General features: G+C 63.8%; 50 protein-coding genes, 2 tRNA genes and 2 pseudogenes (2 of these 54 only partly in view). 39 read left to right on the forward strand and 15 right to left on the reverse strand.

The genetic code is table 11. The features are described 5' to 3' along the window. Positions 1-99 carry the start of an Mpo1-like protein gene (locus tag ACWMMN_RS07445; RefSeq protein WP_059234740.1) on the reverse strand. It extends 219 nt beyond the left edge of the window, so 99 of the gene's 318 nt are visible here — the first part of the coding sequence; it begins with the start codon at positions 97-99; its stop codon lies off the left edge, out of view. A 157-nt stretch (positions 100-256) separates the two neighbouring features. Here ACWMMN_RS07445 and ACWMMN_RS07450 point away from each other — a divergent pair, with 157 nt between their 5' ends. The 3 genes from ACWMMN_RS07450 to aroC all read left to right on the forward strand — a co-directional run bounded on the left by ACWMMN_RS07450 (position 257) and on the right by aroC (position 4,135). Next, on the forward strand, positions 257-718 hold the full coding sequence (locus tag ACWMMN_RS07450) for a CBS domain-containing protein (protein WP_059234738.1): 462 nt from the start codon (positions 257-259) through the stop codon (positions 716-718). Positions 719-857: 139 nt separating this feature from the next. Continuing rightward, positions 858-2,792, forward strand: a complete 1,935-nt coding sequence (locus ACWMMN_RS07455; protein ID WP_059234736.1) for an MFS transporter — start codon at positions 858-860, stop codon at positions 2,790-2,792. 242 nt (positions 2,793-3,034) lie between these two features. Continuing rightward, positions 3,035-4,135 carry a chorismate synthase gene (aroC, locus tag ACWMMN_RS07460; protein WP_059234733.1) on the forward strand — a complete coding sequence of 367 codons (1,101 nt, stop codon included), beginning with the start codon at positions 3,035-3,037 and terminating at the stop codon, positions 4,133-4,135. A 147-nt stretch (positions 4,136-4,282) separates the two neighbouring features. Here aroC and ACWMMN_RS07465 read toward each other — a convergent pair whose 3' ends face one another. Beyond that, a complete protein-coding gene (locus ACWMMN_RS07465) occupies positions 4,283-5,956 on the reverse strand; it encodes an electron transfer flavoprotein-ubiquinone oxidoreductase (RefSeq protein ID WP_059234730.1) in 1,674 nt (557 codons plus the stop codon). Positions 5,957-6,134: 178 nt separating this feature from the next. On the opposite strand from ACWMMN_RS07465, the gene ACWMMN_RS07470 reads away from it, so the two are divergent. Both ACWMMN_RS07470 and ACWMMN_RS07475 read left to right on the forward strand, forming a co-directional pair. Continuing rightward, positions 6,135-6,917, forward strand: a complete 783-nt coding sequence (locus ACWMMN_RS07470) for an SDR family oxidoreductase (protein WP_059234728.1) — start codon at positions 6,135-6,137, stop codon at positions 6,915-6,917. A 32-nt stretch (positions 6,918-6,949) separates the two neighbouring features. Beyond that, entirely contained in the window at positions 6,950-7,390 is a 441-nt protein-coding gene (locus ACWMMN_RS07475) for an acyl-CoA thioesterase (protein WP_174991401.1), read from the forward strand. Between the two features lie 114 nt (positions 7,391-7,504). Here the strand turns inward: ACWMMN_RS07475 and ACWMMN_RS07480 are convergent, their stop codons facing one another. Further along, positions 7,505-8,050: a PAS and helix-turn-helix domain-containing protein gene (locus tag ACWMMN_RS07480; RefSeq protein WP_174991402.1), complete on the reverse strand. Its 546-nt coding sequence runs from the start codon at positions 8,048-8,050 to the stop codon at positions 7,505-7,507. 223 nt (positions 8,051-8,273) lie between these two features. On the opposite strand from ACWMMN_RS07480, the gene ACWMMN_RS07485 reads away from it, so the two are divergent. The 14 genes from ACWMMN_RS07485 (at position 8,274) to ACWMMN_RS07550 (ending at position 21,752) form a co-directional block, all read left to right on the forward strand. Further along, positions 8,274-8,978: a CoA transferase subunit A gene (locus ACWMMN_RS07485; protein WP_486423167.1), complete on the forward strand. Its 705-nt coding sequence runs from the start codon at positions 8,274-8,276 to the stop codon at positions 8,976-8,978. Position 8,979: 1 nt separating this feature from the next. Next, complete coding sequence (locus tag ACWMMN_RS07490; RefSeq protein ID WP_006476194.1) at positions 8,980-9,621, forward strand: CoA transferase subunit B; 642 nt, start codon at positions 8,980-8,982, stop codon at positions 9,619-9,621. A gap of 201 nt (positions 9,622-9,822) precedes the next feature. Further along, a complete protein-coding gene (locus ACWMMN_RS07495) occupies positions 9,823-10,719 on the forward strand; it encodes an alpha/beta fold hydrolase (protein WP_486423168.1) in 897 nt (298 codons plus the stop codon). 81 nt (positions 10,720-10,800) lie between these two features. After that, positions 10,801-11,154, forward strand: coding sequence for a RidA family protein (locus ACWMMN_RS07500; RefSeq protein ID WP_021162422.1), 354 nt, complete (start codon positions 10,801-10,803; stop codon positions 11,152-11,154). 44 nt (positions 11,155-11,198) lie between these two features. Then, entirely contained in the window at positions 11,199-13,433 is a 2,235-nt protein-coding gene (locus ACWMMN_RS07505; protein WP_174991403.1) for a RelA/SpoT family protein, read from the forward strand. Between the two features lie 85 nt (positions 13,434-13,518). Then, positions 13,519-13,595 (forward strand) — tRNA-Val (locus ACWMMN_RS07510). A gap of 271 nt (positions 13,596-13,866) precedes the next feature. Next, complete coding sequence (gene thrS, locus ACWMMN_RS07515) at positions 13,867-15,774, forward strand: threonine--tRNA ligase (RefSeq protein WP_059234718.1); 1,908 nt, start codon at positions 13,867-13,869, stop codon at positions 15,772-15,774. A 49-nt stretch (positions 15,775-15,823) separates the two neighbouring features. Continuing rightward, the gene (gene infC, locus ACWMMN_RS07520; RefSeq protein WP_071734130.1) at positions 15,824-16,348 is read left to right on the forward strand and encodes a translation initiation factor IF-3; all 525 of its coding nucleotides are present in this window, start codon (positions 15,824-15,826) and stop codon (positions 16,346-16,348) included. A gap of 190 nt (positions 16,349-16,538) precedes the next feature. After that, on the forward strand, positions 16,539-16,736 hold the full coding sequence (gene rpmI / locus ACWMMN_RS07525; protein WP_004191477.1) for a 50S ribosomal protein L35: 198 nt from the start codon (positions 16,539-16,541) through the stop codon (positions 16,734-16,736). Between the two features lie 30 nt (positions 16,737-16,766). Next, a complete protein-coding gene (gene rplT / locus ACWMMN_RS07530; RefSeq protein WP_004192938.1) occupies positions 16,767-17,126 on the forward strand; it encodes a 50S ribosomal protein L20 in 360 nt (119 codons plus the stop codon). 149 nt (positions 17,127-17,275) lie between these two features. Further along, positions 17,276-18,289 (forward strand): phenylalanine--tRNA ligase subunit alpha, encoded by a 1,014-nt coding sequence (pheS, locus tag ACWMMN_RS07535; protein ID WP_059234715.1) that lies wholly within the window; start codon positions 17,276-17,278, stop codon positions 18,287-18,289. Between the two features lie 96 nt (positions 18,290-18,385). Then, entirely contained in the window at positions 18,386-20,815 is a 2,430-nt protein-coding gene (gene pheT, locus ACWMMN_RS07540; protein WP_486423169.1) for a phenylalanine--tRNA ligase subunit beta, read from the forward strand. A gap of 72 nt (positions 20,816-20,887) precedes the next feature. Then, entirely contained in the window at positions 20,888-21,274 is a 387-nt protein-coding gene (locus ACWMMN_RS07545; protein ID WP_046545481.1) for an integration host factor subunit alpha, read from the forward strand. Positions 21,275-21,335: 61 nt separating this feature from the next. After that, positions 21,336-21,752 carry a MerR family transcriptional regulator gene (locus tag ACWMMN_RS07550; protein WP_059234711.1) on the forward strand — a complete coding sequence of 139 codons (417 nt, stop codon included), beginning with the start codon at positions 21,336-21,338 and terminating at the stop codon, positions 21,750-21,752. 84 nt (positions 21,753-21,836) lie between these two features. On the opposite strand, the gene ACWMMN_RS07555 is transcribed toward ACWMMN_RS07550, so the two are convergent. Further along, a complete protein-coding gene (locus ACWMMN_RS07555; RefSeq protein ID WP_486423170.1) occupies positions 21,837-24,047 on the reverse strand; it encodes a hypothetical protein in 2,211 nt (736 codons plus the stop codon). A 339-nt stretch (positions 24,048-24,386) separates the two neighbouring features. Further along, positions 24,387-25,457, reverse strand: a complete 1,071-nt coding sequence (locus ACWMMN_RS07560; RefSeq protein ID WP_486423171.1) for a tyrosine-protein phosphatase — start codon at positions 25,455-25,457, stop codon at positions 24,387-24,389. Positions 25,458-25,598: 141 nt separating this feature from the next. Between ACWMMN_RS07560 and ACWMMN_RS07565 the strand changes: the two genes are divergently transcribed. The 3 genes from ACWMMN_RS07565 (at position 25,599) to ACWMMN_RS07575 (ending at position 26,863) form a co-directional block, all read left to right on the forward strand. After that, the gene (locus tag ACWMMN_RS07565) at positions 25,599-26,312 is read left to right on the forward strand and encodes a class I SAM-dependent methyltransferase (RefSeq protein WP_174991406.1); all 714 of its coding nucleotides are present in this window, start codon (positions 25,599-25,601) and stop codon (positions 26,310-26,312) included. A 134-nt stretch (positions 26,313-26,446) separates the two neighbouring features. Continuing rightward, positions 26,447-26,523 (forward strand) — tRNA-Pro (locus ACWMMN_RS07570). 118 nt (positions 26,524-26,641) lie between these two features. Next, the gene (locus ACWMMN_RS07575) at positions 26,642-26,863 is read left to right on the forward strand and encodes a DUF6538 domain-containing protein (RefSeq protein ID WP_174991407.1); all 222 of its coding nucleotides are present in this window, start codon (positions 26,642-26,644) and stop codon (positions 26,861-26,863) included. A gap of 228 nt (positions 26,864-27,091) precedes the next feature. Here ACWMMN_RS07575 and ACWMMN_RS07580 read toward each other — a convergent pair whose 3' ends face one another. Next, a complete protein-coding gene (locus ACWMMN_RS07580; RefSeq protein ID WP_174991408.1) occupies positions 27,092-27,256 on the reverse strand; it encodes a hypothetical protein in 165 nt (54 codons plus the stop codon). Between the two features lie 398 nt (positions 27,257-27,654). Between ACWMMN_RS07580 and ACWMMN_RS07585 the strand changes: the two genes are divergently transcribed. The 6 genes from ACWMMN_RS07585 (at position 27,655) to ACWMMN_RS07610 (ending at position 35,203) form a co-directional block, all read left to right on the forward strand. Further along, positions 27,655-30,327, forward strand: a complete 2,673-nt coding sequence (locus tag ACWMMN_RS07585) for a type VI secretion system Vgr family protein (RefSeq protein ID WP_486423172.1) — start codon at positions 27,655-27,657, stop codon at positions 30,325-30,327. A 10-nt stretch (positions 30,328-30,337) separates the two neighbouring features. After that, positions 30,338-31,492, forward strand: coding sequence for a DUF2515 family protein (locus ACWMMN_RS07590; RefSeq protein WP_486423173.1), 1,155 nt, complete (start codon positions 30,338-30,340; stop codon positions 31,490-31,492). Positions 31,493-31,529: 37 nt separating this feature from the next. Beyond that, positions 31,530-32,441 carry a hypothetical protein gene (locus tag ACWMMN_RS07595; protein ID WP_486423174.1) on the forward strand — a complete coding sequence of 304 codons (912 nt, stop codon included), beginning with the start codon at positions 31,530-31,532 and terminating at the stop codon, positions 32,439-32,441. A 16-nt stretch (positions 32,442-32,457) separates the two neighbouring features. Then, entirely contained in the window at positions 32,458-32,742 is a 285-nt protein-coding gene (locus ACWMMN_RS07600; RefSeq protein ID WP_174991412.1) for a PAAR domain-containing protein, read from the forward strand. A gap of 418 nt (positions 32,743-33,160) precedes the next feature. Further along, entirely contained in the window at positions 33,161-34,369 is a 1,209-nt protein-coding gene (gene bamC / locus ACWMMN_RS07605; protein ID WP_486423175.1) for an NlpB/DapX family lipoprotein, read from the forward strand. Between the two features lie 543 nt (positions 34,370-34,912). Further along, positions 34,913-35,203 (forward strand): putative quinol monooxygenase, encoded by a 291-nt coding sequence (locus tag ACWMMN_RS07610; RefSeq protein ID WP_486423219.1) that lies wholly within the window; start codon positions 34,913-34,915, stop codon positions 35,201-35,203. Between the two features lie 42 nt (positions 35,204-35,245). On the opposite strand, the gene ACWMMN_RS07615 is transcribed toward ACWMMN_RS07610, so the two are convergent. From ACWMMN_RS07615 to ACWMMN_RS07625, 3 genes are all read right to left on the reverse strand, one after another. Further along, the gene (locus ACWMMN_RS07615) at positions 35,246-35,503 is read right to left on the reverse strand and encodes a hypothetical protein (protein WP_059234702.1); all 258 of its coding nucleotides are present in this window, start codon (positions 35,501-35,503) and stop codon (positions 35,246-35,248) included. Between the two features lie 136 nt (positions 35,504-35,639). Next, positions 35,640-35,918, reverse strand: coding sequence for a hypothetical protein (locus ACWMMN_RS07620; RefSeq protein WP_059234700.1), 279 nt, complete (start codon positions 35,916-35,918; stop codon positions 35,640-35,642). Between the two features lie 221 nt (positions 35,919-36,139). After that, on the reverse strand, positions 36,140-36,856 hold the full coding sequence (locus ACWMMN_RS07625; RefSeq protein WP_059234698.1) for a YdcF family protein: 717 nt from the start codon (positions 36,854-36,856) through the stop codon (positions 36,140-36,142). Positions 36,857-37,016: 160 nt separating this feature from the next. Here ACWMMN_RS07625 and ACWMMN_RS07630 point away from each other — a divergent pair, with 160 nt between their 5' ends. Then, entirely contained in the window at positions 37,017-37,334 is a 318-nt protein-coding gene (locus tag ACWMMN_RS07630; protein ID WP_059234696.1) for a hypothetical protein, read from the forward strand. A 195-nt stretch (positions 37,335-37,529) separates the two neighbouring features. On the opposite strand, the gene ACWMMN_RS07635 is transcribed toward ACWMMN_RS07630, so the two are convergent. Together ACWMMN_RS07635 and ACWMMN_RS07640 are read right to left on the reverse strand one after the other, a co-directional pair. Further along, positions 37,530-37,781 carry a hypothetical protein gene (locus ACWMMN_RS07635; protein ID WP_059234694.1) on the reverse strand — a complete coding sequence of 84 codons (252 nt, stop codon included), beginning with the start codon at positions 37,779-37,781 and terminating at the stop codon, positions 37,530-37,532. A gap of 201 nt (positions 37,782-37,982) precedes the next feature. After that, positions 37,983-38,378: pseudogene (locus ACWMMN_RS07640) on the reverse strand (transposase); the annotation flags it as partial. Positions 38,379-38,809: 431 nt separating this feature from the next. Here ACWMMN_RS07640 and ACWMMN_RS07645 point away from each other — a divergent pair. From ACWMMN_RS07645 to truB, 9 genes and pseudogenes are all read left to right on the forward strand, one after another. Further along, the gene (locus ACWMMN_RS07645; protein WP_059234692.1) at positions 38,810-39,712 is read left to right on the forward strand and encodes a LysR family transcriptional regulator; all 903 of its coding nucleotides are present in this window, start codon (positions 38,810-38,812) and stop codon (positions 39,710-39,712) included. Positions 39,713-39,787: 75 nt separating this feature from the next. Then, positions 39,788-40,923, forward strand: a pseudogene (locus tag ACWMMN_RS07650) (pyridoxal phosphate-dependent aminotransferase). Positions 40,924-41,195: 272 nt separating this feature from the next. Further along, a complete protein-coding gene (gene scpB / locus ACWMMN_RS07655; protein WP_486423176.1) occupies positions 41,196-42,236 on the forward strand; it encodes an SMC-Scp complex subunit ScpB in 1,041 nt (346 codons plus the stop codon). A gap of 60 nt (positions 42,237-42,296) precedes the next feature. Further along, positions 42,297-44,051, forward strand: coding sequence for a 23S rRNA pseudouridine(2605) synthase RluB (gene rluB / locus ACWMMN_RS07660; protein ID WP_059234687.1), 1,755 nt, complete (start codon positions 42,297-42,299; stop codon positions 44,049-44,051). Between the two features lie 458 nt (positions 44,052-44,509). Continuing rightward, on the forward strand, positions 44,510-44,968 hold the full coding sequence (gene rimP, locus ACWMMN_RS07665; protein WP_011351796.1) for a ribosome maturation factor RimP: 459 nt from the start codon (positions 44,510-44,512) through the stop codon (positions 44,966-44,968). After that, complete coding sequence (gene nusA, locus ACWMMN_RS07670; RefSeq protein WP_059234685.1) at positions 44,968-46,443, forward strand: transcription termination factor NusA; 1,476 nt, start codon at positions 44,968-44,970, stop codon at positions 46,441-46,443. The genes rimP and nusA overlap by 1 nt, the downstream gene beginning before the upstream one ends. A gap of 91 nt (positions 46,444-46,534) precedes the next feature. Next, positions 46,535-49,474 (forward strand): translation initiation factor IF-2, encoded by a 2,940-nt coding sequence (infB, locus tag ACWMMN_RS07675; protein WP_486423177.1) that lies wholly within the window; start codon positions 46,535-46,537, stop codon positions 49,472-49,474. A 114-nt stretch (positions 49,475-49,588) separates the two neighbouring features. Next, entirely contained in the window at positions 49,589-49,987 is a 399-nt protein-coding gene (rbfA, locus tag ACWMMN_RS07680) for a 30S ribosome-binding factor RbfA (protein ID WP_034190142.1), read from the forward strand. Between the two features lie 13 nt (positions 49,988-50,000). Further along, positions 50,001-50,933 (forward strand): tRNA pseudouridine(55) synthase TruB, encoded by a 933-nt coding sequence (gene truB / locus ACWMMN_RS07685; protein WP_486423178.1) that lies wholly within the window; start codon positions 50,001-50,003, stop codon positions 50,931-50,933. Positions 50,934-51,035: 102 nt separating this feature from the next. Here truB and ACWMMN_RS07690 read toward each other — a convergent pair whose 3' ends face one another. From ACWMMN_RS07690 to ACWMMN_RS07705, 4 genes are all read right to left on the reverse strand, one after another. Beyond that, positions 51,036-52,595: a DHA2 family efflux MFS transporter permease subunit gene (locus tag ACWMMN_RS07690; protein ID WP_059234678.1), complete on the reverse strand. Its 1,560-nt coding sequence runs from the start codon at positions 52,593-52,595 to the stop codon at positions 51,036-51,038. Positions 52,596-52,623: 28 nt separating this feature from the next. Further along, positions 52,624-53,838: an HlyD/EmrA/EmrK family protein gene (locus tag ACWMMN_RS07695; RefSeq protein WP_059234676.1), complete on the reverse strand. Its 1,215-nt coding sequence runs from the start codon at positions 53,836-53,838 to the stop codon at positions 52,624-52,626. A gap of 52 nt (positions 53,839-53,890) precedes the next feature. Continuing rightward, entirely contained in the window at positions 53,891-55,387 is a 1,497-nt protein-coding gene (locus tag ACWMMN_RS07700) for an efflux transporter outer membrane subunit (RefSeq protein WP_486423179.1), read from the reverse strand. 87 nt (positions 55,388-55,474) lie between these two features. Further along, positions 55,475-55,966: a MarR family winged helix-turn-helix transcriptional regulator gene (locus ACWMMN_RS07705; protein ID WP_174991418.1), complete on the reverse strand. Its 492-nt coding sequence runs from the start codon at positions 55,964-55,966 to the stop codon at positions 55,475-55,477. A 327-nt stretch (positions 55,967-56,293) separates the two neighbouring features. Here ACWMMN_RS07705 and typA point away from each other — a divergent pair, with 327 nt between their 5' ends. Continuing rightward, positions 56,294-56,651 carry the beginning of a translational GTPase TypA gene (typA, locus tag ACWMMN_RS07710; RefSeq protein ID WP_059234670.1) on the forward strand. It continues 1,469 nt past the right edge of the window, so the window shows 358 of its 1,827 coding nt (coding positions 1-358); it begins with the start codon at positions 56,294-56,296; the stop codon falls past the right edge of the window.

Raw genomic sequence — 56,651 nt, forward strand, 5'->3', positions numbered from 1 at the left:
GAAATGCAGCCGCCGCGACGTCAGGTTCTGGTGTTCGTTCAGGTAATACGGGTAGAAATCAGCGAAGCTGGCGAATTGCTCGGAATGCGTATGCGCCATGGCCGTCTCCTCGGGCCGCCGTCGATAGGGCCATTGTGCGGCGGCCGGCCCGTGTCCGCAAGCGGGGGCGGGCCGCCGCGCGGGGCCGCGCTTTCCTTTTGACAGGCTTTCCGATAGGATCGAAAGAGATTTTGCATTCAAGCATGAGGGGACTACGATGCGCGTCAGCGATATTCTGAAAGTGAAGGGCAACACGCTGTTTACGGTGACGCCCGATAAGCCGCTGCGCGAAGCGGTCGATACGATGGCCGAACACGATATCGGTTCGCTCGTCGTGATGGAGTACGGCGATCTCGTCGGGATGCTGACGTTTCGCGAGATCATCCTGCGCCTGCACGTGAACGGCGGCGCGATCGGCGACGTCCAGGTGCGCAAGGTGATGGACGAGCCGCTCACGTGTACGCCGGAAACCGACGTCAACGAAGTGCGCCGGATGATGCTCGAGCGTCACGCACGCTACATGCCGGTGCTCGACAAGAAGGTGCTGATGGGCGTCATTTCGTTCTACGACGTCGCGAAGACGGTCGTCGAGGCGCAGAGCTTCGAGAACCGCATGCTGAAGGCGTACATCCGCGACTGGCCGGAGTCGGAATCGGAAGCCGAAGCGCACAAGCCGTGAACCACGCCGCGCCCGGCACCTGGATGCATGGGCGCCGCCATCCGGCACACGGCGGCGCAGGCTTGTCCTGCGCCGCCTTTTTTTCAACGACAACACAAGGCCCGCGCAGCTTCGCCAAGACGATGCGCGCGTATTCCGCATGAGCGATCAAACGCAAGCTTCTTCGGAGCGGCGCGACGAACGTCGTGCCCACGCGTCGCAGTTCGACCTGCTGCGCGAGCGCCGTTTCGCACCGTTCTTCACGACCCAGTTCCTCGGTGCGCTGAACGACAACGTCTTCAAGATCGGCTTTACGTCGCTCGTCACCTATCACACCGCGCGGTTCTCCGGCGTCGACGCGAAGACGGCCGCGTTCCTGATCTCCGCGATCTTCATTCTGCCGTTCGTGCTGTTCTCGGCGACGTCCGGCCAGATCGCCGACAAATACGACAAGGCGACCCTCACGCGCTTCGTGAAGAGCTTCGAGATCGTGCTGATGCTGGTCGGCGCGGCCGGCTTCGTCACGCACAGCGCGACGCTGCTGTATCTGTGCACGTTCATGATGGGGATGCACTCGACGCTGTTCGGGCCCGTCAAGTATTCGTACCTGCCGCAACATCTCGGCGAGCATGAGCTGGTCGGCGGCAACGGCCTCGTCGAAATGGGCACGTTCATCGCGATCCTGATCGGCACGATCATCGGCGGCGCGGCCGCGGGCATCGAAGGCGCCGGCGAGCGCGTGCTCGCGGTGAGCGTCGTCGTGATCGCGCTGGCGGGGCGGCTCGTCGCGCAGCGCGTGCCGTCGACGCCGGCGCCGCAGCCCGATCTCGTGATCAACTGGAATCCGGTCAGCGAGACCTGGCGCAATCTCGCGCTCGCGCGCCAGAACCGCACCGTGTTCCTGAGCCTGCTCGGCATCTCGTGGCTGTGGTTCGTCGGCGCGACGTTCCTCACGTCGTTCTTCAATTTCGCGAAGGACGTGCTGTCCGCGAGCCCCGACGTCGTCACGATCCTGCTCGCGACGTTCTCGGTCGGCATCGGCCTCGGCTCGCTGCTGTGCGAGCGGCTGTCGCAGCGGCGCGTCGAGATCGGCCTCGTGCCGCTCGGCTCGATCGGCATCAGCGTGTTCGCGATCGAGCTGTATTTCGCGAGCCACGCGCTGCCGTCGCCCGGCCACCTGCTGTCGGTCGGCGAATTCCTGGCCGGCGCGCGCCACTGGCGCATCCTGGCCGACCTGTTCCTGCTCGCGATGTTCGGCGGCTTCTACAGCGTGCCGCTGTACGCGCTGATCCAGAGCCGCAGTGCGCCGACGCACCGCGCGCGGATCATCGCCGCGAACAACATCCTGAACGCGCTGTTCATGATCCTGTCGGCCGTGATGGCGATGGGGCTGACCAAGGCCGGCGTCGACATCCCGGGGCTGTTCCTCGTCACCGCGCTGCTGAACGTGATCGTCGCGACGTATATCTACCTGCTCGTGCCCGAGTTCCTGCTGCGCTTCGTCGCGTGGGTGCTCGTGCACACCTTCTACCGGATCCGTCTCGTCCACGGGGAGCGGATTCCCGCGGAAGGGGCGGCCGTGCTCGTGTGCAACCACGTCAGCTACGTCGACGCACTCGTGCTGGCTGCCGCGAGCCCGCGCCCGATCCGTTTCGTGATGGATCACCGGATCTTCAAGACGCGCTTCGCGAGCTGGGTGTTCCGGCACGCGAAGGCGATCCCGATCGCGCCGCGCCACGAGGATCCCGCGATGCTCGCGCGCGCCTACGACCTGTGCGAAGCCGCGCTGAAGGAAGGCGAACTCGTGTGCATCTTCCCCGAGGGCAAGCTGACGAAGACGGGCGACATCAACACGTTCCACCACGGCATCACCGAGATCCTCGGCCGCACGCCGGCGCCGGTGATCCCGATGGCGCTGCGCGGGCTGTGGGGCAGCTATTTCTCGCGGCATTCCGACGCACGGATGCCGCGCCCCATCAAGCGCGGCGTGATGAGCCGTCTGACGCTGGCGGTCGGCGAGCCGGTCCCGGCGTCGGTCGCGACGCCCGAGTCGCTGCAGGCGGCGGTGACCGAGCTGCGCGGCGCGCGGAAGTAGGCGGGCGCCGGCCGGTTCCGTGCCGGCATCCGCTGGCCGCCGGGCCGGAACGGCCGTCGGGCGGCACTGGCCGGGCTGCCCGTGTACGTGTCGTGCGCCCGGCCGGCATGTCATGCGGCCCGCGGGCCCGGGACGGCTGGCATAATAGCGGCTTACCTCTTTTTCTCGACCGGCAAACGATCGACCTGCCCGCGGCCCGGGTAGCGCATCGGTTTGCCCATTTCACTTTGGGCGGTTCCATCATGTCCGGCAATACCCTCGGCACGCTTTTCACTGTCACGACCTTCGGCGAGTCGCACGGTCCCGCGATCGGCTGCGTGATCGACGGCTGCCCGCCGGGGATGGGGCTGACCGAAGCCGACATCCAGGTCGAGCTCGATCGCCGCAAGCCCGGCACGTCGCGGCACGTGACGCAGCGGCAGGAGGCCGACGAGGTCGAGATCCTGTCGGGCGTGTTCGAAGGCGTGACGACCGGCACGCCGATCGCGCTGCTGATCCGCAACACCGACCAGCGCAGCAAGGACTACGGCAACATCGTCGAGACGTTCCGTCCCGGTCACGCCGATTACACGTACTGGCAGAAATACGGCATCCGCGACTATCGCGGCGGCGGCCGTTCGTCCGCACGCCTGACCGCGCCGATCGTCGGTGCGGGTGCCGTTGCGAAGAAGTGGCTGCGCGAGCGCTTCGGCGTCGAGGTGCGCGGTTACATGAGCGGCCTCGGCGAGATCGACGTGCCGTTCGTCGACTGGTCGCACGTGCACGAGAACCCGTTCTTCTCGCCGAATGAGGCGGTCGTACCGGAACTCGAGGCGTACATGGATGCGCTGCGCAAGGATGGCGATTCGATCGGCGCGCGCATCGACGTCGTCGCGTCGGGCGTGCCGGTCGGCTGGGGCGAGCCGGTGTTCGACCGTCTCGATGCCGATATCGCGAAGGCGATGATGAGCATCAACGCGGTGAAGGGCGTCGAGATCGGCGCGGGCTTCGACAGTGTCGCGCAACGCGGCTCGGTGCACGGCGACGAACTGACGCCGGGTGGTTTCGTCGGCAATCACGCGGGCGGCGTGCTCGGCGGGATTTCGACGGGGCAGGACATCACCGTGTCGATCGCGATCAAGCCGACGTCGAGCATCCGTACGCCGCGCCGTTCGATCACGAAGGCCGGCGACGAAGCGACGGTGGAAACGTTCGGCCGTCACGATCCGTGCGTCGGTATTCGTGCGACGCCGATCGCCGAGTCGATGCTCGCGCTGGTGCTGATCGACCATGCGCTGCGCCATCGCGCGCAGTGCGGCGACGTCGAGACGCCGACGCCGAAGATTGCCGGCAGCGCGACCTGACGCAAACGGGCGGGGCGCGTCGCCTGGCGGACGTGCCGGGAATGCAAAACGGGGCGCTGCTTCAGGCAGCGCCCCGTTTCGTTTTCAGCGACCCCAAAAAACGCGCCGCTCGTGGCGGCGCGTTCCGGCGGATCGGCGGTGGTCCGATTACATGTTCGGGTAATTCGGCCCGCCGCCGCCTTCCGGCGTGACCCACACGATGTTCTGCGTCGGGTCCTTGATGTCGCAGGTCTTGCAGTGCACGCAATTCTGCGCGTTGATCACCAGGCGATCGCTGCCGTCGTCGTTCTTCACGAACTCGTACACCGCCGCCGGGCAGAAACGCCCCTCCGGCCCCGCGTACGTGCGCAGGTTCACGTTCACCGGCACGTTCGCATCCTTCAGCGTCAGGTGCGCCGGCTGGTTCTCTTCGTGGTTCGTGTTCGAGATGAACACCGACGACAGCCGGTCGAACGTCAGCTTGCCGTCCGGCTTCGGATATTCGATCGGCTCGCACTGCGACGCCGGCTTCAGCATCTCGTGGTCCGCATGCTTGTGGTGCAGCGTCCACGGCACGTTGCCGCCCATCACCTTCTGCTCGAGCCCGACCATCAGCGTGCCCAGGTACAGGCCCTTGGCCATCCACTGCTTGAAGTTGCGCGCGCGATACAGCTCCGTGTACAGCCACGACTGCTTGAACGCGTCCGGGTACGCGTTGAGTTCATCGCTCTGGCGGCCGGCCTGCACCGCGTCGAACGCGGCGTCGGCCGCCAGCATGCCGGTCTTGATCGCCGCATGGCTGCCCTTGATCCGCGATGCGTTCAGGAAGCCCGCGTCGTCGCCGATCAGCGCGCCGCCCGGGAACACCGTCTTCGGCAGCGACAGCAGGCCGCCTGCCGTGATCGCGCGCGCGCCGTACGACACGCGCTTGCCGCCTTCGAGGAACGCGCGGATCGACGGATGCGTCTTGTAGCGCTGGAATTCCTCGAACGGCGACAGGTACGGGTTCGTGTAGCCGAGGCCGACCACGAAGCCGACCACGACCTGGTTGTTGTCCATGTGATACAGGAACGAGCCGCCGTACGTATCGGACTTCAGCGGCCAGCCGGCCGTGTGGATCACGAGGCCCGGCTTGTGCTTCGCGGGATCGATTTCCCACAGTTCCTTGATGCCGATCCCGTACGCCTGCGGCTCCGCGTTCGCGTCGAGCTTGAACTTCGAGATCAGCTGGCGGCCGAGGTGGCCGCGGCAGCCTTCGGCGAACAGCGTGTACTTCGCGTGCAGCTCCATGCCGAGCTGGAAGTTCTCGGTCGGCTCGCCGTCCTTGCCCACGCCCATGTTGCCGGTCGCGACGCCTTTGACCGAGCCGTCGTCGTTGTACAGGATCTCGGCGGCCGGGAAGCCCGGGAAGATCTCGACGCCCAGCGCTTCGGCCTGTGCCCCGAGCCAGCGCGTGACGTTGCCCAGCGAAATCACGTAGTTGCCGTGGTTCTGGAAGTTGGCGGGCAGCGCCCAGTTGGGCGTCGTGACCGCGCTTTTCTCGGACAGGAACAGGAAGCGGTCTTCCGTCACCTCGACGTCGAGCGGCGCACCCCGTTCCTTCCAGTCGGGGAACAGTTCGTTGATCGCGCGCGGGTCCATCACCGCGCCCGACAGGATGTGCGCGCCGATCTCGGAACCCTTCTCGAGCACGCACACGCCGATCTCGGTGCCTTTCTCGGCGGCCAGCTGCTTGAGCCGGATCGCCGCCGACAGCCCGGCGGGGCCGCCGCCGACGATCACGACGTCGTATTCCATCGATTCGCGCGGGCCGTATTGCTCGATGAGGCTTGCGGGGGTCATTGGCGTTCCTCTAACCGTTAGAATGCTTTTATTCGGGAGCGTATTGTCTGCGAAACGAAACGCTTGCCGCAACAACATGCGGGCAGATTAGCACGATCGTTCTATTTTTGTGCTAGGGTAAGGCTGCCTGGGCTGTGCCGCCCGGGCGGGTGAAACGACATCGAAAGGGGATGTGCAAATGGGTCGATCGATCAATCTGGAAGGCAAGGTTGCGCTGGTCACGGGCGCGTCGAGCGGCCTCGGTCAGCGCTTTGCGCAGGTACTGTCGCAGGCCGGCGCGAAGGTCGTGCTCGCGAGCCGCCGCGTCGAGCGCCTGAAGGAACTGCGCGCGGAGATCGAGGCGGCCGGCGGCGCCGCGCACGTCGTGTCGCTCGACGTGACCGACATCCAGAGCATCAAGGCGGCCGTCGCGCATGCGGAGACGGAAGCCGGCACAATCGACATCCTTGTGAACAATTCGGGCGTCTCGACGATGCAGAAGCTCGTCGACGTGACGCCGGAGGATTTCGAGTCCGTGTTCGATACGAACACGCGCGGCGCATTTTTCGTCGCACAGGAAGTCGCGAAGCGGATGATCATGCGCGCGAACGGGAGCAGCAACGGCAAGCCGCCTTGCCGGATCATCAACATCGCGTCGGTGGCCGGGTTGCGCGTGTTCCCGCAGATCGGGCTGTTTGCGATGAGCAAGGCCGCGGTCGTGCAGATGACGCGCGCGATGGCGCTCGAGTGGGGGCGCCACGGGATCAACGTCAACGCGATCTGTCCGGGCTATATCGATACCGAAATCAATCATTACCTGTGGGAATCCGAGCAGGGCCAGAAGCTGCAGTCGATACTGCCGCGCCGGCGCGTCGGCAAGCCGCAGGATCTCGACGGGCTGTTGTTGCTGCTCGCGGCCGACGAGTCGCAGTTCATCAATGGCTCGATTATCTCCGCCGATGACGGCTTCGGCCTCGCCTGAGCGGATGACATTCAGCAACAAAGAAGACTGCAATGAGTGAAACAAGCGATTACTCCCCCGTTTTTGAGATGTCGATGCCGATCCGCTGGGGCGACATGGATGCGTTCGGCCATGTGAACAACACGGTCTATTTCCGCTACATGGAGCAGGCGCGGATTTCGTGGTTCGAGCAGCTCGGCATCGCCGGCGGCAACGGCGAGGGGCAGGGGCCCGTTATCGTCACGGCGTCGATGGAATTCCTCAAGCAACTGCACTATCCGGGCGACGTGATCGCGAAGATGTCGGCCGCGAAACCGGGCCGAAGCAGTTTCGACACCGGGTTCGAACTCACGCGCGCGGATGATCCGCAGCATGTCTATGCGCGTGGCAACGCGCGTTGCGTGTGGGTCGATTACGCGCTCGGCAAGTCGGTGGAACTGCCGCGCCTGCTGCGCGACACGATCGAGCGCGCGCTCGCGGCGAAGGTCGGCTGAGTGCCGATGCGGTGACGTCGGCACGGCGTGCCGGTGAGTCGCCATGCCTGTTGTCACCCGAATCGGCCGCCATGCGCGGCCGATCGTCATTCGGGCGCGCCATCCATTGCGCGTTCACTGCCCGAGCAGGCGCTGCAGCAGCTCCGGCGTATTGCTCGTTCCGTACTTGCGCATCAGCCGTGCGCGGTAGATGTCGACCGTGCGCGAGCTGATGTCGAGCACGCGCCCGATCTGCTTGCTGGTCTTGCCGGTGGCGAGTTGCGCGGCGATCTCGCGCTCGCGCGGGGTCAGCTCGACCGCGACGCGGCGTGTCGCGCTCAAATCCTCGAAGGTCCACACGCCGGCCGCGAGCGGCGCGGTGCGGTCGAGTGCGCGGCCCGTCACGTGGCACCAGAACAGCTCGCCGTCCGCGCGCTTCATGATTCTGTCATCCGAGTAGATGCCGTTCGCGGCCATCACGCGCGCGATGCGCTCGCCGATGCGCTGGAATTCGTCCGTCGACGGGTAGAGCACCTCGTACGATTTTCCGATCAGGTCGGCCCGCGCGCAGCGGAAGATCGACGCGAGCGCGTCGTTGCAATCCTCGATCACGCGGTCGCGCGACAGCACGAGACCGAGCGGCGCGAGGTGGAAGGCAGTCTGGTAATCGAGAGCGGGCATGGCGCGGGCAAGCGGAGGCAAACGCTTATGTATTTTTGCGTATTGTGCCGCATCCGCGCCGCATCGTACCCTTTCAGGCATCTCGTGGCGGGTTGCCGCGACATAAAAACAGCGCGCTTCGACGCAGGCACTGCCGCGCATGCATAGAATGATGCGGCAGGCTTGCGGCCCAGGTGGGCGCGTGAACCGGTTTTGCTGGTTTCCATAGAGGAAGGGACAACTGATGAACAAAGTCTATCCAAGCGCGGCTGCCGCGCTGGAAGGGATCGTCCGCGACGGACAGACCTTCGCGGTGGGCGGCTTCGGCCTGTGCGGGATTCCCGAGGCGCTGATCGCGGCATTGCGCGATTCGGCCGTCAAGGGCATCACCTGCATCAGCAACAATGCGGGCGTCGACGGCTTCGGCCTCGGTCTGCTGCTGGAAACGCGCCAGATCAAGAAGATGATCTCGTCGTACGTCGGCGAGAACAAGGAGTTCGAGCGTCAGTACCTGGCCGGCGAACTCGAGCTCGAATTCACGCCCCAAGGCACGCTCGCCGAGAAGCTGCGCGCGGGCGGCGCGGGCATTCCCGCCTTCTTCACGAATACCGGCTACGGCACCGTGATCGCGGAAGGCAAGGAAACGCGCCAGTTCGGCGACCGCCACTACGTGCTCGAGCCGTCGCTGACGGCCGACGTCGCGCTCGTGAAGGCGTGGAAGGCCGACAAGTCCGGCAACCTGATCTACCGCCGCACCGCGCGCAACTTCAACCCGATGTGCGCAATGGCCGGCAAGATCACCGTGGTGGAGGTCGAGGAGATCGTCGAGAATGGCGCGCTCGATCCGGACCAGGTCCATACGCCGGGGATTTTCGTGCAGCGCATCGTGCTGAACGCGATGCCGGAAAAACGCATCGAACAACGCGTCGTACGCGCGAAAGGAGACTGACATGGCCTGGAATCGTGACCAGATGGCCGCGCGCGCGGCGAAGGAACTGCAAGACGGCTTCTACGTGAACCTCGGCATCGGCCTGCCGACGCTCGTCGCGAACCACGTGCCGGAAGGCGTCGAGGTGTGGCTGCAGTCGGAGAACGGCCTGCTCGGCATCGGCCCGTCGCCGACCGAAGACGAAGTCGACGCCGATCTGATCAACGCCGGCAAGCAGACCGTCACGACGCTGCCGGGCTCGTCGATCTTCTCGTCGGCCGACTCGTTCGCGATGATTCGCGGCGGCCACATCAATCTCGCGATCCTCGGCGCGATGCAGGTCAGCAAGCAGGGCGACCTCGCGAACTGGATGATCCCGGGCAAGATGATCAAGGGGATGGGCGGCGCGATGGACCTCGTCGCGGGCGTCGGGCGTGTCGTCGTGCTGATGGAGCATGTCGCGAAGGGCGACCAGCACAAGATCCTCGAAGAGTGCAACCTGCCGCTGACGGGTGTCGGCGTGGTCGACCTGATCATCACCGATCTCGGCGTGATCGAAGTGACGCCGGCCGGCCTGAAGGTCCTCGAGCTCGCCGACGGCGTGAGCGCCGACGAGATCCAGGCGAAGACGGGCGCGCCGCTCGACGTCAGCGCGGTCGCATAAACCCGCCGCGCATCGGCGCGGATTCGACGCCCCGCCTGCCGGCCGACGGCAGGCGGGGCGTTTGTCATTGCGCCTCGGCGGGACGCCGGTTCGGGGGCCGATGAGCCGACCCGTGCGACGGAAGCGGTTTACAATCGTTGGCATCGGGCGTCGCAAGCGTTGCCCCGCGCGTCGCCCCCCGTTCTCGACAGGATGCCAACGATGCCAACGACCCCAGCGAATCCTCCGGTTCCCCGCCAGCGGCGCGTGCAGTGTGCGAGTGCCGCCGGCCTTCATCGCATCGCCTATACCGAGTGGGGCGATCCCGCCAATCCGCGTGTGCTGGTCTGCGTGCATGGCCTGACGCGTTCGGGGCGTGATTTCGACCGGCTCGCCGCCGCGCTGTCCGATACGTATCGCGTCGTCTGCCCCGATGTCGCCGGACGTGGCCGGTCTGACCGGCTGGCCGATCCGCGGCTCTATGCGATTCCGCAGTACGTGGCCGACATGGTGACGCTGATCGCACGGCTCGACGTCGAATCGGTCGACTGGTTCGGCACGTCGATGGGCGGCCTGATCGGCATGGCGCTCGCGGGGCTGCCCGGTTCGCCGCTGCGCCGGATGATCGTCAACGACGTCGGTCCGCGCATCGAGCACGATTCGCTGACGCGCATCGGCGAATATCTCGGCGTGCAGCCGCGCTTCGACACCGAGCAGGAGGCCATCGACTATCTGACGTCGCTGTCGTTGCCGTTCGGCGCGCTGAGTGCCGACGAGTGGCGCGAGATCAACGGGCCGTTGCTGCGCGAGCTGCCGGAAGGCGGCTGGACGATGCGCTACGATCCGCGCATCGCCGAGCCGTTCAAGGCGACAACGCCCGAACTGGCCGCGCTTGGCGAGGCCGCGCTGTGGCATGCCATCGAGACGACGGAGGCGTCGCTGCTCGTCGTGCGCGGCGAGACGTCCGACTTGCTGTCGCGCGAGACGGTGGCCGACATGGTGCGTCGCGGCCGGCATGTGACGCACGCGGAGATTCCGGGTGCCGGCCACGCGCCGGCATTCGTCAGCGCCGACCAGATTGCGCTCGCACGGCGGTTTTTCGTCGAAGGCGACGCATAAACGCGTCATAATATGCGGTTCGGCGGCACGCGGGCCGTGCTGCCGTCCGATTTCCTTACCCATTCACGACCGGAACATTCCATGGCAGTCATTCGTCACCACGTCGGGGCCCGTCTCTCCGAAACCGCGATCCACAACGGTACCGTGTATCTGGCCGGCCAGATCGCCGAAGACACCACGCAGGACATCAAGGGCCAGACGCGCGAAGTGCTCGGCCACATCGATCGCCTGCTCGCCGAAGCGAACAGCGACAAGGCGCATTTGCTGTCGGTGCAGATCTACATCTCGGATCTGGCGAACTTCGACGGCATGAATGCGGAATGGGACGCATGGGTCGCGCAGGGCAACACGCCGCCGCGCGCGACCGTCGAGGCGAAGCTCGCGGATCCGGCGCTGCTCGTCGAAATCGTGGTGGTCGCCGCGCAGCGGAGCTGAACTGGGCGTTACCCGACGATGACCGTATTCCGCCAGGCCGTGCAATGACCGAGTCCGTTTCCGCTTCCCCCGTCGCGGCGCCGTCGTTCGACGACGTGCTCGCGTTCGTGCGCGAGCGGGCCGGCGACGCGCGCCTGTCGTCCGGTGAGCTGCTCGCCGATCACTCGGCGGGTACCGCGGCGATCATGCGCACGCTGAACGTCGATCCGTCCGCGATGCAGGCCGCCGCGCTGTTCGTGCTGACGCCGCACCTGAGCAATCCGGAGCGTGAGCTCACCGAGCGTTTCGGCGAAGAAGTGGCGCGGCTCGTGTCCGACGTGCGCAAGCTGCTGAGGCTCGGCACGGTCAGCCTGCGTGCCGCGCAGAATGCCGTGCCCGACGCCGGGCGCGACGCGGCGGAGGAGCGGCGCACGCAGATCGAGGCGCTGCGCAAGATGCTGCTCGCGTTCGCGCAGGACATCCGCGTGGTGTTGATCCGGCTCGCGTCGCGGTTGCAGTCGCTGCGCTACTACGCGGCCATGAAGATCGACCCGCCGCCCGACGTTGCGCGCGAGACGCTCGAGATCTATGCGCCGCTCGCGAACCGTCTCGGTATCTGGCAACTGAAGTGGGAGCTCGAGGATCTCGCGTTCCGCTTCGAGGATCCCGTCACCTACAAGCGGATCGCGAAGCTGCTCGACGAGAAGCGCATCGAGCGCGAGGCATACGTCACGCAGGCGATCGGGCGGCTGCAGCACGAGCTGGCGGAAGCGAACATCCAGGCCGACGTGAGCGGCCGGCCGAAGCATATCTACAGCATCTGGCGCAAGATGCGCGGCAAGGAACTGGATTTTTCCGAGCTGTACGACGTGCGCGCGTTTCGCGTGATCGTGCCGGACATCAAGGATTGCTACGCGGTGCTCGGCATCGTGCATCACCTGTGGCAGCCGGTGCCGAAGGAATTCGACGACTACATCTCGCGGCCGAAGCCGAACGGCTACAAGTCGCTGCATACGGTCGTGATCGGCGACGACGGTCGTGCGTTCGAGGTGCAGATCCGCACGCAGGAGATGCATCGTTTCGCCGAGTACGGCGTGGCCGCCCACTGGCGCTACAAGGAGGCCGGCGCGCGCGGGTACGGCGGCCAGTTCTCGGCAAGCGACAAGTACGACGAGAAGATCGCGTGGCTGCGCCAGTTGCTGGCGTGGAAGGACGACGTCGAGGACGGCACCGAGGTGTCGGGCGACCAGGCGTGGGCGCAATTGCGCGAGACGTCGCTCGACGACGACCACATCTACGTGCTGACGCCGCAGGCGCGCGTGATTGCGCTGCCGCAGGGCGCGACGCCGGTCGATTTCGCGTACCACCTGCACAGCGAGCTTGGCCACCGTTGTCGTGGCGCACGTGTCGACGGCGTGATGGTGCCGCTGAACACGTCGCTCGCGAACGGCCAGACGGTCGAGATCGTCGCGGTGAAGGAGGGCGGACCGTCGCGCGACTGGCTGAACGTGCAGCTCGGCTACATGAAGAGCCCGCGCGCGCGGCAGAAGGTGCGTGCGTGGTTCAACTCGATCGAGCAGGAAGAAAACGTCGCGCACGGCCGGGCGCTCGTCGAAAAGACGTTGCAGCGCGAAGGCAAGACGTCGGTCAGCCTGGACAACCTCGCCGCGAAGCTCGGCTTCAAGTCGCCCGAGGAGCTGTTTTCGGTCGTCGGCAAGGAAGAGTTCAGCCTGCGCAACGTCGAGCACGCACTGTCCGATGCGCCGCCGCCGGAACCGGCGCCCGAGGCGCCAGCCGATTTCGAGAAGCGCAGCAGCGGTGCAAGCGTGGCGCACGGCGCGTCCACCGGTGTGCTGGTGGTGGGCGTCGACGCGCTGCTGACCCAGCTCGCGCGCTGCTGCCGTCCGGCGCCGCCCGATCCGATCAGCGGTTTCGTCACGCGCGGCAAGGGGATGTCGATTCACCGCACCGACTGCCCGACGTTCCGCCGGATGGTCGAGCGCGCGCCGGAACGCGTGCTGCAGACGACCTGGTCGGCCGACGTGCTGGGCGGGCGCGGTGCGTCCGTCTATCCGGTCGACCTGATGATCGAGGCGAGCGATCGGCAAGGGTTGCTGCGCGACATCTCCGAAGTGTTCGCGCGCGAAAAGATGAACGTCGTGGGCGTGAAGACGCAGAGCCGCCGCAATGCGGCATTCATGCAGTTCACGGTCGAGGTGTCGAATTCGGCGCAGGTGCAGCGCGCGTGCACGCTGCTCGGCGAGGTGCAGGGCGTGGTGCGGGCGGGGCGGAAGTCATGATGGGGTTGGCGCCCCATTATTTTGCTGCGACCGCATAAAAACGCTTGCCAAACCTGTAGCAGCTCCATATAATCTTAGCTTCTCTAGGCTCGTAGCTCAGCTGGTTAGAGCACCACCTTGACATGGTGGGGGTCGTTGGTTCGAGTCCAATCGAGCCTACCAACGAATTGAGAATGCCCGGCCTCCGGGTGTTCGATGCAGTAAATTACTCAACGCGAACAAGGCGAATACGGTTATGACACCGCGAACGTTGACCGAAACTACTTCGGAGCGACGCTAGTCGAGGAACGTTTTCGCCCTTTCAGTTTGAGTGAAGTATCGAATGCGGCCCCTCGAAAGCGGGGCCGCATTTTTTTTGTCGCGAAATTTTCACGCGTGATTTTCATTCCGCGTACCTGGTCTGCCGCCCACTGTCGGCATCACGGAGATTGCTATGGTTTCGATACGCTTGCCTGACGGCTCAGTTCGACAATACGAGCATCCGGTGACAGTTGCCGAGGTTGCAGCCTCGATCGGTCCCGGCCTTGCAAAGGCTGCGCTTGGTGGCAAGCTCGATGGCGAGCTCGTTGACGCGTCGACGGTGATCGACCGCGACGCATCGCTCGCGATCGTCACGGACAAGGATGCCGACGGTCTCGACATCATCCGTCACTCGACGGCGCACTTGCTCGCCTACGCGGTGAAGGAGCTGTACCCGGATGCGCAGGTGACGATCGGCCCGGTGATCGACAACGGCTTCTATTACGACTTCTCGTACAACCGCCCGTTTACGCCCGAAGATCTGGAAAAGATCGAAAAGCGCATGCAGGAGATCGTGAAGAAGGACGAGCCCGTCACGCGCCGCGTCGTGTCGCGCGACGAGGCGGCCGGTTACTTCCGCAGCATTGGCGAGAAGTACAAGGCCGAGATCATCGAATCGATTCCGCAAAGCGACGAAATCAAGCTGTACTCGCACGGCGGCTTTACCGACCTGTGCCGCGGCCCGCACGTGCCGTCCACCGGCAAGCTGAAGGTCTTCAAGCTGATGAAGGTCGCGGGTGCGTACTGGCGCGGCGATTCGAAGAACGAGCAGCTGCAGCGCATCTACGGCACGGCCTGGACCAAGAAGGAAGACCAGGACCAGTACCTGCACATGCTCGAGGAAGCGGAAAAGCGCGACCACCGCAAGCTCGGCAAGCAGCTCGACCTGTTCCACATGCAGGAAGAGTCGCCGGGCATGGTGTTCTGGCATCCGAAGGGCTGGGCGCTGTGGCAGCAGGTCGAGCAGTACATGCGCCGCCGCGTGAACGACGCCGGCTACCTCGAGATCAAGACGCCGATGATCATGGACCGGTCGCTGTGGGAAGCGTCGGGCCACTGGCAGAACTACCGCGAGAACATGTTCACGACGGAGTCGGAGAAGCGCGACTACGCGATCAAGCCGATGAACTGCCCGGGCCACGTCCAGGTGTTCAAGCATGGTCTGCGTTCGTACCGCGATCTGCCGCTGCGTTACGCGGAGTTCGGCTCGTGTCACCGCAATGAGGCGTCGGGCGCGCTGCACGGCCTGATGCGCGTGCGCGGCTTCGTGCAGGACGATGCGCACATCTTCTGTACGGAAGACCAGTTCATCTCGGAATCGATCGCGTTCAACACGCTGGCGATGAGCGTGTACAAGGATTTCGGTTTCGATCACATCGACATCAAGCTGTCGTTGCGTCCGGAGCAGCGCGCGGGCACCGACGAGACGTGGGATCGCGCGGAGCAGGGCCTGCGCGACGCACTGACGGCCTGCGGCCTCACGTGGGAAGAGCTGCCGGGCGAAGGCGCGTTCTACGGCCCGAAGATCGAGTACCACATCAAGGATGCGCTCGGCCGTTCGTGGCAGTGCGGCACGCTGCAGCTCGACATGGTGCTGCCGGAGCGCCTCGGCGCCGAGTACGTGGCGGAGGACAACAGCCGCCGCCGGCCGGTGATGCTGCACCGCGCAATCGTCGGTTCGATGGAGCGATTCCTCGGCATTTTGATCGAGCACCATGCTGGTGCAATGCCCGCCTGGCTCGCGCCGTTCCAGGCAATTGTGCTGAATATCGCCGAAAGTCAGGCCGAATATGCGCACTCTCTGGCCCAAACGTTGCAAAAACAAGGGGTTAGAGTGGCGGCCGATTTGCGCAACGAGAAGATTAGCTATAAAATACGCGAGCACACGCTGGAAAAGGTGCCTTATCTCCTCGTCGTGGGCGATAAGGAGCGTGATGCGCAAACGGTAGCCGTGCGTGCCCGTGGCGGCGTCGATCTTGGCGTAATGCCGGTCGAAGCCTTCGTTGAGCGTCTGCAGGAAGACCTGCGCTCGTTCAAGTAACCGCCCTGGCAGCGCGGCTCGTTTTTTTAATTTTTAGAGGAAACGTAACATCGCTACTGATAAGTCGTCGCACCGCATCAACGGTGAAATCACTGCGCCGGAAGTGCGCCTGGTCGGGATCGAGAACGAACCGCTCGGTATCGTAAAACTCGCTGATGCTTTCCGTAAATCGGAAGAACTGGATGTTGACCTGGTGGAAATCGCGCCGCAAGCGGTTCCCCCGGTTTGCCGTCTGATGGATTACGGCAAGTTCAAGTACCAGGAATCGAAGAAGCAGCACGAAGCGAAGCTGAAGCAGAAGGTCATCCAGGTCAAGGAAGTCAAGTTCCGCCCGGGTACCGATGACGGTGACTACAACGTCAAGCTCCGCAACCTCGTGCGCTTCCTCGAAGAGGGCGACAAGACGAAGATCACGTTGCGTTTCCGCGGCCGTGAAATGGCTCACCAGGAGATCGGTATGCGGATGCTTGAGCGTCTGCGCACGGATCTCGAGGAAGTCGGCCAGGTCGAGCAGATGCCGAAGATGGAAGGGCGCCAGATGATCATGGTGCTCTCGCCGAAGAAAAAGAAGTAACGGGCCCGCGCGCGTTGCGCGCTGGTTCGACAGTGGTTCGGCGCGTTGCCCGGTCAGGGCGGCGCGCCAACAATGACGGCGGCTGCGCAAGCGGCACGCCGTACACAAGTGGACTGGGTTTCGAAGGGCGGGTCAAGGGCGCAAGCCAACCGCACACCCATCGCCATCTAATAAACTGGAGTTGTTCGTCATGCCTAAGATGAAGACCAAGAAGAGCGCTGCAAAGCGCTTCGTGGTGCGTCCGGGCGGTACCGTCAAGCGCGGTCAAGCCTTCAAGCGCCACATCCTGACCAAGAAAACCACGAAGAACAAGCGTCACCTGCGCGGCGCAACGGCAGTTCATGATTCCGATCTGAACTCCGTCCGCGCGATGCTGCCGTTCGCGTAACCCCTCAACTGATACTCTAAGGAGAGAAACATGCCTCGAGTCAAACGTGGGGTAACCGCACGGGCCCGCCACAAGAAGATCATCAACCTGGCCAAGGGTTATCGCGGCCGCCGCAATAACGTCTACCGCATCGCCAAGCAAGCGGTGATGCGCGCTGGTCAGTACGCGTACCGCGACCGCCGCAACAAGAAGCGTGTGTTCCGCGCACTGTGGATCACGCGTATCAACGCGGCAGTTCGTCAGCACGACATGACCTACAGCGTGTTCATCAACGGCCTGAAGAAGGCGTCGATCGAACTCGACCGTAAGGTGCTGGCTGACATGGCGGTGTTCGACAAGGCTGCTTTTGCTGCGATCGTCAAGCAGGTGAAAGCCGCCGTTGCAGCCTAATTGCGAAATTAGCACTGCGTGGTTAGTTGCAGCGATGTTCCGGTAGTCTCGGCCGCTGCAGCGAAAACGGGGCTCTTCCGAGCCCCTTTTTTGTTTGGTGGAGCAGTTTCGCTCGCCAAGACCGAATGACGTTGGAAATGATGGGATCTATGGATCTGGACCAGATTGTCGCCGACGCGCAGCAGTCCTTCGAACAGGCTGCCGACATCACCACGCTCGAAAACGAGAAAGCACGATTTCTCGGCAAGTCGGGTGCGCTGACCGAGTTGCTGAAGGGCCTCGGCAAGCTCGATCCCGAAACGCGCAAGACCGAAGGCGCACGCATCAACGTCGTGAAGCAGCAGGTTGAAGCCGCGCTGACCGCCCGTCGCCAGGCACTGGCCGACGCGCTGCTGAATCAGCGCCTCACTGCCGAAGCGATCGACGTGACGCTGCCGGGCCGCGGCGCCGGCGCAGGCAGCCTGCACCCCGTGATGCGCACGTGGGAGCGGGTCGAACAGATCTTCGGCTCGATCGGTTTCGATGTGGCCGACGGCCCCGAAATCGAGACGGACTGGTACAACTTCACGTCGCTGAACAGCCCGGAGAACCATCCGGCGCGTTCGATGCAGGACACCTTCTACGTCGAAGGCAAGGATGCCGACGGCCGCCAGCTGCTGCTGCGCACGCACACGAGCCCGATGCAGGTGCGTTATGCGCGCATGAACCGTCCGCCGATCAAGGTGATCGCGCCGGGCCGCACGTATCGCGTCGACAGCGATGCGACCCACTCGCCGATGTTCAATCAGGTCGAGGGGCTGTGGATCGACGAAAACATCAGCTTCGCCGACCTCAAGGGCGTCTATACCGACTTCCTGAAAAAATTCTTCGAGCGCGACGACATCCTCGTGCGCTTCCGTCCGTCGTATTTCCCGTTCACGGAACCGTCGGCCGAGATCGACATGATGTTCGAGCAAGGCAAGAACGCGGGCAAGTGGCTCGAGATCTCCGGCTCGGGGCAGGTGCATCCGACCGTGATCCGCAACATGGGCCTCGATCCCGAGCGCTACATCGGCTTCGCGTTCGGCAGTGGCCTCGAGCGTCTGACGATGCTGCGCTACGGCGTCCAGGATCTCCGGCTGTTCTTCGAGAACGACCTGCGTTTCCTGCGCCAGTTCGCATAACGCCGCTCGCCGCGCCGACCTGTGCCCGCGCACGCCCCGACGGACGATCCGACGGGGCCCGGGCGTCGATCTAACCTGTTTCGAACGTAGACATCCATGCAATTCCCTGAATCCTGGTTGAGAACCTTTGTCGACCCGCAGCTGACGACCGACGAACTGTCGCACGCGCTGACGATGGCGGGGCTCGAAGTCGAATCGCTGAGCAAGGCTGCGCCGCCGACGTCGAAGATCGTCGTTGGCCGCGTGCTCGAAGTCGTCAAGCATCCGGATGCGGACAAGCTCAATGTCTGCCAGGTCGACGCCGGTACCGGCGCGACGCTGAACATCGTCTGCGGTGCGCCGAACGTGGCGCCCGGCATCAAGGTGCCGGTCGCGCTGGTCGGTGCGGAACTGCCGCCGGCGGAAGAGGGCGGCAAGCCGTTCGCGATCAAGCTGTCGAAGCTGCGCGGCGTGGAGAGCCAGGGGATGCTGTGCTCGGCGCGCGAGCTGAAGCTGTCCGAGGATCACAGCGGCCTGCTGATCCTGCCGGAAGCCACGCCGGTCGGCCAGGACATCCGCGAGACGCTCAATCTCGACGACACGGTCTTCGAAATCAAGCTGACGCCGAACAAGGCCGACTGCCTGTCCGTGTTCGGTATCGCGCGCGAGACGGCCGCGATCACCGGCGCGCCGCTGACGCCGGTCGACATCCGTCCGGTGCGCGTCGAGCTCGACGAAACGTTGCCGGTGCGCATCGCCGCGCCGGATCTGTGCGGCCGTTTCTCGGGTCGCGTGATCCGCGGCGTGAACGCGCACGCGAAGACGCCGCAGTGGATGGTCGAGCGCCTCGAGCGTTCGGGCCAGCGCAGCGTGTCCGCGCTCGTCGACATCTCGAACTACGTGATGTTCGAGCTCGGCCGCCCGTCGCACGTGTTCGATCTCGACAAGATCCACGGCGGCATCGAGGTGCGCTGGGGCAAGCGCGGCGAATCGCTGAAGCTGCTCAACGGCAACACGGTCGAACTCGACGAAACGGTCGGCGTGATTTCGGATGACCGCCAGGTCGAGAGCCTGGCCGGCATCATGGGCGGCGACAGCACGGCCGTCACGCTCGACACGACCAACATCTATCTCGAAGCTGCGTTCTGGTGGCCGGACAGCATCCGCGGCCGCGCGCGCAAGTACAACTTCTCGACCGATGCGGCGCATCGCTTCGAGCGCGGCGTCGACTACGCGACGACCGTCGAGCACGTCGAGCGCATCACGCAACTGATTCTCGAGATCTGCGGCGGCAAGGCAGGCCCGGTCGACGATCAGTCGGTGAACCTGCCGCAGCGTGCGCCGGTGAAGATGCGCGTGTCGCGCGCGAACCGCATCATCGGCGTGAAGATCGGCGCCGACGAGATCGCCAGCATCTTCACGCGCCTCGGCCTGCCGTTCGAGCGTGAAGACGACGCGTTCCTCGTCACGCCGCCGTCGCACCGCTTCGACATCGAGATCGAGGAAGACCTGATCGAGGAAGTGGCGCGCATCTACGGTTTCGAAAAGATCCCGGCGCGTCCGCCGGTCGCGACGAGCGAAATGCGCGCGACCAACGAGACGCGGCGCTCGATCCACGACATCCGTCACGCGCTTGCTGCGCGCGACTACGCGGAAACCGTCAACTTCAGCTTCGTCGATGCGGAGTGGGAGCGCGATTTCGCGGGCAACGACAACCCGATCCGGCTGCTGAACCCGATCGCGAGCCAGCTTTCGGTGATGCGCACGACGCTGTTCGGCAGCCTGATCGCCGTGCTGCGCCACAACCTCAATCGCCGCGCCGATCGCGTGCGCGTGTTCGAATCGGGCCGCGTGTTCCTCACGGATTCATCGGTGAAGGCCGGCGAACTGGCGGTCGAAGGTCATGCGCAGCCGAAGCGTGTCGGCGCGCTGGCGTACGGTCCGGCAGTCGACGAGCAGTGGGGTGTCGCCACCCGCGCGGTCGATTTCTTCGACGTGAAGGGCGATCTCGAGGCGCTGCTTGCGCCGGCGGCCGCACGCTTCGTGAAGGCTGAGCATCCGGCCCTTCATCCGGGCCGCAGCGCACGCATCGAGGTCGATGGCCGTGCGGTCGGCTGGATCGGCGAACTGCATCCGCGCCTGATGCAGAAGTACGAGCTGCCGCACGCACCGGTGATGTTCGAAATCGACGCGGACGCGCTGATCGCGCGTGCGCTGCCGGCACCGAGCGACGTGTCGAAATTCCCGCCGGTGCGTCGCGATATCGCCGTTGTCGTCGATCAGGCGGTCGAGGTTCAGGCACTTTTCGACGAAATGAAGAAGGCGCTTGCCGAAGAGGCCTGCCGATTCGTTCAGAAGGTTGTACTCTTCGACGAATTTCGTGCAAAATCAAATACTTCCGGTGGTCTTGCCGCGAACGAGAAGAGCCTTGCCTTCCGCGTGACGCTGCAGGATGCGGCTGGCACGCTACAGGACGAGGTCGTCGATCAGGCGATCCAGACGCTGGTCGAGCGGATGGCTCGTGCTGGTGCGCGCCTGCGCGGCTAAGGAGAGGATCCGCCCGTTCGCGGGCGGCTTTTCCCCATCGTAAGTTTTGATTCAACGCGCTGTATGGCAGATATGAACGACATGACCTCGAGTGAATTCGAAGCCCTCCTGACGGCGCAACGCAGCGCCATGAACCGCGACGCTTCGGCGCCGGCGTCCACCGAGACGCCCACGCTGACGAAGGCGGAGCTGGCGGAGCTGCTGTTCGACAGCGTCGGGCTGAACAAGCGTGAAGCGAAGGACATGGTCGAGGCGTTTTTCGAGGTGATCCGCGACGCGCTCGAGAATGGCGAAAGCGTCAAGCTGTCGGGCTTCGGCAACTTCCAGTTGCGCGACAAGCCGCAGCGTCCGGGCCGCAATCCGAAGACGGGCGAGGCGATTCCGATCGCGGCCCGCCGGGTGGTAACCTTCCACGCGAGCCAGAAACTGAAGGCACTGGTCGAAAACGGCACGGAGTAAGCTCCTCGCGCTGATGCCCCCGCGCGGCCGCCGCGCACCCTTTACCGACGGTTAACCGACGATGACCACTACGGTTGAGAAAGTCGTCTTGCCTCCGATTCCCGCGAAGCGCTACTTCACGATCGGTGAAGTCAGCGAACTGTGCGGGGTCAAGCCGCATGTGCTGCGTTACTGGGAACAGGAATTCACTCAGCTGCGGCCGGTGAAGCGGCGCGGCAATCGCCGGTATTACCAGCATCACGAGGTCCTGCTGATCCGGCGGATTCGCGAGTTGTTGTACGAGCAGGGGTTCACGATCAACGGTGCGCGCAACCGGCTCGATTCGCCGGGTGGCCAGCGGGCCGCGGCGGAGCGGGTCGAGCCCGACGGGCAGGCTGCCGTCGATACGCGTGTGCCGGGCAAGCCGGGCACAACCGTCGACGTCATTGCGTTGCGGCAGGCGTTGCTCGACGTGCTCGACGGACTGAAGCACGACTGAGCGCGCAGCTCGAACGAGATGCATGAAAAAAGCCCGGTTGGCAGTGCGCCACCGGGCTTTTTTCATGCGGGCCGCACACGATGATCAGCGCGACGCGAGCGGATTCTTCTGTCCCATGTCGACGACCAGCGTGCCGTCCGGCAGCATCCGCACCGAGCCTTGCGCGACCTGGCTGCGGTAGCCGTACAGGTCGAAACGCATCGGGCCGGCCTCGGCCGAATTCCGGATCAGTGCGCGCACGTTCAGTTCGAGCACGTTGAACATCTTCATGTCGCCGCCTTCCATCCACATGTAGCTCGGTGCATCGATCTGCGGCGGCTTCGTTGCGGGCGCGCCCGCCGCGCGCCGGAACGTGAGGCGCAGTCCGTCGCGTTCGACCGTCGCCTGCCCGAGCTTGCCGTTCAGCATCGGCGGCGGGAACACGGTGTACTGGTCGAGCACGAGCGTGTCGCCGCGCAGTTCCGCGCCGCGCCGCTGCAGCGGCGTCAGCGACGCGAGCTCGATGCCGAGCGAGCGCAAGAGCTTCGCCTGCGGAATGCCGAGCACCGCCACCTGCGACGGCTTGAACGCGAGGTGGCGGTCGTCGAGCACCGTCAGCGAGCCCTTCATGTCGGTCGGCAGCCAGACCCCCGGCACGTGATTCCACAGCTTGATGCCGCCCTGGACGCGCAGGTTAGGGCCATCCGCGCTCAGTTGCAGATCGTTCAGTGAGCGCGGCGAGTAGTCGAGCAGGTAGTTGTTGAACAGCGCCGACATCGCCTTCCACGACTCAACGACCGTGCCGCCGAGTATGCGGATGTCGTACTGGTTCGGATCGTCGAGATCGACGGGCTCGCCGGGCCGCTTCGACACGAGTTCGACGTCGAGATCCTCGACATGAAAGCCGATATCGCCGGACAGGTTGAAGTCGACGTTGCGCAGATGGATCGTCGGGTTGCGGTTCGACACGTGCCGTTCGTTGAACGGGGTGGTCGACGTGCGCCGCATCGCGACCTTCTGCATGCCGGGTCGCACGGCGTCCGCCGCGAGCGCGTAGGCTTCCCAGTGCTGGCGCACGTCGCGCAGCGCCGTCTGCTGCGCGGCGAGGAAGCTGTCGTTCAGGCGCGCCCCCGCATTGCCGAGCAGTGCGCCGCTGGCCGGGCCCGTGTACGAAGGCATCCGGATCGCCATCGCGCCGCTTTCGTCGAAATTGAAGTAGCCGGCCGACACCTGGTCGCGATAGTGATACAGGTCGAACACGAACGTCTGGTCGCGCTTCGACGGATCGACCGGACCGATCAGGATGTCCGCGTTCATCGGCATCGAGCGCATGAACTTCACGTCGCCGCCGCGGATGTACATCGCCTGCTGCGGCGCGTTCGCGGGCATCGCGAAGCCGGCATGCGTACCGTCGTCGAGCTTCAGGTCGAGGCCGGCTGGCGTTACGCGCAGCGCTGTGATCGTGAGCTTCAGGCGCGGCGGCGGCATCAGCTTGTCGACCGCCATCACGAGATCGTCGCCGGCGAGCTGCGCGATCGGCGTCTGGACCTTCAGCAGGTCGGCCATTTTCACGTTGGCCGCGCGCATCACCGGCTGCGCGTTGATGCCCGACACGCGCACGCCGGTCGGGTGGAACACGAGCTGGCTGCCGTCGCGGATCGCGAGCGTGCCGGTCAGCGAGAACGGCACCCAGCCGTCGCGCTGCATCTCGCCTTGCAGGTGGATCACGCCGTCGCCGGCCGAGACGGCCAGCTTGCGCAGCGGCGCGTTGCGGTAGCCGAAGATGTAGGTGTTGAAGAGGGCGGTCAGCTTCGCGTTGTCGAGCGTGACCGTGCCTTCGTGCACGTCGATCTGGAAGCTCGTCGGATCGTCGAATACGATGGGCGCGCCGGCCTGCGTCGGCACGAGCGTGGCCGACAGCTGATGGATGAAGAAGCCGAGGTTGTTGACGATGCGGAAATCGACGTCGCGCAGGAACGTCATCGCACCGTTCTGGCCGGAGTCGCGCAGCGTGAACGGGCGCGGTTGCGTGAGGCTGATCGATGCGAGCGACGGCACGGTGCGCGCGACCTGCTGCTCGCGTGCGAGGCGTTCGGCCTTGGTGCGTTCGATCTTCGTCGATGCGGCCGGCGGGTTGCCGTCGCGCTGCGCGGCCGATTCCGCACAGCCTGCGCAGAGCAGCGCGAGCGCCAGTGCGCCGCAGCCGAACACGCGGGATGGCGAGTGCGACACCGGACCGGGCGTGCGCCGCAGGCCGGAAAACCAGTTGAAAATTGCCAAAGGCGAGCGATGGCCGCGCCGGACCGCATTCCGCATCGTCTGTCTCCATGTCTTGTCGTGATCGACGGCGGCGCGCGCCACTGCACGGCGCGAGCGTCGATGCCGTGCAGTGTGTCATAGCGCGCTAGAGCGGCGTTACCAAACAATGGACGCCTGGGCGGGGCATGCCGGCGGGCTGCGGGACAATGGATTCGGGAGGGACGGACGGCCGGTTCAAACGGTCGTTTGGTTTTCGGCGGAACCCGGACGCCCGGCTGGCCGCAGGCCGGAACGCGCGGAGCCGGCCGCGGCCGGCTCCGGTTGCCGTCGCGCTTCGGCGCACGTCCGCTCGTGCCGCGTGCGCTTCGGCGCGGGCGTCCTCGTTCGTCGGGCCGATCAGATCAGCATGCGCCGCCGGATTGCGTCCTGCGTACCCTGGTCGAGCTGAAGGCCGTTGGCGATATACGACGTCATCGAACCGTACGAGGCGCTCACCTGGTCGAACGCCGCCTGCAGGTAGGCGGTCTGCACGCCTTGCAGCGCCGCCATCATGTCTGCCGCATTCTGGCCGCCGTTTTTCCGTGCCTGGGCGACGGAGGCGGCGATCTCGGCAGCGCTATAGGTATTGGTGAGCAGGTAGTCGGCGAAAATCGTCTGCGCCGGTACACCGAGGATCGTATGCAGAACGGCGGTTGCCCAACCGGTGCGGTCCTTCCCGGCCGTGCAGTGGAACACGAGGTTTCCGCTGCCGGCCGCAAAGTCGGTGAACAGCGCGCGATAGCTTGCATGCGCGGTTTCCAGCGTCACGAACGTCGGGTACATCGCCTGCATGAATGCCACGGCGGTCGCGCCGGTGGTCGGGATGGGGCCGATTTCCGCGGTACCCAGCACATTGAGGTTCTGCCATGTGGCGCCGGCCAGCGTCGCATCCGGCTGCGAGTGGATCTCGGACGTCGTGCGCAGGTCGCGGACCTGCGTGATGCCGAGCGTATCGACCGTGGCGAGGTCGGTGGCCGACAGCGCCAGTGCGGACGATCGGTAGATCACGCCTTTCTTCATCGTGGCGCCGCTGGTCGTCACGTAGCCGGTTCCGTCCGGTCCCGCCGTGTCGCGAAAATTCGGCGCCGACCCGAGTCGCGGTGTCGTGACCGGCGCGACCGCGATCGAGTCGCCGCCGCAGGCCGACAACAGCGATGTGCTCCCCAGCGCGATGCCGATCGTGCCGGCGCCCAGCCGCAAAAAATGTCGACGGGATATTTCGCTTTTCTGTTTCATTCGATGCCCTTTGTCGAAGACCGTTACAAGAAGTCGCGACCTCGTCGATGATCGAAGCCGCTCGCTGTATCGCGTGCGACGCGGTAAAGCCGGAGCGGCCCGGGTCGATCGGCACGCAGCCGGACGGTTCGCCGTGCGCGTCGATGTCGCGCCGGGTAACCGCACGGTAGCGATGTGCGGCGAAGCGGCCATCGTCCTTTTCGATTAGGGAGGAATGCGGGTTGCCGTCATGGGCCGCGCATCGTTGACGGTGACGATCGGCGGCGGCGGCGAGTAAGATCGGCATCAGTGGCTGGATCGAACACAGCACGGTAGCCATCACGGGGAAGCGCCATGGATCTGAAGGAAGTCGACGTATTGGGTGCGGGGGTGGGCGATCACTGGTACTACGCGTCGAAGGCGAGCGCGATCCGCCGGTTCCTCGGCGCGTCGGGCGCGAACCGGATACTCGACGTCGGTGCCGGCTCCGGCTTTTTTTCGAAGCATCTGCTCGAACGCACGCAGGCGACGGAAGCGTGGTGTGTCGATACGAGCTACCCCGACGACAGTGACGGCGAGACGGCCGGCAAGCCCATTCACTTCCGGCGGTCCGTCGATCGATTCGATGCCGATCTCGTTTTGCTGATGGACGTGCTCGAGCATGTCGACGACGATGTCGGGCTGCTGTCGCAGTATGTGATGGGGGCGCCTTCCGGCAGCCGGTTCCTGATCACGGTTCCCGCGTTCCAGTTCCTCTGGAGCGGCCACGACGATTTCCTCGAGCACAAGCGCAGGTATACGCTCGGCGGCCTCGAGGACGTGGTCCGGCGTGCGGGGCTCGACGTCGAGCACGGCGCTTATTATTTCGGTCTGACGTTCCCGCTTGCGGCCGCATTGCGGCTGGGCGAGCGGGCGCGCTCGCATCCGCGCGAGCCGGCGTCGCAATTGCGACGCCACCATCCGTTCGTCAATGGCCTGCTCAAGGCGGTCTGCCGCGTCGAATTGCCGATGTTCCGCTTTAATCGCGTCGCCGGCCTGACGGTCATGTGTGTCGCGCGCAAGCGGTGAGTGCGATGCGGATGCCGGTGGTCGGCATTCGCGCGTCCGCCTGCCGTCACGCCAAAAAATTTCACAAGAACATCCACAAAATGCATGCGACCCGATTCTAAATCTGAAAAGTGTCTGTTATACTTTTCTTCTTTCGGGGCGTAGCGCAGCCTGGTAGCGTACCTGCATGGGGTGCAGGTGGTCGGAGGTTCAAATCCTCTCGCCCCGACCAGGAATCAAGGCCTGGAAGGCTTGTCAGTAAAGGGTTTCCTTGTCTGACGTAGCTTTCCAGGCCTTTCCTTTTTCCTGGTGTGTCAATCCCGTCGTACAACGATGCGGAGATGACTGACTTGGCAACCCTTCCCACCGGCGTCTATTTGCGACCCGGCTCGTCCGTGTTCCACCTCCGGATCGGCGTGTCCAAAGACCTGCAACAACACTTCCGCAATCCAAAGACGGGCAAACCGAAGACCGATGCCTTCCGGGCAAGCCTCAGGACAAGCAATCGAGCCGAGGCCGGCACGAGAGCGCACGAGATCATTGCCGATTGCCGATTGCCGGCGGCGGTTTGATGTTCTCAGGGCTATAAGAGCACACCCGCCCCATTCGTGACGCTTAAGCGTGGGGCCGATGCCTACATTCCGCTCGATGGTGAACCTCACCACGCGACGATAGTTTGCCGAGCGCCGATGCGCGCCAATATTTTGTGGCCTTTGGGGCGGCAACAAAGTCACTGGTTGATTGTTGCTAACCCGACTAACCGTTCTCGGGAAGCGGTCACATCGTGAGAAATACATCTCTCAAAAGAGCTTGCCGATTTGGATGAAGCGAAGTCCTGCGGAGGCGAAGTGGCGCAGTTCGCCATCGTTGACATCGGTTCGCGTGTGACCGCCCGAGGTGTCGTGGTGAAACATCGCGGCATACTCATTGAACGCGAGTAGTTCTGGCACGAGCGGCTGCAACATATGTAAAGGATTCCGACGAGGTCCGTCACTGGGGACCAATGCGGTTTGCGTTGGCCTCGGAATGCTGATGGTTGGCGTTCGCCGTGCCAGCGGGACTATCGCCTTTGACCCCGCGCCCGCGGCACCTTCCGCCATTCCGTTGCGGGATGGGCGTGTCTTCCCGTCTAATAGTCCGACAGATGTTCTAAGGGGCTGACGGAACTGATGGGAGTGACATGGGGGCGCACATCGGTGATGGCAGTGCTGATGCTATTGAAAACCTTTCATGGGTTTGCATTGGTTGACGGAAACGAGGCGCGAGTAAGGGAAAGCACTAGCTATTCGGCTTTGGAATACCCGGCGAGAGAACCTGGGCTATCTTGGCGACAAGTAAGCTAAAAGTAATAAAAAGGATCGGGATGAGTGTGCAAGACATCATGAGGGCGATTCAAGGCGGGCCGATCCAGCAAGATCGCTTGCTGAAACTCGACACCCCGCTCGGGGACAATGTGTTACTGCCTACGCGCACTGTAGGCCGGTCCAGAATTGGACGACATTACGATTTCACGCTCGATGTGGCGTCGACGCGCAGCGATCTCAAGCTGACGAGGCTGATAGGCCAGCCCATAACTCTATGGCTCCAGCAGGCCGACCACTCCTACCTTCCACGGCACGGTTACGTTTATGCAGTGCGGCGGCTGGGGTCGGAAGGCGGGCTAACCAGCCTCCAAATCAGCTTCGCCTCGTGGATGCATTTTCTGAAATTTCGTCGCGATCAACGTATCTGGCAGGACAAACCGGTGGATGAAATCCTCCGGGACGTATTCAACACACATTCGCAAGCGAGAGGCCGATTCCGTTTTGCACTTTCGAAGCCGCTTCCGCCGAAATCATATTGCACTCAGTATGAGGACGATTGGAATTTCGTTCATCGGTTGATGGAGGAGGAGGGGCTGTTCAGCATTTGGACGCAGGCCAGTGACGGAAAATCTCATACCCTGACAATCACGGATCGTTTGGATTCGTGTGAGCCGCTTGTCGTGCGTTCAGTGCAGTTCTCGCGCGATGGTGTGAATAGCGAGGTCGATGGATTGATCCACTGGTCCGGCCTGCGCACCCTCCATAGCGCTGCGCTGACCACTCGCACGTTCGACTACAAGAGTCCCGCACCGCTCGCGAATCCGAAGGGTACAAACATCCCGACGATGTCCCATGAACTACCGGAACAGTTGGAGATGTACGAGTACACCGGTCCGTATACGTATCTTGAGCAGGAGCGTGGGGATCACCTCTCTAAAATTCGCATGGAAGAGTGGGAGTCTCGTGCCAAGCGGTTTTGCGGCACTGGCGGACTGCGCAGCGCTGATGCGGGACGGTCATTTACACTTGTTGGGCATCCACAACACGATCCTGACTCCTCGGAGCGTAACGAGTTTGCCACTATCGAAGTGCTTTGGATGGTCGAGAATAATCTTCCGGTTTCAATCCATCATGCAAATCTCCCTGGGAGTTTGCAACGCCAATTGGCAGAGGCGTTGGCGAATCAAGACGGAGCACGTCCGTCCCGCGTGTCCCATCACGATGGCTCCGAAGGGTTCTTTCTGATTGAGTTGGAGGCGCAACGTAAATCCGTGCCTTTCCGCAGCCCGTTTGAGCACCAGAAGCCCGTTATGCAGATGCAAACCGCGACCGTGGTTGGTCCGCGAGAGCAGAGTATTTATACCGATGAGTTAGGCCGATCCAAGATCCAATTCCATTGGGATCGAGTCGGCCAACGCGATACGCGGAGTTCGTGCTGGGTGCGCGTGAGTCATCCGTGGGCGGGACAGGGATTCGGAATGATCCACGTCCCGCGTATCGGCGATGAAGTCGTCGTGTCATTCTTGGATGGGTGCCCCGATCGCCCCCTTATCACGGGCCGCGTGCCGAACGGCGTCAATTTTGTCCAGTGGAAGCTCCCGGATAACCAAGCCTTGTCTGGTCTACGTTCGCGAGATTTGGCCAGTACGATGGCGAACCATATCGTTGCCGACGACACGCCGGGCAAACTTCAAGTGCAAGTCGCGAGCGATCATGAGCGGTCTCGCCTAGTGGTCGGGTACAACACGCGCATTGAAGGCAATGAAGGGCGTGGGGAAGCACGCGGAATCGGTTGGGAACTGGCCACCGACTCGTGGGGCGTGCTGCGGGCGAACCAAGGAATGTTGGTGACAACAGAGGCTCGCTCGGGTGCGGCGGCCGCAGTGAAGGACATGGGCGAGACGGTGCAGCGTTTGGTACAAGCGAGGGACTTGCACGATACGCTTGCCAACGCGGCAGTCCAAGCGCAAGCGCAGGATGCGCAGGATCAGCCCGAGGTTGCCAAGGCACTTCGGAAGCAGAGCGACGAAGTCAGAGGGGCGGGTAGTGGACAAGGGAGCGACGCGTTTCCGGAACTGTCGAGGCCCCATCTGGTTTTCGCATCACCGGCAGGAATTGAGGCGACGACAGCAGGCAGTACCCATCTTGCAAGCGGTGAACATATGGCGTTCACGAGTGGCGCACATGTCAGTGTCAGCAGCGGCAGCAATCTGCTGGCCACTGCCCGCAACGCGATTCGTTTCTTTGCGTACAAACTTGGCATTCGAATGGTGTCATACGCTGGAGACATTGATCTCAAGGCGCTGCAGAAAAACCTCAATCTGCTTGCGAAGCTCGAAATTACGCAGACCGCGAACCGCATCACGATCAAAGCAACTGACGAAGTGATGTTGCACGGCGGCGACAGCTATATCAGCCTGAAAAGCGGCAAGATTACGGTGGGTGGTGGCGTTTATGAGGTTAACGCTCAAGTAAGCAACATGCCGCCCAAGCCGATGGGGGTTGCGTCGAACGGTACACCCGCCGTTGAGGCGAACGACCAAACTTTCAGAATGCTCACTCCCTCAGGGCGATCTCTGCCGGGTGTTGCCTATCGAATGACGTCCGACTCCGGAGAGCATGTTTTCCAGACCAATAATCTCGGCCGGTCGGCAACCTTGAATACAGCTCAGAAAGAAAATGTTAAATTTGGCATTCACTGGGACGAATTCTTCACGGACGCAGATAAGTAAAGGTTGAAAAATGGCCAATCTTGCAGAAGATACTACCAACCCAAAAAGCAATACGTGCATTGACGCGAATTGTGATTGCAAAATCATCTGGTCGCTCGCCCATCAATATGCGATGGCCCAACTGGATACGCGCACTCCCGTCCTGAAGGATGGAACGCCCGATTATCGATTCAGTTCACATTCCATTTCAGAAACCAAGATTGAACCCGGCGATGCATCGTTTGTCGGAAAAAACTATGGGGCAAGAGCCCGTCGGGTGGCATCAAGCTACGCACGCATGTTTCTTGAGGATTTTCATCTCGGAGAAAAGGACAAGCTTGGTCGGTTTTATTGGACTGGTCTAGGTGCGTTTGCGGCCAAACAGGTTTCAGCTAATTTGGAAAGTTGGCAGGTAGACAAGATGCCCGGCATGGGTATCGTCCATGAAGGATTGGGAAAAGGTAATCTGTGGATTTATAACGATCTTCTCGTCTGGTGCTACGGATATGCGGCGGACCCAGTGGCGTTCCAGGATTGCGCCAAGCAACGTGATAGTCGGCAATACCATCCCACCGTGCAGAAGAACCTGATGCGACAGCAGTGGGCGGCCGACGTGGTTCCAAAGTGTCCGGTGATCAATGAAGCCAGCGCCTCAATGGACGATGCGGGATCCGGTAAATTCCTTGGCTCCAATTCGGAGAATCCCGGATATTTCAAATGGACTCCGCGAGTATCCATCGGCTTCAATTTGGTCAAGCAATGGGAAGAAACGACCGACAGTACCTTTAAAAACAACTTTGCCTTCAATCATCTTTGGGTAATGGCACAACATGAGCAGGGCGAAGTATTGCAAGGACTGATATATAATGACACGAAATTCATCGGCAAGCTTAAATTTCAGCGAACTATGGATCAAGCGACCAGCTCGGAAAAGTGGTTGGCTGCGCCGGCGCGTGCGTTCCACGCGTTAATCCCACCTTTGCAATTGAGCTTCACGGCCCAAGATGAAACGTCCGACATGAAGTATCGCTCCAACGCCCCGAAGGATCTAATCCTTGAAGATTACAAGCAACGAATGGCGTGGATTAAAGACACCGGGAAATTATTTCATTTTCTCATGCAAAAGCAGCGCAATTACATGCTAAGTGAACTAAAGGCAATTGCCGCAATGGGCGGCTTGACATGATTGGCCTACTGATCGCGAACCATTATTCGAGCCATTCATGCGAAAGCCGATGAAAATATTTGTATACGCTTTAGCGGTCCTTTCCGCATGTTTCGCAATTATTGCATTGATGAACATTCAAGAGAAAAAGGACAAACCAATGACGCCTCAAGTTGTCACGATAAAGTTCGGGGCCGACGGGAAATCCAATGCCCAGAATCAGGGTTTTTCTGTTATGAATCATCCATCTGGTGTGTATGCATACCAAATGCACTGGGATGGCACAGAGAAACTCGGATCGGTAAAATATATTCAAGGCCCTTATTCCTTCGATATCGATAACGCCATGATTGTAACTGGCTTGGGCGACAAAGATAGCCCCGAGGATGGCGTTGATAATTGGGATGTAAATTTTAATATCTCATCATCAAAAACAATTTCAGATGAAGAGGGGCGCGAAAAAATCATGTCCCTGCTTGGCAAACTGCGAGCCGCCGGATGGAAAAGGTATATATATGCCGCATCCCCTCGCCTCATTGGTAGAGAGGCCATGAAGTATGCCACCTCAGAATCCGGAACTCTCTACTCATTGGATTCCACCTATATACCGACGATGGAAGAATGGAAGGGCTTGATTACCGTTGAGCCACGATGGATTTTCTATGCTGATGGAGTGTTTCTTACTTTATCGTTATCCCATCAACCATCCGGATCCCCTGGAATGGGATACTATTTGACCGACATTCAAGTCAGTACTGCATCTGATCACTACACCCCATACTTTACAGATAGTGTTGAACGCAGAAGAAACTGGAAGAAACTCATATCTAACGAGTTGAAACCGGCAGGGAACGAGCGATCAAAGAAAGAAGCTGAACTGAAAGCTTCCGGCTACACGATCGACACGACGTATCAGGCTCCGCCGTTCGAGGCTCCGGACTTTTCGGCCGGGGCGGGTGCCGCTCATTGATCCGGAGGGGCAATTGATGCAACGAGCAAATTTGCACGGACGGGCGCAGATTGTGGTTGGTGATGCGACAAGCCACGGCGGCAAGGTGATTTCGGGTAGTCCATCTTCGACATGGGGCACAGCGAAGATTCCCATTGCCCGCAAGGGGGATCAAGTGACTTGCCCGCTTTGTGCGCCGCATCTGTTTGAAATTGCCGAAGGGGAGGACGGGTGTGAGGATTTTGGGCAGCCGATGGCGTTGGAGGGGCATAAAACAACTTGTGGTGCGGTCCTGATTGCGCAGCCTGCGCCGAACGATTGACTGCCTTCAATTTGGTTCGCACTCGTAGTGGCCCTGTTTCTTGCTCGACATTGTCTACGCTTGGGGAGGAGCCAAGCGCCCCGCCCTTGAGATGACGAACGCTCCTTAACGCTCCTTGTAAGAGACTTGCCAGACTGCCAGCACGGGCTTCTGCGCTCGCCCATGCTACGCTGCATCGAACTGTGTCAATCGGCACGGCGGTTTTGACTGACGCACTGCCCGGAGAGCCTTATTCCACTGTAGGTTCGAAGAGGTTCAAATCCTCTCGCCCCGACCAGACAAAGAACCCGCGTCAGCTCAGGCTGGCGCGGGTTTTTTCTTGCCCGTCGCTTTTTTGCACATCGCGGCGCGGCCCCGGTAAAATGCAAGGTTGATCCACGGAAAGCGCCGTGATTTAGCGGAAGAGGATTCCCCGAACATGACTGATCTTCGTCTTACCATGCGGTTCGCTGCAGTGCTCGCCACCGGCGTACTCGTTGCCGGTTGCGGTACGTCGTCGCCCACGAAAGTGGACTACAAGAGCGATTCGAAATCGAAGGAAGCGTCGCTCGCAGTGCCGCCCAACATGCTCGACGAGACGGCCGATCAGCGTTCGCTGCCGCCCCAGGGCGGCGCGACTTCCCTGTCCGCGCTTCAGCAGGTCCAGCAGGCAGCGCCTGCGCTGGACACCGTCGCACCGGCTGTAGCCGGCATGCATATCCAGCGTGACGGCACCGAAAGCTGGCTCGTGATCGATGGCAAGCAGCCGGCCTCGATCTGGCCGCAGGTTCGCCGTTTCTGGCAGGAGCAGGGCTTCCTGCTCGTCGTCGACCAGCGCGACAAGGGCGTGATGGAAACCGACTGGAACGAAACCCATCCGCAGATCAACGACGGCCTGATCCGTAGCGTGATCTCGAAGGCGATGGGCAATTCGTACGTGACGGCCGAGCGCAACAAGTACCGCACGCGTCTCGATACGGCGCCGAACGGCGGCACCTACGTGTTCATCAGCCAGAAGGGGATGCGCGAGGCGATCACCGGCGCGAACAACGATTCGAGCAAGTGGGAGCCGAAGCCGAACGATCCGGCGCTCGAGACCGAATACCTGAAGCGGCTGATGGCCGTGCTCGCACAGAACGAGCAGCGCGCGAAGAACGGCGAGCCGCCGGTCGCGAACATCAAGGACAACACGGTACCGAAGGACAAGAAGGCCGACGCCGACGCATCGTCGAAGGCTGCCGCAGCGATTGCGGCGCAGAACGTCACGCGTACGTCGGCGCAAGGCAACGATGCCGCTGACGCGGCCGTGCCGTCCGAAGTCACGGTCGGCGAGCCGTACGACCGGTCGTGGCTGCACGTCGGCCTCGCGCTCGATCGCGCGAACTTCACGGTCGACGATCGCGATCGCACGAAGGGCCTGTATTTCGTGCGCTACGTCGATCCGAAGGATCTGACCTCGGCCGAGCAGGGTTTCTGGAGTCAGCTGTTCCATGGCAAGAAGGAAAAGCAGGCGAAGCAGTACCGTGTCAACGTGAAGGCGCTGACGGCCGACCAGACGCGCGTTGCAATCGTCGACGATGCGGGCGGGATCGACTCGTCGTCGGCGGCACGCCAGATCATGGGGCTGCTAGTGAATCAGCTTCGCTGATCCCGGCACTTCTCCGCATCATTGAAAAAGCCCGCCTTTCGGCGGGCTTTTTTCATGGCCGTTCGCCGGCGCATGTGCGTGTCCGGGTCGTTCGGTTCCTGCTCGTGACGTTACGTAACATCCGCGCGTTACGACGGCAGAACACCTGTCACATTGTCGCCGACGTTAAAAAATGTCCTTTTAAATCAACGAAATGATCGGCATGAGTTGGCTGGCACGCAACCTGCTTTATATGTTGGAATTGTTGAAACAGGGAGGATGACGTCAGATACCGGGCGTGCGCAGCGAGCGCCGGATCAACGGTATCGGCGTCTTCACATGCCGGCGCGACATGCGTCGGCGCAACCGATGACGATCCGCGCCAGCGTGCGGATCTCGATGGCCCCGTCGCCTATCCTCGTAGGGCGACGGTTTCGCCCGCGCTTCTCTGAAGCGCGGGCTATTTTTTTGGCGGGCCGCCGTCGTGCCGTGTCTTATCTGCGCGGCCGATGCGCGATGCGTGATTCGCGTATTCTCGAACTTTTTCGGATGAAGGAGGCGGGAATGGCGGAAATTGCAGTCGTGGCGCTGATCGTGGCGAAGCCGGGCGCCGAGGAAAAGCTGCGCATTGCGCTCGAAGGGATCGTCGAGCCGACCCGCAACGAAGCCGGCGCATTGCAGTACGACCTGCATCGGGATCTGAGGGAGCCCGCGCGATTCGTATTCGTCGAGCGTTGGGAGAGCGAGGAGGCGCTGGCCGTCCATGCGCGTTCTGCGCGCATCCTCGCTTATCGCGAAGCGGCCGCGGACTGGATCGAACGTTCCGAAATCCGCGTGCTGTCGAAGCTCGTCTGAGCCGGATGGGGGCGACCGGACGTGTCCGGTCGCAGCGGCGCGTCAGTGCGACGCGCTGGGGACGTCGAGGATCAGGATGATCGTCCAGTCGGCGTCGCCGTCATGGTGATACTGGCGCTCGGCCACGATGAACGGTTGCTGCTTGCCTTGCGGGCCGAGGAACAGCACGTCGCCCTCCATCGGCAGGCACTCGATCGGCGGCAGCGCGAGGAACGCGTCGGTCGAGCCGCGGGGCATCAGTTGCTTGATCTGGCGAGTGGCGGCTTCGGTCCACTCGATATCGAGTTGAATGTTGCTCATGCTGTCCTCCGCACCGGGGTGCGCACGGGTGGAAAATTTCGGTGCGCGACTTTAGCACAGCGCGCGGGCGCCGCAACCAAAAAAGCCGAACCCGGTTGCCCGGATTCGGCTTTTCGCATGTGCGGTGCCGCCGAACTTACTGGCTGGCAGCGTCTGCAGCCTTGGCAGTCTTCTTGCCGGCCTTCTTCGCCCCTGCCTTGTGATGAGCAGCCTTCTTGCCGTGGTGATGCTCTTCCTGCATCGCCGGCTGAGCGGCTTCGGCCGCTTGCTGCTGTTGCAGCGCTTGTGCGCGCTGCTCGATCTCGGCGATCTTGGCCGGATCGGTGATGGTCTGGATCTGCGTGCTCTCTTGCGCATACGCTGCGCCAGTCAGCGCCGACATCGCTACCAGGATAGCCAGGGACGTCTTCTTCATTGCTTTACCTCCGCTAAGTGGTGATGAACCCGAGTGTTGCCGTTGAGTCTGGCGACTGCAATCGAGTGCGTGTCGAGTGTAACAAAAGTGACGGATCAATGTGCACCGGATCGCGGCGCGATGCAAGGCCCCGTTGAAGTCGCGCAACACTTCTTGCACTTCGTCACGCGCGTGCCATCCGGGGCGGGGCGCTTGTTTCCGCGCCCGTTTTCGCGCTGTCTTCAAAACCATCCAAGCCATCGATAGACGTGGAATTGTGCGATGCCGACCAGCTCGTGCAGTGCCTGTTCGGCGTTGGCCACATTGCGCCAGCGCGGCAGCCAGCCCGTTTGCGCGCGTCGGAGATTCGCATAAACAGGCTGCGGATCGATGCCGAAACGGTGGAAATCGAGCAGGGCGCGGCGCATCTGGTACGACGACGTGACGAGAATGCGTGCGTCGTCATACTGTGAGCGTAGTATAGACGCAGTGAATTTCGCATTTTCGTAGGTTGTGCGGCTGTTGGGTTCGAGCACGAGGTCGGCGGAGGCAACGCCTTCCGCCATGAGTTGGCGCCCGTATACGGCCGCCTCGGTTTCGCCGTGATGCTGCGGGTCGCCGCCCGACATCACCACGGTGCAGCGCTCGGCCCGCTGCAGACACGTGCGATAGAGCGCGGCAACCGTGTGGATGCGCGCGACGCCGTCGGGTGGCGGTTGCAGCCCCGTGTCGGTGCGGCGTGTGCCGGCGCCGATGAGGATCAGCGTGGTCCGCCCGTGCATGTCCGGGTGCTCGACCGGCGTGACGCCGGCCTCGGTCCAGGCGATCAGCGGCGCTGCGAGCCAGCCTGTCGCAAGCAGCCAGAACAGCGCAACGGCGACGATCGAAATGGTTCGACGCTGCTTGCGGCAGAGCATGAAACAGATGAAGAGAAGTACAAATGAATCGAACAGAATCAATTTGATTGGGGTAAGGTGTCTTTTTATGGACGGCTGACGATCCGGCCCTGACGCGACGCCGAAGAACGTCGGCCTCCAGAATCGGTGGCGGTTTCGGCGGGCGGAAACCCCGCCCGGCGCGCCGCTTCGCATTGTCGCTGCACTTTAAGAAAGAATCGAGATGGCCACGTATTCCAACGAAGCGGTGCTCGACGCATTGAGACGAGTGCAGTACCGCCAGGTACCGTGGGCACGCCGCCCGGGCGTGTTCGAGTATCTCCGTTCGCTCGGGTTGATGGACACGGTCAGGCAGAAGACCGTTGCCCCCGCGCCGGGTTTTCATGCTCCGGTCGACATCGCCATACTGACCGACAGTGGTCGAGCCGAATTCTCGCGCCTCGAGCGCGACGAGAAATTACTTTCCTGGACTGATCGCCGTATGGACGACTACGCATTGAGCGAAGCGAGCGCCGTGGCGATTCTCGAAAGCCGCCTGTAGCGCCCGCACCATCCCGCCCCGTGCATCGTCGCGCAGGCCGGCGATGCAAAAAAAGCCCGTATCGCGAGGATACGGGCGTACCGGATACTTTTGCTGTTGCCACGCTGTGCTCATGGCAACGGATGTGACTCGCCGTATGCGGCGCAGTTCCCGAAAGCGGGCATTTTCTTTGGCGAATTCCTGAAATTGGCGGGACTACGGATGACGCGGCACGTCGGACGGCTGCGAGCCGATGCGCGCCCGCGCGTTGCTGGCGATGTCGCCGCGCAGGTCGCCGCGCGGCACGGTTTGCCGGCTGGAGGCATTTGCGGACGGCGGCTGGCGAAGGGTGTTCCGGTGATCCTGCTGGCGATGGGGCGGCTTCGCGCGATCGTCGGCGTGGGCAGGGGCGGTCAGCGCCATGGAAACGACAATGCCGCATGCGACGAGCAGTGACATTGGTTTCATGGCGGGGCTCCCTTCAAGCCGTCGGCGCGGCCTGTTGATATGTCGCTAAGGTAAGCGTGGGAGTGCAGGCTTGCTGTAAATATTGGTAAATAGATGTATCGCGGCACGACAACGGTAATGAACGGCAATGCAGGCGTCGCGAAAAAGTCGCGTCGCAGAAAACAACCGGGCGGCCGAAGCCGCCCGATCGAGCATGCGTTACGCCATCTTGACGGGCGCGCGCCAGGATTCCGGATTGGTCCAGAAGGCGCCGCGCAGCCGGTCGCGGCTCGGCGGTGCGGGCGGCTTCGCGGCGCTTGCGCCGATGCGTCCGCGCAGCGAGATCTGCCGGCCGCTCGTGCCGAGTCGTTTCACGATTTCGGCGAGCGTGCCGTCCGCCTGCCATTCGTCGAAACGGCGGCGGCAGGTCGGCGGCGACGGGTAGCGGCCCGGCAGCTTCGACCAGCCTTCACCCGTCGACAGCACCCACAGCACGGCGTTTACCACCGAGCGGGCTTCCACGCGGGGACGGCCGCGCCGCTCACTCCGTGCGGGTTCCGAGCAAAACAGACCCTCGACCAGCGCCCACTCGTTATCTCTCAAATCGTCGAACAGCATCATGTCCTCACCTCAGCGAAGCTAACTCCGGTGCGCTGCCCTGCGCCGCGCACTCTTCAAGCACTCGATCATTGAGTGCCGGGTGGGGGCGTCCGGTTGGCCGGCAGCGGCGTTTCTGCTCTTCCGTCCGACGAAACCTGCGCCCTGTGCGCCAGGTAATGCACGAAGCGTGCCATGTCGGAGGCCAATCCCTCGAGAGCCGCTTGGCAGCGAGCTAACGGCTAAGTCAGCTAGGGGCGTATAAGACGCCAAAATAACCTGGCAGCAAATCGGGACAATCACCAATCTTGTGCAGTTCGCCCGTACCACGTGCGTTTGCGAATGTATTGCACCGCAGCGAAACATTCGCGGAAGGTGCCGGATTCGGCCGCCGAGGCCCGATTCGCGCATTACAATCCTGCATCGATATCGACGATTGATGAGGTCAGGGGATGAACGTCACGCTGCGTCAGCTTCGCGTATTCATCGAGGTCGCGCGGCTCAGGAGCTTCAGCCGCGCGGGTGACGAGATCGGGCTCACGCAGTCCGCGGTCAGCCGCTGCGTGCGTGAGCTCGAGGCCGAACTCGGGCTGAAGCTGATCGATCGCACGACGCGCGACGTGCAGCTGACCGACGTCGGTGCGAACCTGATCGCGAGCGTGTCGCGCCTGATCGACGATCTCGACGACACGCTGCGCGAGATTCGCGAGATCGGCGAGCAGCGTCGCGGGCGGGTGATCGTCGCGGCGAGCCCGACGATCGCATGCAGGCTGATGCCGCGCGTGGTGGCATCGTGCGAACGCCAGTTCCCGTTCGTGACGCTCGGCCTGCGCGACGACGTGCAGAGCGACGTGCTGCGCAAGGTGAAGTCGAGCGAAGTCGATTTCGGCGTCGTGATCGGGCCGCTGACGGTCGCCGATCTCGTGTGCGAGCCGCTGATGACCGACTCGTTTTGCCTCGTCGCGCGCGCCGACCATCCGCTCGCCGCGCGTGCCGAGGTGCCGTGGACGGCGCTGGACGGCGAACGTCTCGTGCTGCTCGATCATGCGTCGGGCAGCCGGCCGCTGATCGACGCGGCGCTGGCCACCCATCGCGTCAACGCGACGGTCATGCAGGAGCTCGGGCATTCGGCGACCGTGTTCGGGCTGGTCGAGGCCGGCGTCGGCGTGAGTGTGCAGCCGTGGCTGTCGCTGCCGCTGCCGGCGGGCTCGACGCTCGTCGCACGGCCGCTCACGCCGCGCACCGAACGCACCGTCGAGCTGGTGCGCCGCCGCGACCGGTCGTTGTCGCCCGCGGCGCAGGCGATCTGGGAGCTGGTGCGGCAGATGCCGGCGAGGGCGGAGGATCTCGACTGACGCACGCAGGCATGCGCCGGCCCGGCTTGCCGGCCGGTACACTACGCGGATCGTGTTCCTCGGCGGTGGTTCTCGATGACGCATTCTGCAGATTTCCTTCCGATGACCGGTGAGCCGGCGGCGCGCGCCGCGGTGCATGCGCTGCGGCCGTCGCTGATCCGGGAAGTGGCGAACGCCGGCTTCGGCGTGCCGGACATGCTGCCGTTCTGGTTCGGCGAATCCGACCGCGTGACGCCGGATTTCATCCGCGACGCCACCGCAGCGGCGCTGCGCGACGGCGCGACCTTCTACACGCACAATCTCGGCACGGCGCCGCTGCGCGATGCGATCGCAGCCTACGTTGGCGCGCGTCACGGCGCGACGGCGGCCGATACGGTCGCCGTGACGAGTTCGGGGGTGAGCGCGCTGATGCTGGCTGCGCAGCTGGTGGCCGGTCCGGGGGATCGCGTCGTCGCGGTCACGCCGCTGTGGCCGAACCTCGTGGAGATTCCGAAGATTCTCGGCGCGCACGTCGAATGCGTGCCGCTCGGCTATGGCGACGCGGGCTGGCATCTCGATGTCGGCCGGCTGCTCGAGGCGCTGACGCCCGATACGCGGATGCTGCTGATCAACTCGCCGAACAACCCGACCGGCTGGACGATGTCGCGCAACGAGCAGCAGGCCGTGCTCGCCCATTGCCGTCGTCACGGCATCTGGCTGGTCGCGGACGAAGTGTACGAGCGGCTTGCGTTCAAAGAGGGCGGTGCGCCGTCGTTCCTCGATATCGCGTCGCGCGACGAGCGGGTCGTGGTCGTGAATTCATTCTCGAAAGCGTGGGCGATGACGGGCTGGCGGCTCGGGTGGCTCATTGCGCCGGCAGCGGTGATGGGCGACCTGTCGAAGCTTGTCGAATACAACACGTCGTGTGCGCCGGGCTTTGTGCAGGCCGCTGGCGAGGTCGCGTTGCGCGACGGCGAGCCGTTCGTGCGGTCGTTCGTCGCGGCGCTGCATGACGCGCGCGATCACCTGGTCGCCGCGCTGCGGACGCTGCCGGGTGTCGAGGTGCCGCCTCCGCCGGGTGCGATGTACCTGTTCCTGCGCCTGCCGGGCGCGCATTCGGCCCGGAGGGGGAAGGGTTCGTGCGCTGGTGCTATGCCTGCGATCCGGCGCGACTCGACGCGGGCGTCGAGCGGCTGCGCCGGTTCCTCGCGCGCGGCGCAGCCGGCCGCTGAAGCAGGGCCGGAGCGGACGCGCCGCACGGGCGGTGGCCTGCTCGGCTCATCTTTACGCACCGGGCAATTTTGCGTAATATGGCGCTCAGTCACGCGGTTCCGTCGTTGAGCCGTGCTGTTCCGTCCGGTCTGGGCCTGGCCTTGAGTTGGTTCGCCGCCCCCGGTTCGTGCTCCCATCAATATGACCGATCAGAATCGGGCGAGCGCGTCTTCCGTTCCTTTCGTCTGTTTGTTGATCCGGTTCGTTTGACCACAGGGTCTGGCCTAGCTGCATGAATACCCAAGAGGCGAAGATCGTCCTCGAGACTGCTTTGATCTGCGCGCAGGAACCGCTGAAGCTCGGCGATTTGCGCAAGCTCTTTGCCGACGGCGTGTCGGCTGACACGGTCCGCACGTTGCTCGAAGATCTGAAACAGGATTGGTCCGGTCGCGGCGTCGAACTGGTGGCGCTGGCGACCGGGTGGCGCTTTCAGAGCAAGCCGGCGATGCGTCATTATCTGGATCGCCTGCATCCCGAGAAGCCGCCGAAATATTCGCGCGCGGTGCTCGAAACGCTCGCGATCATCGCGTACCGGCAGCCCGTTACGCGCGGCGACATCGAAGAGATTCGCGGCGTCACGGTCAATACGCAGGTGGTCAAGCAGCTCGAGGATCGTGGCTGGATCGAGGTGATCGGTCATCGCGACGTGCCGGGGCGTCCGGCGCTGTATGCGACGACCAAGCAGTTCCTCGACGATCTCGGCCTGAAGGCGCTTGACGACCTGCCGGCGCTCGAAGAGCCGGCTGCGAACATCGAGGCTGCGCTGCTGGCGCAGCAGGCAATGGATTTCGACGGCGACATGCCGGTTGCCGACGACGCAGCGGGCGACGTGCCGCAGACGCTGACGGGTGAAGTGCCCGCCGGCCAGTCGGCCGAATTGCCGGGCGAGGATGGGGCGGCCGACGTCGCGTCGACGCAGGAAATCGCGGGCCGCGATACGCTCGAGGCTGATCGCGGGCAAACGGAACAAACGGAACAGGTTGGCGCCGAAGCAGTGCCGACCGGTGTACAGCCCGAGCCGCTGCGCGCGGATTGGAGCGAGGAAGATCGCAAGCCGGCCGCCGAAGCGGCTGCCGGAGACGGAGCGGAAGCGGCCGGCGACATGCCCGGCGAGGTTGGCCAGGCCAACGCCTCCCGTTCCGGTCCCGCGGACGACGAGATGCTGGACGACACGTCCGACAGTCTCGCGGATGCCGTACGAAGCGCCAGTGCGCCCATCGGCGCCGACGCGCTGCCGGACGACGAAGCAGAACCCAAACAGCGTCGCGCCTGATCGCGGCCAACTTCTTGCCGCGCCCGCGCCGGGCGCGAGACCTGACATTTTGAGGTTGTTTTGACAGATATCCACGATATTGAATCGTCCGCGCCTGCCGTGCAGGCAGCGCGCGCCGACGATGCGCCGGAGCAGGACGCTTCGGCCGGTGGCGACGAGCGTCCCCGCCGCGGTTTGCGGCGAGGCCCGCGCAGCCTGATCGCGCGGCGTCGCGCGGCAGCCAAGTCGAAGGGCGCCGAAGGCGAGCAGCCGGGCGGCGAAGGCGCGGATGCGCAGCCGGCCGAGGCGGCCGAAGCGCAGCCGGCGCGCGCGCCGCGCAACAAGGAAGGTGCGGCCAAGGGTGCCCGCAAGCCGGCCGGCAAGCGCGAAGGCGCGGCGAAGACTGGCCAGGGCGGGCAGGGCCGACGCGGCGCTCCGAAGGCTGAAGGCGCTCCGGCGAAGGCGGAAGGCGAGGCGTCCCAGGACGAGTTGTTCGCTTACGTGACGTCGCCCGCATTCGACGCGGACAACTCCGCGGGCGGTAGCGGCGTGCGTGCGCCGATGCTGCGTCGCGGCCGCAACCAGCCGGCGAACAAGCGCGTGCTGTCGCCGGACGACGATGCGCCGAAGCTCCACAAGGTGCTGGCGGAAGCGGGCATGGGCTCGCGCCGCGAAATGGAAGAATTGATCGTCGCCGGCCGCGTGTCGGTGAACGGCGAGCCCGCGCACATCGGCCAGCGCATCATGCCGACCGACCAGGTGCGGATCAACGGCAAGCCGGTCAAGCGCAAGCTGCCGAACAAGCCGCCGCGCGTGCTGCTGTATCACAAGCCGACGGGCGAGATCGTCAGCCACGCGGATCCGGAAGGCCGCCCGTCGGTGTTCGATCGCCTGCCGCCGATGAAGACGGCGAAATGGCTTGCAGTGGGCCGTCTCGACTTCAACACCGAAGGTCTGCTGATGCTGACGACTTCGGGTGACCTCGCGAACCGCTTCATGCATCCGCGCTACAGCGTCGAGCGCGAGTACGCGGTGCGCGTCGTCGGCGAGCTGGCCGAAGGCATGCGGCAAAAGCTGCTGCACGGCGTCGAACTCGACGACGGTCCGGCGAATTTCCTGCGCATCCGCGATGGCGGCGGCGAAGGGACGAATCACTGGTATCACGTCGCGCTGGCCGAAGGCCGCAACCGCGAAGTGCGCCGGATGTTCGAGGCGGTCGGCCTGATGGTGAGCCGCCTGATCCGTACGCGTCACGGCCCGATCCCGTTGCCGCGCGGCCTGAAGCGCGGCCGCTGGGAGGAGCTTGATGATGCGCAGGTGCGCAAGCTGATGGCGACCGTCGGCCTGAAGGCGCCGACCGAGGAGAAGGGCAAGCGCGGCGGTGCCGGCCAGGTCGAGCGCCGCCAGCCCGATCCGATGGAGACGTCGATGGGTTTCATCGGTCGTGAGCCGGTGCTGACGACGCACGGGCAGCTCGACCAGCCGCGTCGCGGTGGCGGCCGGCGCGGCGGGCCGGGCCTGCCGGGCCTGAGCGGCTACGGCAGCCTGCCGGTTTCGCCGTCGGGCTACGGTAACCGTGCCGGTGGCGCTCGTGATGGCAACCGCGGCGCGGGTGGCCGTGACGGCAACCGCCCTGGTGGCGGCCGCGACGTCGACGGCAATCGCGCATCGTACGGCGCGGGCCCCAAGCGCGAAGGCGCGGGCGGCAAGCGTGGTGGCAGCAAGGCTGGCGGCAATCGCAATCCGAACGGCAATCGGGCTGAAGGTGCTGGCAACGGCGGTGGCGGCCCGCGCGGCGGCCAACGTCCGCAGCGCAGCCGCCCGCGCAGCCGCTAAACGCGTATCGGCGCACGGCGGCGCAAGGCCGCCGGCATGCCGGCCCGATCGGCGTCTGGCCGATTTTTGCCGGTGCGCCGCATTGCGCCGATCGCTTTCGACTATATATATGTCGCGTGCCGCTGCGCCGCAGCGGGCATGGCCGATCTCCGGCCTGGCAGGAAGGGGCCGGCTGATCGGATAACCCGATTTCGCATTTTGGGTCCGTAAAGGCGCGCGACGCGCTGCTTTTACCGGCTGGCTTGGCGTTTGCGCCAAAAATCGCTATAATCGCGGAGTCGCTGGGCGTACGGATTCAATGTGCGGCTCAGGTGCGACCACCAGTAAGAAGATGGGCGTTCCGCCCATTTTTTTTTGCTGAAACGGTTAGGCATCTCGGGTAGCGCTTCCTGCGCCGGCTAAGGCGCGCGCCCGCGGGTGAATCGCGAGCGGCGGGCGCGAACACCTGAGAGGACACAGTGCAACTGACGGAACTGATAGAAACCACGGTCACCGGGCTCGGCTACGAGCTGGTGGATCTCGAGCGCACCGGGCGCGGCATGCTTTGCATCTATATCGATCAGCCTGCCGGCATCTCGCTCGAAGATTGCGAAAAGGTCACGCGTCAGCTCCAGCACGTCTTGACGGTCGAAAACATCGATTACGAACGGCTCGAAGTCTCGTCCCCGGGGCTCGACCGCCCGTTGAAGAAGCTGGCCGACTTCGAGCGCTTCGCTGGCAGCGAAGTCTCCGTGACCTTGAAAAAGCCGCTGGACGGGCGCAAGACGTACCGGGGCATTCTGCACGCGCCGAATGGCGAAACGATCGGTTTGGAATTTGAGGGGAAGAAGGGCGAGGCAGCCATGCTGGATTTCACGCTGGCCGATATCGATAAAGCCCGCCTGATTCCGCAAGTTGACTTTAGGAGCCGCAAATAATGAGTCGCGAAGTGTTGATGCTGGTGGATGCGCTGGCGCGCGAGAAAAACGTCGACAAGGATGTGGTGCTGGGCGCCCTCGAGGCTGCGCTCGCTTCCGCTTCCAAGAAGCTGTTCGACGAAGGCGCCGAAATCCGCGTCCATATCGATCGCGAAAGCGGCGAGCACGAAACCTTCCGTCGCTGGCTCGTCGTGCCCGACGAGGCAGGCTTGCAGGAGCCGGATCGCGAGATCCTGCTGTTCGAAGCACGTGAGCAGAATGCCGACGTCGAAGTCGGCGAGTATGTCGAGGAACCCGTTCCGTCGATCGAGTTCGGTCGCATCGGCGCGCAGGCCGCGAAGCAGGTGATCCTGCAGAAGGTGCGCGACGCGGAACGCGAGCAGATCCTGAACGACTACCTCGAGCGTGGCGAAAAGATCATGACCGGTACGGTGAAGCGCCTCGACAAGGGCAACTTCATCGTCGAATCGGGCCGTGTCGAGGCGCTGCTGCGCCGCGATCAGCTGATCCCGAAGGAAAATCTGCGCGTGGGCGACCGTGTGCGTGCGTACATCGCGAAGGTCGACCGCACCGCGCGCGGCCCGCAGATCGAGCTGTCGCGTACGGCGCCCGAGTTCCTGATGAAGCTGTTCGAGATGGAAGTGCCGGAAATCGAGCAGGGCCTGCTCGAGATCAAGGCGGCTGCCCGCGACCCGGGCGTGCGCGCGAAGATCGGCGTCATCGCCTACGACAAGCGGATCGATCCGATCGGCACCTGCGTCGGCATCCGCGGTTCGCGCGTGCAGGCCGTGCGCAACGAGCTCGGTGGCGAAAACATCGACATCGTGCTATGGTCGGAGGATCCCGCCCAGTTCGTGATCGGCGCGCTCGCGCCGGCAGCTGTCCAGTCGATCGTCGTCGATGAAGAAAAGCATTCGATGGACGTCGTCGTCGACGAGAACGAACTGGCTGTCGCGATTGGCCGCAGCGGTCAGAACGTTCGCCTCGCCGGTGAACTGACCGGCTGGCAGATCAACATCATGACGCCGGACGAATCCGCCCTGAAGCAGGGTGAAGAGCGCGACCGGCTGCGTGCACTGTTCATGGCGCGTCTCGATGTCGACGAAGAAGTTGCCGACATCCTGATCGACGAAGGCTTCACGAGCCTCGAAGAGATCGCCTACGTGCCGCTCAACGAAATGCTCGAGATCGAAGCGTTCGACGAGGACACCGTGCACGAACTGCGCAACCGCGCACGCGATGCGCTGTTGACGATGGCTATCGCGAACGAAGAAAAAGTCGAGAACGCAGCGCTGGATCTCAAGAGCCTCGACGGCATCACGCCGGAGCTGCTCGCGAAGCTGGCCGAACACGGTGTGCAGACGCGAGACGATCTCGCCGAGCTTGCAGTGGATGAACTGGTCGACCTGACCGGAATGGAAGAGGATGCCGCTAAGGCGTTGATCATGAAAGCACGTGAACATTGGTTCCAGTGAGAAATGACCATGGCGCACTGATTTGATGGCGGCCGTATGGCCTGACCCGATGCTAACAGCAAGGAATCGGTCCTTGCACTAAGAGGAATGAATGGCGAGTAACAACGTAGCCCAATTTGCCGCGGAACTGAAAATGCCTGCTGGTGTGCTGCTCGAACAGCTGCAGGCAGCGGGCGTCCAGAAAGCGAGTGAAGACGATGCGCTGTCCGAAACGGACAAGGCGCGTCTGCTCGATCATTTGCGCAAGTCGCACGGCGCAACCGACGGCGACAAGCGCAAGATCACGCTGACCCGCAAGCATACGTCGGAGATCAAGCAATCTGACGCGACGGGCAAGGCTCGCACCATTCAGGTCGAGGTCCGCAAGAAGCGTACGTTCGTCAAGCGCGACGACGTGAGCGAGGGTGCGGAACAGGGTCAGGCGCAGGTCGCCGAAGCGGACGACGATGCAGAACTGAAGCGTCGCGAGGAAGAAGCGCGCCGCGAGGCCGAGCTGCTCGAGAAGCAAGCGCAGGAACTGCGCGAGCGCCAGGAACGCCTGGAGCGCGAGGAAGCCGAACGCCGCGCCCGCGAGGAAGCGGCTGAAGCGGAGCGCCGTCGCGCCGAGGAAGAAGCGGCGGCGAAGCGTGTCGCGGCCGAAGCCGCTGCGGCCCAGCAGCAGGCAGCAGCGCAGCAGGCCGCCGCGGCCGAGCAGGAAACGGCAAGCGCACCGTCCGCCCAGGCGCAGTCCGCGCAGGCGCAGGACGAAGCGCGCGCGGCCGCCGAACGTGCGGCCCAGCGTGAAGCGGCGAAGAAGGCCGAGGACGCAGCCCGCGAGGCGGCGGACAAGGCGCGCGCCGAGCAGGAAGAGATCAGCAAGCGTCGTGCGGCGGCAGAAGCCGAGGCGCGCGCGATCCGCGAAATGATGAACACGCCGCGCAAGGCCGTGGTCAAGGCGGTCGAGCCGCCGAAGCCGGTCGAGCCGCCGAAGCCGGCCGAAGCGAAGGGTACGCTGCACAAGCCGGCGAAGCCGGAAGGCGCGCAGGCGCGTCCGGCCGTCAAGAAGCCGGCCGGCGCTGCCACCCCGGCAACGACGCAGGCGCCGGCAGGCGCGGGCGACCGCAACAAGAAACCGGGCGCAGGCAAGGGCGGCTGGCAGGACGACGCGTCGAAGCGCCGCGGCATCAAGACGCGCGGCGATTCGAGCGGCGGCGTCGACCGCGGCTGGCGCGGCGGCCCGAAGGGCCGTGGCCGTCACCAGGACAGTTCGACGTTCCAGGCGCCGACCGAACCGATCGTCCGTGAAGTGCACGTGCCGGAAACCGTGTCGGTTGCCGATCTCGCGCACAAGATGTCGATCAAGGCCTCCGAAGTCATCAAGGTGATGATGAAGATGGGCCAGATGGTCACGATCAACCAGGTGCTGGACCAGGAAACGGCGATGATCATCGTCGAGGAACTGGGCCACCGCGCGGTTGCCGCGAAGCTGGACGATCCGGAAGCGCTGCTCGTCGAAGGCGAAACGGGTACCGATGCGGAGCAACTGCCGCGTCCGCCGGTCGTCACGGTCATGGGTCACGTCGACCACGGCAAGACCTCGCTGCTCGACCACATCCGCCGCGCGAAGGTTGCCGCTGGCGAAGCGGGCGGCATTACGCAGCACATCGGCGCCTATCACGTCGATACGCCGCGTGGCGTCATCACGTTCCTCGACACGCCGGGTCACGAAGCGTTCACGGCAATGCGTGCACGCGGCGCGAAGGCGACCGACATCGTGGTGCTGGTGGTGGCAGCCGACGACGGCGTGATGCCGCAGACGAAGGAAGCCATTGCCCACGCGAAGGCGGGTGGTGTACCGATCGTCGTGGCGATCAACAAGATCGACAAGCCGGATGCGAACCTCGATCGCGTCAAGCAGGAGCTGGTCGCGGAAGGCGTCGTGCCGGAAGAGTACGGTGGCGATTCGCCGTTCGTGCCGGTGTCGGCGAAGACGGGCGCGGGTATCGACGATCTGCTCGAGAACGTGCTGCTGCAAGCCGAAGTGCTGGAACTGAAGGCACCGGTCGAAGCGCCGGCCAAGGGCATCGTGATCGAAGCGAAGCTCGACAAGGGCAAAGGCCCGGTCGCAACGATCCTCGTGCAGTCCGGTACGCTGAACCGCGGCGACATCGTGCTGGCCGGTACGGCTTACGGCCGTGTTCGCGCGATGCTCGACGAGAACGGCAAGCCGACGAAGGAAGCCGGCCCGTCGATCCCGGTCGAAATCCAGGGTCTGTCGGAAGTGCCGGGCGCGGGCGAGGAAGTGATCGTGCTGCCGGACGAGCGCAAGGCGCGTGAAATCGCCCTGTTCCGTCAGGGCAAGTTCCGCGACGTCAAGCTTGCGAAGCAGCAGGCCGCGAAGCTGGAAAGCATGCTCGAGCAGATGGGCGAAGGCGAAGTGCAGAACCTGCCGCTCATCATCAAGGCAGACGTGCAGGGTTCGCAGGAAGCACTCGTGCAGTCGCTGCTCAAGCTGTCGACCGACGAAGTGCGCGTGCAGATCGTGCACAGCGCGGTGGGTGGCATCAGCGAAAACGACGTCAACCTCGCAACGGCATCGAAGGCGGTCATCATCGGCTTCAACACGCGTGCGGATGCACAGGCGCGCAAGCTGGCCGAATCGAACGGCATCGATATCCGCTACTACAACATCATCTATGACGCAGTGGATGAGGTGAGGGCGGCGATGTCGGGCATGCTGGCGCCGGAGAAGCGCGAAGTCATCACCGGCATGGTCGAGGTGCGCCAGGTCTTCAAGGTGCCGAAGATCGGTGCGGTCGCCGGCTGTATGGTGACGGACGGCATCGTCAAGCGCTCGTCGTCGGTGCGCGTGCTGCGCAACAACGTCGTGATCTTCACGGGCGAACTCGAATCGCTGAAGCGCTTCAAGGACGACGTGAAGGAAGTGAAGCAAGGCTTCGAGTGCGGTATGTCGGTGAAGAACTTCAACGACATCGTCGAAGGCGACCAGTTCGAAGTCTTCGAAGTGACCGAAGTCGCGCGGACGCTGTAATCGTCGCGCATCGGCTCATGGGCGGGGCAGGCTTGGGCCTGTCCCGCCCATTTTCATGGTGGTGTGCCAATCGTGGCCGCCGCTTTATCCTGATAAACGGATCACGGATCGATCATGTCCAGGAAACGTACTTCCCCCAATCGCAACGTTCAGATCGCCGACCAGATTCAGCGCGATCTGTCCGAACTCATCATGCGCGAGGTCAAAGACCCGCGTATCGGCATCGTGACCATCCAGAGCGTCGAGCTCACGCCGGACTATGCGCATGCGAAGGTCTATTTCACTGCGCTCACCGGCGATCCTGAAAAGACGCAGGAGGCGCTGAATCATGCGTCGGGTCACTTGCACAACCTGCTGTTCAAGCGTCTGCACATTCATACGGTGCCGACGCTGCATTTCCACTACGACCAGACGATCGAGAAGGCCGTCGAGATGTCGCGCCTGATCAAGGAAGCGAACTCGACGCGCGCGAAGGACGACGACGAGGCCGACGCGCCGGCCAAGGACGACTGAGCTCGACCGGCCTATGACGAATGCAGCACCCCAACGTCCGCGCGTGCCCCGGCGCGTGCTGGACGGCGTCCTCCTGCTCGACAAGCCGGTCGGCCTGTCGAGCAACGACGCGCTGATTCGCGCGAAGCGCCTGCTTCTCGCAAAGAAAGCCGGTCACACCGGCACGCTCGATCCGCTGGCTTCGGGCCTGCTGCCGCTGTGCTTCGGCGAGGCGACGAAGTTCTCGCAGGATCTGCTCGAGGCCGACAAGACCTACGAAGCGACGATGCGTCTTGGCCAGCGCACGGCCACCGGCGATGCGGAAGGCGACGTGATCGACACGCGGCCCGTCGAATGCGACCAGGCGGCGGTGGAAGTCGCGCTCGTGCGCTTCACGGGTGAGATCGTGCAGGTCCCGCCGATGTATTCGGCGCTCAAGCGCGATGGCAAGCCGCTGTACGAATACGCGCGTGCGGGTCAGACCGTCGAGCGCGAAGGCCGCAATGTGACGATCCATGTACTCGAGCTGCTCGCTTGCGAACTGCCCGACGTGACGTTTCGCGTGACCTGCAGCAAGGGCACGTACGTGCGCACGCTCGCGGAGGATATCGGCGAGGCGCTGGGTTGCGGTGCGCATCTGACGATGCTGCGTCGCACGGGCGTGGGTGCGCTGACGCTCGAACATGCGGTGACGCTCGACGCGCTGTCGGATGCGGCCGAATCGGCTCGCGATGCATGGCTGCAGCCGGTCGATGCGTTGCTGTCGACGTTTCCGTCCGTTCGTCTCGACGAGGCATCCGCGAAGCGGTTCCTGCATGGCCAGCGCCTGCCGCTGTCGGAACTCGGGCCGATCGAGGCGGCTGATGGCGAGCGCGTGCGCGTGTACGACGCAACGCGGTTGCTCGGCGTGGCACGCAAGGCGAATGGCGTGCTCGCACCGGAGCGGCTCGTCGTGACGGCTGCATGATGCGGCGGCGCAAGCGCTCGGTAGCATAAAAAAACCCGGTCGAAATCGACCGGGTTTTTTGTTTGGTGCGTGTGATCGCGCGGCGCTGCGGTCGGACGGCGTTCAGTGCGCCGCGGATGCCGCCGCTCCGGCATCGCCGCCGCCCGAGCGTTCGGGCTTGGTGATCCAGATCAGCGCAATCAGCAGCACGAAGATCGCCGCCGAGATGTAGAACAGATCGTTCACACCGAGCTGTGCGGCCTGTTGCGTCGCCAGGTTGTTGATGAGTCCGTGCGCCTGGTCCTGCGTCAGCCCGAGGTTGCCCATCTGCGTGACGGCCTGGTTGAACGTCGGGTTGTACACGTTCGTCTGCTCGACCAGTTGCGCGTGATGGAAGTTGTTGCGGTGGTCCCACGCGGTCTGGAAGATCGACGTACCGATGCCGCCGCACATGATCCGCACGAAGTTCGACAGGCCGGACGCCGCGGGAATGCGGTGGCCGGGCAGGCCGGACAACGTGATCGACACGAGCGGGATGAAGAATCCGGCCATCGCGATACCCTGTACGAGCGTCGGCAGCGTCAGCGACCACTCGTCGACACCTGTCGTGTAGCGCGAGCGCATCCAGAAGCACAGTGCGAACGTCAGGAATGCGGCGGTCGCGATGTAGCGCGGATCGGTGCGCGGCAGGAACTTGCCGGTCAACGGCGACAGCAGGATCGCGAACAGCCCGACCGGTGCCATCACGAGGCCGGCGTCGGTCGCCGTGTAGCCGATCTGGGTCTGCAGCCACAGCGGCAGCAGCACGAGGTTGCCGAAGTAGAGCCCGTAACCGACTGCCAGTGCGACCGTGCCACCCGTGAAGTTGCGCCGACGGAACAGCGACAGGTCGACGACGGGGTGCTCGGCGGTCAGTTCCCAGATCACGAAGAACGCGAACGAGATGATCGCGATCAGCGCAAGCGCGACGATCGTCGTCGACGAGAACCAGTCCAGATCCTTGCCCTTGTCGAGCATGATCTGCAGCGAGCCGACCCACAGCACGAGCAGCGCGAGGCCGACACCGTCGATCGGTGCGCGGCGTATCGTCGATTCACGCGTGCGATAGATCGACCACGTGGCGAGCGCGGCGGCGATGCCGACCGGGATGTTCACGTAGAAGATCCACGGCCACGAATAGTTGTCCGAGATCCAGCCACCGAGGATCGGGCCCGCGACCGGTGCGATCAGCGTCGTCATCGACCACAGCGCCAGCGCCATCGGCGCCTTCGCGCGTGGATAGCTCGACAGCAGCAGCGACTGCGACAGCGGAATCATCGGCCCCGCGACCGCGCCCTGCAGCACGCGCGATGCGAGCAGGAACGGCAGGCTCGGCGCGAGGCCGCACATCCACGACGAGATGACGAACAGGATGATCGATGCGAGGAACAGGCGGACCTGTCCGAAGCGATCGGTCAGCCAGCCCGTCAGCGGCACCGAGATCGCGTTCGCGACCGCGAACGACGTAATGACCCACGTGCCCTGGTCGGACGATACGCCGAGATCGCCCGAGATGGTCGGGATCGCGACGTTCGCGATGGACGTGTCGAGCACGTTCATGAACACCGCGAGCGATACCGCGATCGTCCCGAGCAAAAGTTTCCCGCCCTGCAGGGGCGGGTACGAGACAGGAGCCTGTGCCATGTCGGTTGTCTTTCCGGAGTCGGAACGGTTACATCATTTTCGCGGCGCTGTTCTGCTTCGCCGCGGCCGGGGCCGGCGCATTGCCGCCTGCGTTCTCGGCGATGACGCGTGCGATTTCGGCGTCGGCTTCGTCGCCGTACTTCGCGAACACGTTGGTCTCGTAGACGGTGTTCGGCGCGTTGACGAGCTGGTCGCCGCGTTCGTCCTTGATGTCCACGTCGACCTGCATCGACAGGCCGATGCGCAGCGGATGCTTGTCGAGATCCTTCGGATCGAGTTCGATCCGCACCGGCAGGCGCTGCACGACCTTGATCCAGTTGCCGGTCGCGTTCTGCGCCGGCAGCAGCGAGAACGCCGAGCCCGTGCCGGCCGAGAAGCCGACGACCTTGCCGTGGTACGTGACCGACGAGCCGTAGATGTCCGCCGTCATTTCGACCGGCTGGCCGATGCGCATGTGCTTCAGCTGGACTTCCTTGAAGTTCGCGTCGACCCACACGGCATTCAGCGGCACCACCGACATCAGCGGGTTGCCGGGCGACACGCGCTGGCCGACCTGCACCGAGCGCTTCGCGACATAGCCGGTGACCGGCGCCGGCAGCACGTTACGCGCGTTCGCGAGGTAGGCGTCGCGAACCTTCGCGGCGGCGGCCATCACGTTCGGGTGCGATGCGATCGTCGTGTTCGCGGTCAGCGCGCGATTCGACGCGAGCTGCTGCTGGGCGGCATCGACCGATGCCTGCGCGGCCTTCACGGCGTCGCGTGCGTGCGAGATTTCTTCCTGCGACACGGCGCCCGTCTGCGCGACGGCCATGCGGCGACGCAGGTCGTCCTGGGCCTTCGACAGGTCGGACTGGCGCAGCGCGACCTGCGCGCGGTACTGGTCGTCGTTGACGAACAGGCCGCGCACCTGGCGCACCGTCTGCGCGAGGTTGGCTTCCGCCTGTTGCAACGCGACCTGCGAATCGGCCGGGTCGAGCACGACCAGCGGATCGCCGGCCTTGACCGTCTGCGTATCGTCCGCCTTCACGGCGATCACGGTGCCCGTTACCTGCGGCGTGATCTGCACGACGTTGCCGTTTACGTACGCATCGTCGGTACCTTCATGGAAGCGTGCGACGAGGAAGTAGTACAGGCCATACGCGATGGCCGCGATCACGATGACCGCGACGAGTAGCGTCATCATTCGTTTGCGCTTGCCGTTGCCCTGCGGCTGCGCGCTGGCGGCGTTTTGTTGGTCGCTCATGGCGATTTTCTCCGTCCGTTATTTCGAGTGTCTGCGTAGTGGTGGCGCCGGATCAGTTGGCGGCCTGTTTTGTCGGCTTGGTGGTGTCGGGCGCGGCGAGCGGCGTACCGGTCGCATCGAACCCGCCACCCAGCGCCTTGATCAGTGCGAGCTGCATGTCGCGGCGGCGCATCTTCAGGTTGGTCACCGTCTGCTCCGAGGCGAGGCGGTTGCTGTCCGCCGTCAGCACCTGCAGTTGCGGCGACAGCCCGGCCTTGTAACGGATCACCGCGAGATCGTAGGCGCGCGTCGACGCGTCGAGTGCGCGTTGCGCGTCGCCCATCTGGCGATCGACCGCGCGGATCGACGCGACCTGCGTCGCGACGTCGTTCAGCGCGCTGATCAGCGTCTGGTTGTAGTTCGCCACCGACAGGTCGAAGTCCGCGTAGCGGCCCTTGAGCTGGGCGCGCAGCGCGCCGGCGTCGAAGATCGGCAGGTGGATCGCCGGGCCGAACTGCGCCTGGCGGCTCGCGAAGTTCAGGAATTTGCCCCAGCCGAACGCATCGAAGCCGAAACCGGCCGCGAGGTTCACGTCGGGGTAGAACTCGGCCTTCGCTTCCTTCACGTCGTGCATCGCGGCCTCGACCTGCCAGCGCGCGGCGACGATGTCGGGGCGGCGCGACACGAGATCGGCCGGCAGGTTGCCGGGCAGCGCGACTTCGCCGCTCGGGTTCATCACGGGCGCCGCGATCTGCAGCCCGCGATCCGGCCCCTTGCCGAGCAGCGCGGCGAGCTGGTAGCGCACCGTCGTGATCTGGCCGTCGAGGTCGGACAGCGAAGCCTGGGTCGTCGCGATGTTGCCGCGGGCCGTCTGGCGTTCGACGTTGGTGTCGAGGCCGGCCGACACGCGGCCGTCGGTGATCTTGCCGACCGTCTCGCGGTTGGTGATCTCGCGTTGCGCGATGTCGCGCAGCGCATAGAGCTGCGCGAGCGAGTTGTAGCTACGCGCGACCGACGACGCGAGCGTGATGCGCGCCTGCTGCATGTCGGCTTCGGCGGACTTTTCCTGCGACACGGCCGTGTGCAGGCGTTCGCGGTTCTTGCCCCACAGGTCGAGTTCCCACGACGCGCTCGCAAGCGCGTTGTTTTCGCTGTACCACTGGCCGCCGTACGGGGGCGGGAACAGTGCGTTCGACGAGTACAGCTCGCGTGTCCACGAATAGCTGGCTTCGGCCTTCGGCATCAGGTTCGAGCGCGACGATTCGATGTACGACGATGCCTTCGCGATGCGTGCCTGCGCCTGCGCAATCGACGGATTGCCTTGCAGCGCTTCGTCGATCAGCTTCGGCAATTGCGGATCGCCGAACTGGTTGGCCCAGTCGAGCGCCGGCCACTGGCCACCCTGGGCCGGCAGGCTCTGGGCGGATTCGAATTGCGACGCCGGGGCGATCTGCTTGTCGCTCTTGATGCCGAAGTAGTTCGCGCAGCCCGCCAGCGCCAGTGCGGCGACCGCGGCGGCGACGGCGGCGCGGCGCGATCCGGCGCGCTCGGACAACGGGGAGGATTTCATCGCGCTAACCCCTGACTCGGAATGAATGATGGACACTGCAAGGATTTCCTTACATTAATCTGTCAAAAGTAATTGTTATGGCAACTATTACGCGATGCTGGCGCCAGCCGTCTCGCAATAGTTGCTGAGAATGCGGCGCAACATGCTCTTCAGGAACCCGACTTCTTCCGGCGTAAACCCGTCCAGCACCTGATCGAGCACGCTGCGGAAAATCGGCGGCAGCCGTTCGGCAAGCGCACGGCCTTCGTCGGTGAGTTCGAGGCGCACGACGCGCCGGTCCTCGATGCTGCGGACGCGGGACAGCAAGCCGCGTTTCTCGACCCGGTCGAGCAGGCGCGTGACCGCGCTTGCGTCGATCCCGTATTCGCGGGCGAGTTCGGCGGCCGTCGAGCACTTGCCGACCGCGATCATGAACAGCATGCTCGCCTGCGTGCCCGTGATGCCGAGCTCTTCCTGCGTGCGTTGCGTGACGAGGTTGGTCATCACCGACTTCACGCGCGACATCAGATAACCGACGCTGTCGTTCATCTGATACGTGGACAGTGGCGATACGGGCGGTTGGGTAGGAGAATCCGACATAAAACCCTGAAGCTGCAATAGTTGACTAGGCAGCAGTATAGGCACAATTGCTTGCCGCGGCAAATGTTAATCGAACGGCAAAGGGCGTGCTTCGTCGCTCGAGAATCCCTTGTCTCGATAAGGTTTTTGGCGTCGCTGCGGGCGGCGGGGCCGGATGGGTTGCCGGTTTCGGGGGAGGGCGGAGCAGTCCGTCTCGGCACGTTACATCGTGTCGGTCAGCTCTCGACATTCTCACGTGCTATAATTTGTGGCTTTCCAAGCTGCAACAGCGCGCGCCCGTGAAAACGAGCGGGCGCGTTTGCGCGTTCAAACGATTTCCAGGTTTCTATGACCCGCGCCCTTCGCAATATCGCCATCATCGCTCACGTCGACCACGGCAAGACGACGCTCGTCGACCAACTGCTTCGCCAGTCCGGCACCTTCCGCGACAACCAGCAAGTCGCCGAGCGTGTGATGGACTCGAACGACATCGAAAAGGAACGCGGGATCACGATTCTCGCGAAGAACTGCGCGGTCGAATACGAAGGCACGCACGTCAACATCGTCGACACCCCGGGGCACGCGGACTTCGGCGGTGAAGTCGAGCGCGTGCTGTCGATGGTCGACTCGGTGCTGCTGCTGGTCGACGCGGTCGAAGGCCCGATGCCGCAGACGCGCTTCGTCACGAAGAAGGCGCTGGCGCTCG

It is taken from the genome of Burkholderia cepacia complex sp. TUM26381 (assembly GCF_057439935.1).

What these genes read in the sequence shown, in the direction of transcription:
- ACWMMN_RS07450 (WP_059234738.1), top strand. Translation starts at nt 257, where the DNA reads ATGCGCGTCAGCGATATTCTGAAAGTGAAGGGCAACACGCTGTTTACG.
- ACWMMN_RS07585 (WP_486423172.1), top strand. Translation starts at nt 27,655, where the DNA reads ATGAGTGTGCAAGACATCATGAGGGCGATTCAAGGCGGGCCGATCCAG.
- ACWMMN_RS07600 (WP_174991412.1), top strand. Translation starts at nt 32,458, where the DNA reads ATGCAACGAGCAAATTTGCACGGACGGGCGCAGATTGTGGTTGGTGAT.
- ACWMMN_RS07695 (WP_059234676.1), bottom strand. Translation starts at nt 53,838, where the DNA reads ATGAGCGACCAACAAAACGCCGCCAGCGCGCAGCCGCAGGGCAACGGC.
- ACWMMN_RS07690 (WP_059234678.1), bottom strand. Translation starts at nt 52,595, where the DNA reads ATGGCACAGGCTCCTGTCTCGTACCCGCCCCTGCAGGGCGGGAAACTT.
- truB (WP_486423178.1), top strand. Translation starts at nt 50,001, where the DNA reads ATGACGAATGCAGCACCCCAACGTCCGCGCGTGCCCCGGCGCGTGCTG.
- infB (WP_486423177.1), top strand. Translation starts at nt 46,535, where the DNA reads ATGGCGAGTAACAACGTAGCCCAATTTGCCGCGGAACTGAAAATGCCT.
- ACWMMN_RS07630 (WP_059234696.1), top strand. Translation starts at nt 37,017, where the DNA reads ATGGCCACGTATTCCAACGAAGCGGTGCTCGACGCATTGAGACGAGTG.
- ACWMMN_RS07645 (WP_059234692.1), top strand. Translation starts at nt 38,810, where the DNA reads ATGAACGTCACGCTGCGTCAGCTTCGCGTATTCATCGAGGTCGCGCGG.
- pheT (WP_486423169.1), top strand. Translation starts at nt 18,386, where the DNA reads ATGCAATTCCCTGAATCCTGGTTGAGAACCTTTGTCGACCCGCAGCTG.
- ACWMMN_RS07545 (WP_046545481.1), top strand. Translation starts at nt 20,888, where the DNA reads ATGAACGACATGACCTCGAGTGAATTCGAAGCCCTCCTGACGGCGCAA.
- rpmI (WP_004191477.1), top strand. Translation starts at nt 16,539, where the DNA reads ATGCCTAAGATGAAGACCAAGAAGAGCGCTGCAAAGCGCTTCGTGGTG.
- ACWMMN_RS07550 (WP_059234711.1), top strand. Translation starts at nt 21,336, where the DNA reads ATGACCACTACGGTTGAGAAAGTCGTCTTGCCTCCGATTCCCGCGAAG.
- ACWMMN_RS07500 (WP_021162422.1), top strand. Translation starts at nt 10,801, where the DNA reads ATGGCAGTCATTCGTCACCACGTCGGGGCCCGTCTCTCCGAAACCGCG.
- ACWMMN_RS07580 (WP_174991408.1), bottom strand. Translation starts at nt 27,256, where the DNA reads ATGTTGCAGCCGCTCGTGCCAGAACTACTCGCGTTCAATGAGTATGCC.
- ACWMMN_RS07560 (WP_486423171.1), bottom strand. Translation starts at nt 25,457, where the DNA reads ATGGCCGCTTCGCCGCACATCGCTACCGTGCGGTTACCCGGCGCGACA.
- ACWMMN_RS07485 (WP_486423167.1), top strand. Translation starts at nt 8,274, where the DNA reads ATGAACAAAGTCTATCCAAGCGCGGCTGCCGCGCTGGAAGGGATCGTC.
- pheS (WP_059234715.1), top strand. Translation starts at nt 17,276, where the DNA reads ATGGATCTGGACCAGATTGTCGCCGACGCGCAGCAGTCCTTCGAACAG.
- aroC (WP_059234733.1), top strand. Translation starts at nt 3,035, where the DNA reads ATGTCCGGCAATACCCTCGGCACGCTTTTCACTGTCACGACCTTCGGC.
- thrS (WP_059234718.1), top strand. Translation starts at nt 13,867, where the DNA reads ATGGTTTCGATACGCTTGCCTGACGGCTCAGTTCGACAATACGAGCAT.
- ACWMMN_RS07635 (WP_059234694.1), bottom strand. Translation starts at nt 37,781, where the DNA reads ATGAAACCAATGTCACTGCTCGTCGCATGCGGCATTGTCGTTTCCATG.
- ACWMMN_RS07505 (WP_174991403.1), top strand. Translation starts at nt 11,199, where the DNA reads ATGACCGAGTCCGTTTCCGCTTCCCCCGTCGCGGCGCCGTCGTTCGAC.
- ACWMMN_RS07480 (WP_174991402.1), bottom strand. Translation starts at nt 8,050, where the DNA reads ATGCCCGCTCTCGATTACCAGACTGCCTTCCACCTCGCGCCGCTCGGT.
- ACWMMN_RS07595 (WP_486423174.1), top strand. Translation starts at nt 31,530, where the DNA reads ATGCGAAAGCCGATGAAAATATTTGTATACGCTTTAGCGGTCCTTTCC.
- ACWMMN_RS07455 (WP_059234736.1), top strand. Translation starts at nt 858, where the DNA reads ATGAGCGATCAAACGCAAGCTTCTTCGGAGCGGCGCGACGAACGTCGT.
- ACWMMN_RS07705 (WP_174991418.1), bottom strand. Translation starts at nt 55,966, where the DNA reads ATGTCGGATTCTCCTACCCAACCGCCCGTATCGCCACTGTCCACGTAT.
- ACWMMN_RS07465 (WP_059234730.1), bottom strand. Translation starts at nt 5,956, where the DNA reads ATGACCCCCGCAAGCCTCATCGAGCAATACGGCCCGCGCGAATCGATG.
- nusA (WP_059234685.1), top strand. Translation starts at nt 44,968, where the DNA reads ATGAGTCGCGAAGTGTTGATGCTGGTGGATGCGCTGGCGCGCGAGAAA.
- ACWMMN_RS07590 (WP_486423173.1), top strand. Translation starts at nt 30,338, where the DNA reads ATGGCCAATCTTGCAGAAGATACTACCAACCCAAAAAGCAATACGTGC.
- ACWMMN_RS07700 (WP_486423179.1), bottom strand. Translation starts at nt 55,387, where the DNA reads ATGAAATCCTCCCCGTTGTCCGAGCGCGCCGGATCGCGCCGCGCCGCC.
- ACWMMN_RS07555 (WP_486423170.1), bottom strand. Translation starts at nt 24,047, where the DNA reads ATGCGGAATGCGGTCCGGCGCGGCCATCGCTCGCCTTTGGCAATTTTC.
- rbfA (WP_034190142.1), top strand. Translation starts at nt 49,589, where the DNA reads ATGTCCAGGAAACGTACTTCCCCCAATCGCAACGTTCAGATCGCCGAC.
- ACWMMN_RS07620 (WP_059234700.1), bottom strand. Translation starts at nt 35,918, where the DNA reads ATGAAGAAGACGTCCCTGGCTATCCTGGTAGCGATGTCGGCGCTGACT.
- ACWMMN_RS07475 (WP_174991401.1), top strand. Translation starts at nt 6,950, where the DNA reads ATGAGTGAAACAAGCGATTACTCCCCCGTTTTTGAGATGTCGATGCCG.
- scpB (WP_486423176.1), top strand. Translation starts at nt 41,196, where the DNA reads ATGAATACCCAAGAGGCGAAGATCGTCCTCGAGACTGCTTTGATCTGC.
- ACWMMN_RS07490 (WP_006476194.1), top strand. Translation starts at nt 8,980, where the DNA reads ATGGCCTGGAATCGTGACCAGATGGCCGCGCGCGCGGCGAAGGAACTG.
- ACWMMN_RS07470 (WP_059234728.1), top strand. Translation starts at nt 6,135, where the DNA reads ATGGGTCGATCGATCAATCTGGAAGGCAAGGTTGCGCTGGTCACGGGC.
- ACWMMN_RS07565 (WP_174991406.1), top strand. Translation starts at nt 25,599, where the DNA reads ATGGATCTGAAGGAAGTCGACGTATTGGGTGCGGGGGTGGGCGATCAC.
- bamC (WP_486423175.1), top strand. Translation starts at nt 33,161, where the DNA reads ATGACTGATCTTCGTCTTACCATGCGGTTCGCTGCAGTGCTCGCCACC.
- ACWMMN_RS07495 (WP_486423168.1), top strand. Translation starts at nt 9,823, where the DNA reads ATGCCAACGACCCCAGCGAATCCTCCGGTTCCCCGCCAGCGGCGCGTG.
- ACWMMN_RS07610 (WP_486423219.1), top strand. Translation starts at nt 34,913, where the DNA reads ATGGCGGAAATTGCAGTCGTGGCGCTGATCGTGGCGAAGCCGGGCGCC.
- ACWMMN_RS07615 (WP_059234702.1), bottom strand. Translation starts at nt 35,503, where the DNA reads ATGAGCAACATTCAACTCGATATCGAGTGGACCGAAGCCGCCACTCGC.
- rplT (WP_004192938.1), top strand. Translation starts at nt 16,767, where the DNA reads ATGCCTCGAGTCAAACGTGGGGTAACCGCACGGGCCCGCCACAAGAAG.